We start from the raw sequence: 56,760 nt of genomic DNA, 5'->3' as shown, positions 1-56,760 counted from the left end.
CTGCGCCGTCAACGGCACGCAGAGCCCGGCCGTTTCGGCTTCATCCAGATGCTGACAGCTGATGTCGCTGTGAGCGCCCGCGCTGACATGTGGGCGACCGCGACGCAGCCCCCAGCAGGCGCTCGCCGGAAATGCGGGCTCGGAGCGCTGCGGATCCAGCCACGCGGCCACGGATGTCAGCGCCAGCCGGCTTTCGTTCATGATGTAGAGGCGGCCCGCCAGATCGGGGAAGATCTGTGGCGCGAAGAGCGCCACGACCTCGGCAAGTTCGCCTTGCGTCTGGCAGGCCTGCAATCGGTGCAACATCTGCAGGATCAGATCCTTGGTCAGCTGATCCTGCCGGCGTTCGGCATCCAGCCGATCGCGCTCGAGGCCGTTTACGCGAAACACATGGATCGCTTCATTCATCTCGCCGATCTCATCGCGTCGGCGATCAAGGGGTACTTCGACGTCGTAGTCCTGCTTCGCCAATCGGCTGACGATGCCGGTCATGCGCATGAGCGGCATGGCGACCCGCCGCCTCAGGATGAAATAGAGCACACTGAGAAAGAGGGCCGCGGTGACCGCCAGCAGCGCCTTGGCCACAAGGCCCCACCAATCGCTCGTCGACTGAGCGTCTTTCATCGCGGTTTGCGTGCGCGCGTTGGTCAACTCGCGAAAGCGGGTCACGTTGCCGAGCAACGAGGTTTGAAGCCGATCGTGCTCCGGGCCGAATAAGGTCTGTCGCGCACCGGCCTGATCGCCGCCCTGGTAAGCGGATATGGCGGCAGCCTCGATCTTGTCCAAGGCGTCGGCATCCTGCTCCACGGCGTCGAGAGCGGCATGCTCCGCAGGTGCTGCACCCCATTCGCGTATGTCTTTGATTGCCGCTTCGCGCCGCCGCTCCTCGCCCTCGCGGCCCTGGAATGCTTCAAGGTGACGGGTGTCGCCTCGCATCACATAGAGACGGGCTTCATCCGTTCTCTCTTCGGCGCCAAGCGCCAGCTCCTCGCCGAGCGAATCAAGCGCGAGATGCTCCTCGACAGCCGTCCGTTCCCGCGTTGCGCTGTAGGCAGACAGCATGAACGCACCGCCCGACAGAACCGTCAGGACCACTGTGACGCCATAGGCCCAGTTCGTAATCGTGCTTATTCGCATGGTCCGAGATTAGGCTTTCCGAATTTCCAGAAAATTAACGTCCGCCAGCTGGCCGTTTCCCGGATCGCCAGTATCCGCGCGAAAAGGTGATTGGCGAGATGGGGTCGGCTGCGGTAGGACTTCCGGCGTTATTGCCTGCCGCCGGAGAGACTGCGTGTCGATTGCCGATATTTCCTTGTTGAGCGCTTTGATTGCCGGTGCGCTGTCATTCCTGTCGCCGTGCGTCCTGCCTCTGGTGCCGCCCTACCTCTGCTACATGGCCGGCATCTCCGTCGAACAGTTCCGCGGCGGCGGCGCAGTGGTGGTCTCGCCCGATGTGCGGCGCGGCGTGCTGTTCTCAGCGCTGTTTTTCACGCTTGGCTTTGCCACGGTCTTCGTCGCGCTCGGCGCCGGGGCATCCAGCATCGGCATGGCGCTTCGCCAGCATCTCGACCTGCTGGCAAAGATCGGCGGCCTCATCATCATCATCATGGGCCTGAACTTCCTCGGCCTGTTCCGGATCAGGCTGCTGGCCCGCGAAGCTCGCTTCCAGGGTAGCGGCAAGCCTGCGACGCTGACAGGCGCCTATGTGATGGGTCTGGCTTTTGCCTTTGGCTGGACGCCCTGTATCGGACCAGTGCTCGGCGCAATCCTCGGCGTGGCGGCATCGCGCGAGACCGTGGGATCCGGCGCGGGGCTACTAGCGGTCTATTCCCTCGGGCTCGCCATTCCGTTCTGGATCGCGGCCGGCTTTTCCGGCGCCTTCATGGGCTTTCTCGCGCGTTTTCGCCGCCATCTGGGGACAGTGGAAAAGGTCATGGGCATCTTCCTGGTCCTCACCGGGCTCGCCTTCATGTTCGGATTTGTCAGCGACGCCGCTATCTGGTTTCAACAGACTTTCCCGATCCTGATGAAAATCGGCTAGCCAGCACCGTCTTCGGACGGCCATTCCCATCGGCACCGGAGCATCGTCGGGCCACCGTCATCATCACTCCATCGATCAGTGCGACAGAACGGCGCAACAAACGCTTTAGGTTAAAACATATATTGTAGATGTATCTTTATGGACATAGACGTTGGCCACCGACCAATACAGCCAGAATGGAGATCATCATGTCGGACACATTGAGCGAAAAGACCAAGTCGATCGTACGGGCAACCGTCCCCGCGCTTGCAGCGCACGGCACGACCATTACCGCGGCCATGTATAAGCGGCTCTTCCAGGATCCCGCCGTGCGCGAACTGTTCAACCAGTCCAACCAGGGGGAAGACGGGCGCCAGACGAAGGCGTTGGCTCAAGCGATCCTTGCCTACGCTCAGAACATCGACAATCTGGCTGTCCTTGGGCCGGCGGTCGAACGTATCGCGCAGAAGCATGTCGGCCTGCACATCCTGCCGGAACATTACCCTCACGTCGCAACCGCGCTGCTGGGCGCAATCAAGGATGTGCTCGGCGATGCGGCGACCGACGACATTCTCGCGGCATGGGGCGAAGCCTATTGGTTCCTCGCCGATATCCTGATCGGCCGTGAAAGGCAGATCTACGATCACCTGAACTCGTCGGAAGGCGGCTGGAACGGTTGGCGGACGTTCGTGATCACGGCCAAGCACCGGGAGAGCGACATCATCACCTCCTTCGTGCTGAAGCCTGCCGATGGCGGACCCGTCGTTGGCCATCGGCCCGGCCAGTACCTGACCTTCAAGATCGATGTGCCCGGCCGGCCCGCGCTCAGGCGCAACTACAGCATTTCGTCATCCCCCAATGGCACCGAGTATCGGATCTCGGTGAAGCGCGAGGCGAACGGCGCGGTCTCGACGCACCTTCACGACCGCGTCAACGAAGGCGACGTCATCGAAGTCTCGCCTCCGGCCGGCGACTTCCATCTGCCGGAACGCCCGGAGCGGCCGATCGTGCTTCTGAGTGGCGGCGTCGGCTTCACGCCGATGGTCAGCATGCTCGAAACGATTGTCGATAACGGCGTCGCGCAGCCCGTTCACTATATCCATGGAGCGCAGGACGGCCGCGTTCATGCCATGGGCGCGCATGTCCGCAGTCTGACCAACGGGCGCCCGCATATGAAGACCACGACATTTTACGGCGCGCCGCACGAACGCGACCAGCGCGGCGTCCATTTCGACCATGACGGCTTCATCACGGTCGACTGGCTCGCCGAGAATACCCCCATCCACGAGGCCGACTACTACCTCTGCGGACCGAAACCTTTCCTGGCGGTTCTCGTCAATGGACTGTCGAAGGCGGGGGTACCTGCCGAGCGGATCCATTTCGAATTCTTCGGGCCAGCTGACGATCTCGCAGCAGCCTGAACGATTGCCGGGCGGGAGCTGGGGCCCCGCCCGGCAATTGAATCATTCACCAGATATCTTATAAGAGGGACCAAGCCGGCCACTCGACGAGACCAATATGCGCCTGACCGTCTATTCAGACTATGCCCTGCGGCTGATGATGTACCTTGCGCTCAACGGCGAGCGCCTCTCGACGATCTCAGAGATCGCCGACGCCTACGATATTTCCAAGGCACATCTGATGAAGATCACGCATGAACTCGGCCTCAAGGGATTCATCGAGACGGTGCGCGGGCGACAGGGCGGCATGCGGCTTGCGCGCGACGCCAGCAAGATCGGCATTGGCGACATCGTGCGCGCCTCGGAGCCGGACTTCGCCATCGTTCCCTGTCTGGAAGAAGGAGCAGGAAGGGTTTGCGCCATCCAGCCTGCCTGCGTTCTCAAGCGGGCGCTCGCAGCCGCTGCTGCCGCCTTTCTTGACGTGCTGGACGGATACACGCTCGCGGATCTTACGCGACCATCCGTTCCTCTTCGAAACCTTCTTGCTCTTCCTGATCTGCCGTCAACGACGGCCTGACTCCTTTCTTCTGTCTCCATTTACGGCCTTCAGTATGCACTCAATCCTCAGATCGCTTATTCCCGTCGCGTCCACTATCAGCGTCACGGAGCGTCTCCGTTCCGGGCTTGGAGCAACCCTCGGCATTCTGGCGACGGGCGCTCTGGCGGCGGCGGCTGTCGGAGTCGGTTCGCATCTGCCCGTCCTGATCGCGCCGATGGGCGCGTCTGCCGTTCTGCTTTTCGCGGTACCCTCCAGTCCCTTGGCCCAGCCGTGGTCACTGATTGGCGGGAACATCATCGCAGCTCTCACCGGCGTCACGGTCGGCCTCCTGTTTTCGAACCTGATCGTGGCTTCGGCAATCGCAGTCGGGCTCGCGATCGCACTGATGATGGCCTTCCGGTGCCTTCATCCGCCGAGTGGAGCCATCGCGTTGACAGCGATCCTTGGCGGTCCAGCAATCCGCGAACTCGGCTACGGCTACGTCATCTGGCCAGTGGCCGGAAATTCGATCTTGCTTCTGGTGCTCGCCGTCGCCTTCAACAACATGACGGGCAGGCCCTACCCGCATTCATTGAAGCGTCAATCGGCGGACCACAAGACGACAGACCAGCCGCCCATCGAGCGTATCGGCTTCAGAGCCGAAGATCTCGACCAAGTCCTGAAGGAATATGATGAGATCATCGACATCGACCGCGAGGACTTGGCCGATATCCTGCGGCGGACGGAGTTGAGGTCCTATGCCCGGCGCGGCGGAACGACGACATGCGGCGACGTGATGTCCCGCGACGTGATCGCCGTGTCGCCTGATGACTCGCTCAGACACGCACTCGAGCTCCTGCAGCTCCACCATATCAAAGCGCTCCCGGTGACCGACGACACCGCGCGGGTCGTCGGCATCGTCACGCAGACCGATATCCTAGACAAGACAAGCTGGAAGAACGGGACGCCGGCCATCGGCTTCCGGCAGAGAGTTCGCCTGTCGATGGCGAACGGCAGGGCACCATCAGGCATCGTCAGGGATATCATGACAGCCCCCGTGCGCACCGTCTCACCGGAGACTTCGCTATCCGATGCGGTCGTGCGGCTGGCTGGCGATGGCTTGCACTACCTGCCGGTAACCGGCGACGACGGGAAAATCGTCGGCATCGTCTCGCAAACCGACGTGCTTGTCGCAATGCTAGCCGACAAGGCGGCTTGAGCTGGCCGCCTGCCTGCAGGAGAGCGTACCCTTTCGGGCGATTCCGCCATTTCGGACCAGACAAGCGCCATGTATCCTGCCACCCCGAGATAACCCTTTGATTCAATACGCGCCGGATGGACCGAGGTTTGGCGCGCTTGTCCCGGAATAGAAATTGGCCGATATCGTCAGTCTTCTCCTGCCCTTCTTCGGCCTGATCCTTATCGGTTACGTCACGGCAAAGGTAACAAAGCAGCCGGCAGAGGCACTTGGCTGGTTGAATACCTTCATCATCTACGCCGCCCTGCCCGCGCTCTTCTTCAAGCTGGTCTCGAGAACGCCCTTCGAGGATCTCACCCGGATCGATTTCATCGCAACGGATCTGGCCGCCACGTACTCCATCTTCATCGCGCTCTTTGCGATCGGCCGATGGGTGCGCGGCAACTCGCTCGCGGACTGCACGATCCAGTCGTTTGCCGGCGCTTATGGCAACATCGGATACATGGGACCGGGGTTGGCGTTGCTGGCGCTGGGAGAAGGTGCGGCCGTACCGGTCGCCCTCATCGTCTGCCTGGAAAACGCACTCCATTTCGTCGTGGCGCCGGCGCTGATGGCGGCGGCCGGCGATGACCAGCGTTCACGGCGACAACTGATCATCGATATCGCGTGCAAGGTCGCGTTCCACCCGTTTATCCTGTCCACGGCCCTCGGGTTCGTCGCAGCGGCCTCTGGCGTCGCCCAGCCGCTCGCCTTCCAGCGCTTTGTCGACTACCTCGCCCAGGCGGCCGCGCCGTGCGCGCTGTTTGCCATGGGTGTCACCCTCGCTTTGCGCCCGCTCCGGCGCATACCGGCGGAAATCGGCTATATCGTTCCCGCCAAGCTGATTATTCATCCGCTCGTCGTTTTCCTTGCGCTGAAGGCAGTCGGCGGCTTCGATCCGGTTTGGGTCTACGCCGCGGTGCTGCTCGCGGCGTTGCCGACCGCTACGAATGTCTTCGTCATCGGCCAGCAATATGGCGTCTGGCAGGAACGCGCATCGGCGACGATCTTGATCACCACGACGCTGTCGGTGGTGACCGTTTCCGTCTTCCTGATCGCGATAAAGTCAGGCTTTCTTCCGGCCTAGCTTTTCCTGGATCGCTGCCGGGATATCGCGAAGCCCGCGACCGGGCTCGATCCCTTCGCGCATCACGAGGTTGCGCAAGGGTGGAAACGCCGAAAGGATATGAAGGCCCGCCGCGCGCAACACCTGAACCGGAAGGAAATCCGACAACAAAGACCGGTTGAGCAGGTCGACGCTGGTGGTGCGCGTCATGATATCCATGCGACGCTTGCGATCGAACTGGTTGCCGGCATCGGCGGCAATCGGCAGTTCGGGACGCGTGCAGAGAATATCAGTCAAGACGATGACATCGCGCAGGCTGAGATTCAGGCCCTGCGCGCCGATCGGTGGGAAGACATGGGCCGCCTCCCCGATCAACGCCACGCGACCTTTGCCCGAACGGTGCGCCATCATCCCGGAAAGCGGCCAGATCTGACCCCCCTCCTCGACGGTCACCTTGCCAAGCAACGACTGCATTCGCTCCTCGACGACATTGCTCAACTCCACCAGCGAGAGTTCATTGCGAGCATCCGCATCCGAGGGGTTCTGCACCCAGACAAGGCTTGAGCGATTGCCGGGCAGCGGGACCTGCGTAAACGGGCCGCTTTCTGTATGAAATTCGGTCGAGATGTTCTCGTGCCGCAGCGAATGACCGAAGTTCAGGACCATGGCCGCTTGCGGATAAGACCAGTTGCGCACATCGATGCCGACCGTTTCGCGCAGCTTCGACTTGCGACCATCAGCACCAACAGCGAAATCAGCCGTCAGCACTTCGCCATCAGCCAAGGTGATCACGACGGAATCGGCAGTCGCTTCGATCGCTTCAGCGAAGGCGGTGAACCGCGTGATGTTGCCCTCGGTGGCGACAGCGCCTTCCAGCACATCCATCAGGGCCTTGTTTGGAAAATTGTAGCCGAAAGCGTCGAGGCCGACCTCGGCCGCACGAAAAGTCGTGACCGGAGCCCGAAGTAGGCGATTCGTCCCGTCGATGATCCGCATCGTCGCAAGCGGCGCGGCGGATGGTTTCAGCTTTTCCCAGAGAGTCAGTCGGTCGAGGAAGCGGATGGATTGGTCCATCAAAGCGGTGGTGCGCCGGTCTTCCCTTGGTGCCGGCGGCGCGACGAGAGCCACGTTGCGCCCGCCCCGCGCCAGGGAGAATGCGGCGATCATGCCCGCAAGACCGCCGCCGATCACCGCTATTTCGAAAGTCTTCATTGCACCGTCCGTCAATTCTGAACGGCGAGCCGGCTTTATGCCGCCGGCTTCGCCTGACGGCGCCAACTATAGCTCTTGCCCGGCGCCGCGTCACGCGCAGTCGGCTGATAATAATGCGGAATCTCCGGCAGGCGCTTCTCGCTGAGACGCTTTATCGCAGTCTCGTTGGTCACCGCGAAGCTGTCGATGCCACAGCGCAGCATGTGCGGCACCTGGTCAATCAACACGTCGCCGACGGCACGCAGTTCGTTGGTATAGCCGAGGCGCTCGCGCAAAAGCGAGGCATGGCTGAAGGCGCGGCCGTCGTTGAACGCCGGAAAAGCAACCGCCACCAGTTCCAGCCGGTACAGATAGGGTTCTAGCTTGCGGACGTCGTCGGCGGGCTTGATCAGAACGCCGAAGCCGACCTCATTGCTTTCGTCCGCCTTGGCGATCAGCTCGTCCAGGCTGAGAAGAGGCTTCTGCCCCTCGCCTGCCTTGACCTCCTCGGTTTCGATTACCCACGGATCGTTTTCGACGAAGCCCGTTTCTCTCCAGATCTTGGTCATCGTTTTCTCCTTATGCCGCTTCCGCCGCCGAACCGTAGAGCGCATCCTTGAATGGCTGCGGACCGACGCGGCGATAGGCATCGAGGAAGATCTCTGACGGATCCTTGCGCAGGCCGAGATAGGTGTCGACGATCTTCTCGATCGCATCCGTCACCTTCTCCGGCTCAAAGCCGCGGCCGATGATTTCGCCGATCGAGGTGTGCTCGTCACCCGAACCACCGAGCGTGATCTGATAGAGCTCGGCGCCCTTCTTCTCCACTCCCAGAAGGCCGATATGGCCGACATGGTGATGGCCGCAGGCGTTGATGCAGCCGGAGATCTTGATCTTCAGCTCGCCGATCTCGGCCTGGCGCTCGGGATTGCCGAAACGGCGGGAGATTTCCTGCGCGACAGGGATGGAGCGCGCATTGGCGAGCGCGCAGTAGTCCAAGCCGGGACAGGCAATGATATCGGTGATCAGGCCGGCATTGGCTTCGGCAAGACCGATGGCGACCAAGCCGCGATAGACGGCTTCGAGGTCGGCCAGCGCCACATGCGGCAGGATTAGGTTCTGCTCGTGGCTGACACGGATCTCGTCGAATGCGTATTCCTCGGCGATATCAGCGACCGCGTCCATCTGGCTGTCGGAAGCGTCACCCGGAATGCCGCCGATCGGCTTCAGCGAGATGGTCACCATGCCGTAGTCGGGGTTCTTGTGCGGCTGCACGTTTTGCTGCACCCAACGGGCGAACGCCGGGTCGGCCTTCTTCCAGCGGGCGAGGTTTTCCCAGCCCTCAGCACGCTGAGGCAGAGCCGGCGGCGCGAAGTAAGCGGTGATCGCGGCAACATCGGCTTCCGGCAGCTTCAGTTCGGTGTCCTTGAGCGCAGCGAATTCGACCTCGACCTGACGCGCCAGTTCCTCGGCACCGGTTTCATGCACGAGGATCTTGATGCGGGCCTTGTACTTGTTGTCGCGGCGGCCGTGCAGGTTATACACGCGCATGACGGCGGTCGTGTAGGACAGCAGGTCCTCTTCCGGCAGGAAGTCCTTGATGAGCTTGGCGATCATCGGCGTACGGCCTTGGCCGCCGCCGACATAGACAGCAAAGCCGATCTCGCCCTTGTCGTTCTTCTTCAGGTGCAGGCCGATGTCATGGACCTGGATCGCGGCGCGGTCGCGCTCGGCGCCAGTGACGGCGATCTTGAACTTGCGCGGAAGGAAGGAGAATTCCGGATGAACGGACGACCACTGGCGCAGAATTTCGGCGTATGGGCGCGGATCGGCGACCTCATCAGCGGCGGCACCGGCGAAGTGGTCGGCGGTGACGTTTCTGATGCAGTTGCCCGATGTCTGGATCGCATGCATCTCGACGGTGGCAAGCTCTGCCAGCACGTCGGGCATATCTGACAGCTTCGGCCAGTTGAACTGCAGGTTCTGGCGGGTGGTGAAGTGGCCATAGCCGCGGTCATAGGTGCGCGCGACATGCGCCAGCTTGCGCATCTGCTTGGAGTTCAGCGTGCCGTAGGGAATGGCAATACGCAGCATATAGGCGTGAAGCTGCAGATAGACGCCGTTCATCAGGCGCAGCGGCTTGAACGCGTCCTCGGCCAGTTCGCCGGACAGGCGGCGCTGAACCTGGTCGCGGAACTGCGCGACGCGCTCGGCGACAAAGGCGTGGTCAAATTCGTCGTAACGGTACATCTGCTTCCTCAGACTGCGATGAATTCAGGATCGGCGGGCTTGTAGCCCGGCGCATATTCCATGGTCGGGCCCTGCGCGCGAATACGCTCGCGAAGGCGAAGTGGCCAGAGAACGCCATTGGTTTCCTGCACCTCGACGACTGCGACGTCCACGACCTCGTTGTCGGCATAGGATTTTTTGCCAATCGCCTCCAGCGCCGCCACGGCTTCGGCATGGCGGGCAACGAGCGCATCCTGGAGCGAGGTTACCCATTGGCCGTTGGCGTTCAGCCAGACGGCAATGCCATCCGTCAATCGGTTGGCGGTCAGAACCTTGTCTACCATAATCAGCTCCTTGCAAATTCCTCGACCCGGGCACGCTCACGCACCAGCGGTTCGGACAGTTCGAAATTGGCGCCTGCGACCGCATCGCCGATAATTACCATGACCGGACCCGTCAATTCGTCGCGATGCTGCAGATCGGGGAGATCGCGCAGGATACCATGCAGCAACCGACGATCGGGGCGGCTTGCGTTCTCGATGACGGCGACCGTGGTTTCCGCCGGAAGGCCGGCCTGCATCAGGCGCTCAGCGACCGAGGCCGCGACAGTACGTCCCATGTAGACAGCAATGGTCGCACCAGAGACTGCCAGGCTGGCCCAATCGGGCAGCACGTCGCCTGTGAGATCATGACCTGTCGTAAAGACCAGCGACGATGCGACGCCACGCAGCGTCAGCGGCAGCTCGAAATCGGCAGCGGCAGCGAATGCCGAGGTAATGCCCGGCACGACCTCGTAGGAAATACCGGCCACACGCAGCGCCGCCATTTCCTCTCCCGCACGGCCATAGACGAGCGGATCCCCCGACTTCAGGCGGACGACGCGCTTGCCTTCCCGTCCGAGATGGACCAGCAGATCGTTAATTTCTTCCTGGGACTTAGAGTGGCATCCCTTGCGCTTGCCGACGGAAAGGCGCTCGGCATCCCGCCGTCCCATGTCGACGATTTCCTGCGGCACGAGTGCATCGTAGACGATGACATCCGCCTCCATCATCACACGCTGCGCACGCAGCGTCAGCAGATCCGCGGCACCGGGGCCGGCTCCCACCAACCAGACATGGCCCTGCACCTTGTCCAGCGACTGCAGCAGACCATTGGCCACCCGCTTTGCCTGCGGCAGATTCTCGTTGGCCACCGCGTCCGCAACAGCGCCGGAAAAGAATCGGCGCCAGAAGAGCCGGCGCGCTGCCCCCTTTGGCACCAGACGCTCGACCGTTGTTCTGTAGCCGATCGCAAGCCGCGCGAGGCGGCCGAGCGACGGCGCGAGCAACTGATCGACTTGTGCACGGATCATCTGCGCCAGTACTGGACCAGCACCTTCGGTGCCGATTGCCACGGCGACCGGTGCACGATTGACCAGCGCCGGCGTGAAGAAGTCGCAATAGTCGGGTTGATCGACAGCGTTGGCCGGGATGCGCTCGGCGCGCGCCGCGTCAACGATCGCACGATCCTCGGCGCCATCGCCAGTCGCGGCAAAAATCAGGGCGGCTCCGCGCACCTGATCGACGGCGAAACTTACACGCACTGTCTCGATGCGGTTTGCAATCAGATAGGCATGGTAGGCAGCGTCTGGTTTGTCGGCATAGGCAACGATGCGCGCCTGGGTGTTCAGAAGCAGGCGCACCTTGGCGAAGGCTTCGTCGCCATTGCCGAATACGGCCGCAACCTTGCCTTCCACGCGAAAGAAGGCAGGAAACACCGACAGTTGTTCACTCTTGGAAAGCATCATCAATCCATTTCGAAGTTGCCGGAATATGCACTGTCCGACCAGCCAAATGAAGAAACAGGAATCCGAAAGCCCGCGCAGGCGCGTATTCTTTTACTCGGCTTGTCAATGATTTGAGCAAAAGTCACCGGTGAGGCGCTGCGATCACATCTGCACGTACCGCAGCGCACCAGAAAGCCTGTGACAAATCAGGTTTACCGCGAAAATGGGCATTTGCCCGCAGCGTGGCTAACGATAAAGTACAAGCATCAAGGAGAAAACCATGCCTGACAATACGATAGCCGCCCGCCTTCTCGATGTCATGGAGCAGGATATCCTGCCACTGACGGAACGCGGCGTCTCGCTCGGAAACAAGGTTTTCGGTGCCGCCATCCTGCGCAAGTCGGATCTCTCGCTCGTCATTGCCGAAACGAACAACGAGCTGGAGAACCCGCTCTGGCACGGCGAAGTTCATACATTGAAACGGTTCTATGAACTGGGCGAGAAGCCTGCGACGAAGGATCTGATCTTCCTGTCCACGCACGAGCCCTGCACGATGTGCATGTCGGCAATCACCTGGGCTGGATTCGATAATTTCTACTACTTCTTCAGCCACGAAGATTCGCGCGACGCATTCGCGATTCCGCATGACCTCAAAATCCTGAAGGAGGTTTTCGGCCTTGAACCGGGCGGGTACAGACGCAGCAATGCCTTCTGGAACAGCTTTGCCATCGCCGATCTGGTGGCAACGGAGAACGATGCCGTAAAGGCAGCGCTCAAGGCACAGACCGCCAGGATCAAAGCGCGCTACGACAGCCTCTCCACCACCTACCAGTCGTCCAAGAGCGACAACGATATCCCACTGAACTGAGTGACCATGGAAGCTTCAAAGGATATTTCACGCCTGATCGAGATCATGGCTGCCTTGCGCAACCCGGATACCGGATGTCCCTGGGACATCGTGCAGACGTTCGAGACGATCAAGCCCTATACGATCGAGGAGGCCTACGAGGTCTCCGATGCGATCGAGCGTAGTGACATGGGCGACCTGTGCGACGAGCTCGGCGACCTGCTTCTGCAGGTGGTGTTCCACGCACGCATGGCCGAGGAAGCCGGAGAGTTTTCGTTCGGGGATGTGGTGCAGGCAATCACCGCCAAGATGATCCGTCGCCATCCGCATGTCTTTGCACGCTCCGACGCCGACACGCCCGATACGGTGAAGAAGCAATGGGACGAGATCAAGCAGGCAGAGAAACGCGAGCGTGCCGAACGGCGTGCAAGCCGCGGCATCCCCGAGGATTTCAAGGCTGGTTTTCTCGGCTCCGTTCAACGGAGCTTTCCGGCCCTCACCGAGGCGCTGAAGCTGCAGGAACGCGCCGCCAAGGTCGGCTTCGACTGGTCCGCGCCCGAGCCTATTCTCGACAAGATCGAGGAAGAGATCGGCGAGCTTCGGGTGGCCCTGAAGGAAGGCGATCAGAAAAAGGTCAGCGACGAGCTTGGCGATCTCATCTTCGCCGTTGCCAATATCGGGCGGCACGTTAACGCCGATCCGGAACAGGCGCTGCGCGGAACCAATACAAAGTTCCGGCGCCGATTCAGCCACATCGAAACGACTCTTCATGCAGAGGGTGAGACACTGGAGGCGGCCACACTGGAACGGATGGAAGAGATCTGGCAGGCGGCCAAGGCTATCGAGCGTCAGCTCGGCTAGTCGCTATTCCCAGTCTTCGCGCCGCGCCTTGGGACCATTGCCCAGGCGACGCTCTAGTTCGGCGGCTTCCGTTTCCGACAGGCGGACGTCGAGTGTGATCGAGCCGTCTTCCATGTCCTCGCGACCGTCAATGATAGCGTGATCGTAGAGCCACGGCAGCAGAGCAAGCTTGTCGACGGGTAACGTGACCGTGGTTTCGGTCAACACACCGGAAAGCCTGCGGCTGATCTCGTTCATCAGGCGATCGATGCCCTCGCCCGTGACAGCGGAAACAGCAACGACATTTGCAACCCCCTCCGCCTTCTGCACGATGGCTTCGTGCACTTCCGGCTCGAGACGATCGATCTTGTTCCAGACCTCGATGATGCGCTTTTCGCCCTCGGCCTCGTCGATGCCGAGATCCTTGAGGATACGCAACACGTCGGCGCTCTGCGCCTGGTTGTCGACATCGGACATGTCACGAACGTGCAGAACCAGGTCGGCCTCCAACACTTCTTCCAGCGTCGCGCGGAAGGCTGCCACGAGATGCGTCGGCAGGTCCGAAATGAACCCGACCGTGTCGGAGAGAATCACCGTGCGGCCATGCGGTAGCTTCATCCGGCGCAGCGTCGGATCGAGCGTCGCGAACAGCATGTCCTCGGCCAGCACGCCGGCTCCGGTAATGCGGTTGAACAGCGTCGACTTGCCGGCATTGGTATAACCGACCAGGGCGACGATCGGATGCGGCACCTTCTTGCGCTTGGCGCGATGGAGCTGGCGCGTGCGCACCACCTGCTCAAGCTCCCGCTCGAGCTTGATGATGCGGTCCTGCAGCATGCGTCGGTCGGCTTCGATCTGGGTTTCACCCGGACCACCCATGAAGCCGCCACCACCGCGCTGGCGTTCCAAGTGGGTCCAGCTGCGAACCAGCCGGCCCTTCTGGTAATTGAGGTGTGCGAGGTCGACCTGCAGCGTACCTTCCTTGGTGGAAGCACGCCGGCCGAAAATTTCGAGAATGAGGCCGGTACGGTCGATGACCTTGGCGTTCCATTCCTTCTCGAGATTGCGCTGCTGAACCGGCGTCAGCGGATGATCGACGATGACAAGACCGGAGTCATTCTCGTCGAGGGACGCCTTGATTTCTTCGAGCTTGCCCGTACCCATCAACGTCGCCGGACGCGGATCGTTGACCGGTACGATGACGCCGTTCACCACATCGAGGTCGATCGCCTGCGCGAGTCCGATCGCCTCTTCAAGGCGGCTTTCCGGCGTGCGTGTGACAGCCTGCTGGCCGTCGGAAGCACTGCGTCCGCCGCGCCCCTTCTTGAGGACGGGCACGATGACAGTCGCGCGCATGTCATCCCGGTGCTTTGCTGCTTCCGGGATGATCGAATCATTCTTGGTATCGCGTGTCGAGATAACGGCTTGTCCTGTTAGGATGCGGCTTCTTCGCTCTCGAACATCTGCATCGGCTGGCCGGGCATGATCGTCGAGATTGCGTGCTTATACACGAGCTGCGAGTGACCGTCACGGCGAAGCAGAACGCAGAAATTGTCGAAAGACGTAACAACGCCTGTCAGCTTTACACCGTTGATAAGAAAAATTGTCAGTGAAATCTTTTGCTTGCGAACAGTATTGAGAAATAAGTCCTGCAAATTCTGAGAACGTTCCGCCATCGCGCCGCTTCTTTCTTTATTGCCGGCTCGGTTTCGCCGGTGAAATACTAATCAACCTCGCCAGTAGGCAGCCGACAACCCTCATCCCCTCTGCCCAGAAAGTCTTGGTATCAAATCGCAATCTTTTCCGCAATGTCGAAAAAGACCTCCCGAATTTTATGGGAGACACTGCCGGGATGTCCGTTGGCGATTGCCTGCCCGTCGATGGAAACCAGCGGGAAGCAGATACTCGTCGCGGCGGTGATGAAGGCCTCCCGTTCGGCCAACATCTCGGCCCAAAATCCACGCTCTTCGAGCCTCAATCCAATCGGGCGCCGTCGAGCCAATTGAGGGCCTGCGCTTTCTGTGAACGCGAGCTAGAGCAGCGTGGCTTCGGCGAGAAACGCGCGGTACCGGCACGCGGCACCGCGGGTGATCTGCAAGCAGAACAGTCGATTGCGCATACGGTTGCGGCGCAACGTCTCACGAATCACGTGGTCAGCGCGTTAACGCTGACGGGCTAGGCAATGCGCAGCTCGTTCAGCGAGCGCGTTGTCGCCGGGAGGAGAGACAAAAGACGGACGGCGCGCATGGCGCCGTCCCGGAGTATCAGACGCCCAGCGACTTCAGCTTGCGATGAAGAGCCGAACGCTCCATGCCGACGAACTCGGCGGTGCGCGAGATGTTGCCGCCGAAGCGGTTGATCTGCGCAATCAGATAGTCCTTCTCGAACATTTCGCGCGCTTCGCGAAGCGGCAGCGTCATGATGTGGTAGTCGTTTTTCGCCGACACCTTCGGCAGCATGTCGCCTAGATCGGTCGGCAGCATCTCAGCCGTGATCGGCGCATCCGGACCGTCCGAACGCGCGAGGATCATCAGTCGCTCGATGTTGTTGCGAAGCTGGCGAATGTTGCCCGGCCAGTCGTGCGCCTGAAGCACTGCCATGGCGTCATCGCCGATCCGCCGTGGTCGGATGCCTGCCTGCTCGGAAATCTGTCGCATGAGCTGGTCGACCAGAAACGGGATGTCCTCGCGACGCTCTGCCAGAGCCGGAACCTTGACCGGCACCACGGCAAGCCGGTGATACAGATCTTCACGGAACCAGCCTTCGGCGATACGGCTTTCCAGATTATAGGCGGTGGACGAAACGATGCGGACATCGACCTTCACGCGCTTTGAGCCACCAACCCGCTCGAACTGTTGGTCGACGAGGACGCGGAGGATTTTGTTCTGCGTCTCGCGCGGCATTTCGCCGACTTCATCGAGATAGAGGATGCCGCGGTGGGCTTCTTCGAGCGCACCGATCTTGCGCGCCTGCCCCGGTCCACCTTCCGTTCCAAAGAGCGCGATCTCCATGCGGTCAGGCGTGATGTTTGCAGCGTTGATCGCGACGAAGGGGCCATTAGCGCGCGAAGACCGCTTGTGGATCATGCGCGCGACGAGCTCCTTGCCGGAACCGGAGGAGCCGAAAATCATGATGCGGCTATTGGTCGGCGACACCTTCTCGATATTCTGGCGCAGCTGCGAGACCGCGACAGACGTGCCGATCAGCTCGACGGGGTCGCCGGCCTTGCGCTTGAGCTCGGACACTTCGCGCTTGAGCTTAGAGTTCTCCAGCGCGCGCTCGGCAATCAGGATAAGCCGATCGGCCTTGAACGGCTTTTCGATGAAATCGAATGCACCGCGCTTGATCGCCGAAACCGCCGTCTCGATGTTGCCGTGGCCAGAGATCATGACCACCGGAATATCCGGATGGCGGGTCTTGATCTCGTCCAGCAAGGAAAGGCCGTCGAGCTTGCTGCCCTGCATCCAGATATCGAGGAAGATCAGCCTCGGCGCGCGATCGGAAATTGCCGCGAGCGCGCTATCGCTATCGTGCGCCGTGCGTGTCTCGTGTCCTTCGTCGGACAGAATGCCGGAGACAATCTCGCGAATGTCGTGCTCATCGTCGACGACCAGAATATCAGAGGCCATATGCGCTTTCCTTGTCATTTGCGGCCGGAGCGGCGGGTGTTGTTTCCACGCGTGGCAGATGCACGCGGATCATCGCCCCTCGCCCTCGGTCAAAATCGGCGGGCGCATCGTGTAGCTCGAGCTGCCCGCCATGTTCCTCAATAATCTTCTTCACGATGGCGAGGCCGAGGCCCGTACCCTTTTCTCGCATCGTCATGTAGGGCTCCAGGATGCTGTGGCGATTTTCCACCGGCAGCCCTCGTCCGTTGTCGATCACATCGACGGTAAAGCGGTCGCGTGCGGCATCAAGCGATGCTCGCACCAGCACTTTGCGCTCGTCTCGTTCTTCGAGCGGCACCGTTTCGATTGCTTCCACCGCATTCTTGATCAGGTTTCCGAACGCCTGACCAAGCATGCGACTGTCGAATTGACCTTCCAGCGGCGTGTCTCCCAGTTCCTGCAGGAAGGCGACGTGGCTGTTGCCCATTTCGCGCAGGAAGACCGCATCGTGGAGGATCTTGCGCAGGTCGCTCGGCTCCTTGATCGGCTTCGGCATACGCGCGAAGGACGAGAACTCGTCGACCATGCGCCCGATGTCACCGACCTGACGGATGATGGTTTCGGTGCACTGGTCAAAGACGCCACGATCGGCCTGGTCGATCTGCTTGCCGTAGCGGCGCTGTATGCGCTCGGCGGACAACTGGATCGGCGTCAGGGGGTTCTTGATTTCGTGGGCGATGCGTCGCGCCACGTCGCCCCATGCTGTCGAGCGCTGCGCGATCACCAGATCGGTGATGTCGTCCAGCGTGATGACATAGGATTCGCTCGCGTCGCGGACTTCCTCACGGGTCACCTGAACGCTGAGGGTCCTGACCGTTCCGCCACGAACCAACGCGATCTGCTTGCGGAAATCGCCGCGATAGCGGGTTGCCGCCTCCGTCAGGACCTGGTCAACCTCGGGCGCGATTTCAGAGACCAGCTTGCCGAGCATCTCGGCCGCGGGCAGCGCCATCAACGCTTCAGCGGAACTGTTGACGATCGTTATACTACGATCGTGTTCGACACCGATAACCGCGGCCGTGACACCCGAGAGAACGGCTTCGATGAAGCGGCGACGATCGTCTACCTCGTCCTTCGCTTCCAGAATCTCGTCACGCTGCGTGCGAATTTCCGAGATCATCTTGTTGAAGGTGCGCGAAAGATTGGCAACGTCGCCATCCACCGCATGCACGGGAACGACGATATCCATGTTGCCGGACGCGACATTGTCGGCGGCGGTGATCAGCAGCCGGATCGGGCGGACGATACGGTCGGCCACCGCGATCGCGGTCCAGATGGCGGCAAGCAGCACGATCAGGGCGAAGCCGATGTAGAGAACCGCAAAGGCGATTTGCAGCGAGAACCGCCCCGACTCCATCGACTGATATTCGGTGGCGTTCTCCTCCATCATGCGCATTGCGGTCATGACTTTCGGATCAACCGCTCGCACGGTGTAAAGGTAGGCCCCATCGATTGCTTCAAGCTTGATGATGGCGCCCACGAGATTGGTCACGCCGGGCGGTATCAGCGTGGGCTGACCGGCAGCGGCCTTGTTCAGCGCGTCCTTGGGTATGGCCGGCAGCGGCTTTTCGGTCTTGATATCCGCCTGCGCGAGAACGGAGCCGTCCGCCCGCACGAGAAACGCGCCGAGAAGGCCGCGTCCGCGCGCCTGCCGCGTCATCAAATCTGCAAAACCGGTGCGATCGAGGCTGTACCGCTGGCGGTTGCGCTCGAGATCGTTTGCCATGGAAACGGTCTGCCCCTGGAGGTAGCTCGCGTTTTCCATCATGTAGGCTTGCCCGATATTTCGGGAAGAACTGACGATCGACTGCGTCCGCAAGGCGAACCAGCGGTCGAGGCCGGCATTCAACGTGATACTGGCGAAGATGGCGACGAGAATTGCCGGCGTGATCGCGACGAGCGAAAACAGCACGACAATGCGAATGTGAAGCCGCGCGGCAGCACGACCGCGCTTACGCGCCTTGACAAGGCGCAACACCTCGCGCCCGATCAGGGCCATGAGCCCGAGGACGAAGAACGAATTCACGACCACGGAGGTGATAACGACCTGGGACGTCGGCGCAATCGGCGTCAGCCCGAGCAACACAAACAGCGTCATCGTTGCGCAAAGCAGTGCGCCCCCGGCAAGCACGAGACCGGGCAGAGCAAACAGCGCACGGCGATCGGTAACGGTCGTGATCGACTCGTCTTCCGCCGCCGGCGGCACCGCATCCTGCTTCATTCGCTTATTTCTCCTTGCGGCAGAATTTCATCTGCCGCATCCCACGGACCAGGATCGAGAACTGCGTTCCCCCTCGGCTCAGCTCAACGCTGACCCAAGGTTCTCGGACGCCAGACCAACCGCGAGAACACCAACCCCTTGCGTGACTTATAAGCAACGCATTGTGGCGAAAATGCAACGCAGTCGGTCACATTGTCAAGCTGTGCGGGAGCTTCTGTAGACCGAAACGCCGAGCTCTCTGATCTTCTTTCGCAAGGTATTGCGGTTAAGACCAAGCAGATCGGCCGCCTTGATCTGGTTGCCGCGCGTGGCGGTCAACGCAGCCAGAATCAGGGGGTATTCCATTTCCGTCAAAACCCGGTCGTAGAGGCCCGGAGGCGGCAGATTTTCGCCAAAAGTTGCGAAATACGTCCGCATATTCTCTTCGACCGCCTGGGCGATCGTGATGTCGCCGTTGCGGATCGGCCCCTTCTCGATCGGGCTGTCTGGAACGTCCGAACGGAGCTCAGCCTCGATGATTTCGCGGGTGATTACATCCTGTGGATAAAGCGCCATCAGACGCCGGATCAGGTTCTCCAGCTCACGCACGTTCCCCGGCCAGGCGTAGGCCTTCATCAGTTCCAGCGCTTCCTGATCGAAGCGCTTGGTGCCGAGACCTTCCTTTTCCGCCTGCTGGATGAAGTGGCGGACGAGATCCGGGATGTCTTCTGCGCGGTCGCGCAGCGGCGGCAGGCGCAGCGGCACGACGTTGAGGCGGTAGTAAAGGTCTTCGCGGAAAAGGCCCTGGTTGATAGCCTGTTTCAGATCCTTGTTGGTCGCGGCGACGATGCGGACATCCGTGCGGATCGGCGTGCGGCCGCCCACGGTCGTATATTCGCCCTGTTGCAGGACGCGCAGGAGGCGCGTCTGGGCGTCCATCGGCATGTCGCCGATTTCGTCCAGGAACAGCGTACCACCTTCCGCCTGCTCGAAACGTCCGGTCGAGCGCGTCTGCGCGCCGGTGAAAGCGCCCTTCTCGTGGCCGAAGAGTTCGGATTCGATCAGATCGCGAGGAATGGCAGCCATGTTGATGGCGACGAAAGGACCGTTGCGGCGTTTGCCGTAATCGTGGAGTGCCCGAGCAACCAGTTCCTTGCCGGTACCGGACTCGCCGGTGATCATCAGCGTCAGGTCGGTTTGCATGAGGCGCGCGAGCACGCGGTAGATTTCCTGCATCGCCGCAGAGCGACCGACCAGCGGCATCCCGTCCTGCATGTCCTCGTCGAGCTTGGCAGGCTTGCGCTTCGGCTCGGCAAGAGCACGACCGATGATGCCGATCAGTTCGGTCAGATCAAAGGGCTTCGGCAGGTAGTCATAAGCCCCCTTCTCCGACGCCTTGATCGCCGTCATGAAGGTGTTCTGCGCGCTCATCACCAAGACCGGGAGATCAGGGCGCGCCTTCTTGATGCGCGGCAGCAGATCGAAGGCATTTTCGTCGGGCATGACCACGTCGGTCACCACCAGATCGCCCTCACCCGCCGATACCCAGCGCCACAGCGTTGCGGCGTTGGAGGTGATACGCACGTCATAGCCGGCGCGGCTCAAGGCCTGATTAAGCACGGTACGAATTGCCGCATCATCATCTGCGACGAGGATCGTTGCTGTCATCGAGAAGGTCCTGTGGGGTTCATGGTCGTTGCATCCTCAAGCGACGCATCCTTGGATGCGGGCATGAGGACACGGAAGGTCGTCTTGTAGTTCTGGCTGTCGCACTCGATAATGCCGCCGTGGTCACCAATGATCTTGGCGACAAGCGCCAAGCCAAGCCCGCTTCCATTCGTCTTGGTGGTGATAAACGGATCGAAGAGGTGCGGCAGCAAATCGGCCGGCACGCCGGGTCCATTGTCCTGAACGCAGAATTCGAGCGGCAGCGAGATCTTTTCGCGCGTACCGGCAACCGACAGGCGGATACCGGGGCGATAGGCCGTCGTCAGAACGATTTCGCCGTCCGGCCGGTCACCGATGGCTTCAGCAGCGTTCTTGACGAGGTTGAGGAATACCTGAACGAGCTGATCGCGGTTCGCATAAACCGATGGCAGCGAGGGGTCGTAGCTTTCAGTAATCTTGAGATGACGCGCGAAGCCTGCCTTGGCCACAGCCTTCACGTGGTCAAGCACCGAATGGATATTCACCGGGACGCGATCAACGGGACGCTCGTCGGAAAACACTTCCATGCGGTCGACCAGGGAGACGATGCGATCCGTCTCGTCGCAGATAAGACGCGTCAAGGCACGGTCGTCATCGACCGCCGACTGCTCCAGAAGCTGGGCCGCCCCGCGAATACCCGAGAGCGGATTCTTGATTTCATGCGCCAGCATCGACGCTAGGCCTGTAACCGAGCGGGCGGCTGCGCGGTGCGTCAACTGCCGATCGATCTTGTCGGCCATCGAGCGTTCCTGGAAGACGATCACAACCGATCCCGGCTCGCTGATGACAGGCGCCACGTAGATATCGACCAGCTTGTCCTGCCCAAGTCGCGGCGAACTCAGATCGACGCGATACTCGTTGATCGGAGCACGCCGTTCCCGCACCTGATCGATCAGGGCAAGGAGCGGGCTTCCGAAAGGAATAAACGTCGAGATCTTGTAGCGCGCCAGATGCGCGGCGCTGGCGCCGAAGAACGCCTCAGCCTCCCAGTTGGCAAAGGCGACGAGGCCTGCCTCGTTGACCATGACGACAGGGTTCTGGATGGCATTCAGCACAGCCATGGCAACCGCGCTGCCCGCGTGGTCGGCAGCTACCGGCGTATCGTTTGTCATGCGGCCTCCCGATTTTCGGTTTTCGATGTTGCGGCCATCAGCGCATCGCGGAACCGTTGCGAAACGTCGCGGGGATCTCGCGCTGTCATGATCGCTGCCTTCTCGGTTGCCGTTATGGCGGGTGCGAAGCGCTCGAGGTACCAGCCGAGATGCTTGCGCGCATGGCGCACGGCAACTGCCTCGCCATAAAACTCCAGCATCATCCTGTAATGCTCGACCGCGATGTCGGGAATCTCCCAGGACTGCGGCTCTTGCGCGCCGGCCAGCACGCCCGCGTGCCACGGTCGCCCCTGGCAGCCTCGTCCGATCATCACCGCATCCGCACCCGACCGGCGAAGAATTTCCTGCGCGTCCTCGCTTGTTTCCACGTCGCCATTGGCAACGAGCGGAATGCGGAGCACGTCACGAACCGCACGAATCGCGTCCCAGTCTGCATGCCCTTCGTAAAACTGCATGCGCGTACGACCGTGGATCGTCACCAACTGCACGCCAGCGTCCTCGGCGCGCTTTGCTATGTCAGGCGCGTTGATCGAATTTTCGTCCCAGCCAAGCCGCATCTTCAGTGTGACAGGAACATCGACCGCCTTGACCGTTGCCTCGATGAGACCCAGCGCGTGGTCCGGATCGCGCATCAGCGCAGAGCCGGAATAGCCGCCGATGACCTTTTTGGCGGGGCAGCCCATGTTGATGTCGATGATATCGGCGCCATGATCCGCCGCGATCTTTGCGGCCTCCGCCATCCAATGCGCTTCGCGTCCCGCGAGCTGCACCATGTGCGGCTGAAAGCCCGCGGCCTCCAGTCGCGCCCAGGATTCGGAGGTGTTGTTGACAAGCTCCCGGCTCGCCACCATTTCGGTCACCACGAGGCCGGCACCGTAGCGCCACGCTAGCTGCCGGAACGGCATATCCGTCACTCCGGACATCGGCGCCAGCACGACGCGATTGCGCACGGCAACATTTCCGATACGCAAAGGTGATGCGAGGTCCATATCAGTCAATTGATTATCTTTCAGGCACGCCAGGTGGGTGCACTATTTTTAGACATGTTTGAAGGGCTTGCCAAGGGGGCAGTGTCCGAATTGATATTTTTCGGGCAAATGCTGGAATTCGGTGCGCCAAGCCGTTAGAGCACCAGTACAAATTCTGCTTTTTGGGGATTTATGCCGCAAATGCATCAAAAGCAACCGATATCGGCTGGGGTTGTCATCGTCGCTGCCGGACGCGGAGAACGCGCCGGGGCACCCGAAGAAGGGCCGAAGCAATATCGCCCCATCGGCGGCAAGCCAGTCATCGCCCATACGCTCGATGTATTCCAGACCTGGGACCGGGCGAAGCGCATCGTCGTGGTGATTCACCCTGACGACAAGGCGCTCGTTGCTGCTGCACTTTCGACGGTCCCCTCCGCGGCAAAGGTCACGATCGTTCACGGCGGAGCGACGCGACAGCAATCGGTTCTGGCGGGTCTGCGTGAACTCCAGGCTAGCAGCGACATCACACATGTCCTGATCCACGATGCCGTACGGCCATTCTTCGACCATGCGCTGCTCGATCGGGTCGCGGACGCTTTGTCGGGGGGCGCCACCGCTGTTCTGCCAGCCACGCCGGTTGCGGACACGCTGAAACGTGCCGGCCCATCCGGCGATGTCATCGAGACGGTGCCGCGGGCTCAGCTTTACGCGGCCCAAACGCCTCAGTCCTTCGCCTTCGAGACCATTCTGTCGGCGCATGAGAAGGCAGCTGGCGCGGAGCGCACCGATTTCACCGACGATGCCTCCATTGCCGAATGGGCCGGTATCGAGGTCAAGATCGTCGACGGATCACCGGATAATGTGAAACTGACAGTAAGGCGGGACATCGATATGGCCGACCAGAGACTTTCCAGGCAACAGCTTCCCGACGTGCGTACCGGCAACGGCTACGACGTCCACCAGCTGGAAGCCGGCGATGGCGTGACGCTGTGCGGCGTCTTCATTCCGCACGACCAGAGGCTGAAGGGACACTCCGACGCCGACGTTGCGCTGCATGCGCTGACCGACGCGCTGCTGGCCACTTGCGGCGCCGGCGATATCGGCGACCACTTCCCACCATCGGATCCCCAATGGAAGGGTGCGCCATCGCGCATCTTCATCGAACATGCGGCCAAGATCGTTCGCGAACGCGGCGGTACGATCATGAACGCCGACGTATCACTCATCGCCGAAGCGCCGCGCGTCGGCCCGCATCGCGATGCAATGCGTGCCAATCTGTCGGAATTTCTCGGCATTTCCATAGACCGCTGCTCGGTCAAGGCGACCACGAACGAGACTATCGGCTTCGTCGGTCGGCGCGAAGGCATTGCAGCGATTGCCACTGCCACTGTCGTCTATCAGGGCAAGGAACCATGAGCCTCTTTTCCTCCGACATCATGTCGCAAGCCGAGGCGATCGTTCGCGCGTTCACCTCGGTCGGCCAGATGATTTCCACGGCCGAGTCCTGCACCGGCGGCCTGATCGCCGGCGCACTGACCGAAATACCGGGCTCGTCGGCCGTGGTGGATCGTGGTTTCGTCACCTATACGAACACCGCCAAGATGGAGATGCTTGGCGTGCAGGAGACGACGCTTGCCCGCTACGGCGCGGTCTCGGAGGAAACTGCCCGGCAGATGGTGCACGGCGCCCTCTTCCGCTCCCGCGCTGATATCGCGGTCGCGGTGACGGGTGTGGCGGGACCAGGTGGTGGTTCGGCTGAAAAGCCTGTCGGGCTTGTTCACCTCGCCGCCAAGTCCCGCACATCAGGGCTTGTTCATCAAAGGATGCTCTACGGCGATATCGGACGCGATCAGGTTCGGCTCGCAACCGTCAGGACAGCGCTCGAGATGATCCGCCAGCTCGCTCAGCTGTAGATCTTGCCGGCCCGCGTCTCGAAGGCTTCCGAGAACATGCGGAAGGCTCGATCGAACATCGAGCCCATCAGGGCACCGAGGATACGGCTCTTGAATTCGTAGTCGATGAAGAAATGGACGTTCGAGCCGCTCGCGGTATCCTCGAAGCGCCAGCGGTTGTCGAGGTACTTGAACGGCCCGTCGATGTATTTGACATCGATGACCCGCTCCGCCTTGTTCAGCAGCACTTGGGTCGTGAAGGTCTCACGGATCGCCTTGTAGCCGACGGTCATGTCGGCAATCAGCAGGATCTTGCCGTCGCGTTCCTTGCGGCTCCGTACGACAAGCCCTTCGCAGAGCGGCAGAAATTCCGGATAGCGCTCGACATCGGCGACGAGGTCGAACATCTGTTCAGCGGAGTGCGGGACGGGACGATGCGTTTCGAACTGAGGCATGAGCGGCAGTTAAGCGGGAGCGCCGAGAAGATCAAGAAGATGGTTCACGTCTCGCCGGCTTTTCAGCTGAAAAACCGGGACATCCGGGCCGTGCCTGTCGAGCCCGGCAATCACCAGCGGCACAAACCGCTTCTCGAACGTCCAGATGTAGGTCAAAAACTCCCTGTCCGGCACGCGCTCCAGGCATCCTGAAGCCATGTCCGGCCGCGTCTTGCCGAAATGAAAGAATGCGCGCTTGCAGATCCCCCACAGGCAGAGCCAACGGGGCATGCGCACCCAGATGACCAGTTGGGTGCGCGGGACACGGAGGTCGAAGGTGGATGGGCCGGTACCGTCCATGAGCCAGCGTTCGGTGCCAACGACATCGCTGATCAAGCGGCGCTCTTCGTCCTTGGAGCGCTTGATCCAACCGGGGAGCCAGAAGAACTCCTTGTCCATGGAGAAGTATGGCAGATCGAGCCCGCGACTGAGCTTTCGCGACAAGGTGCTCTTGCCGCCGCCAGAACAACCGATGATCATGATACGCTCGGATTGTCGCAGCAATCCGGCGGCTTTGCCGATGTCGTTGATGTAAGCCGGCATCCTCGTCGCTCCTGCAAACAAAAAGCCGCGGGAAGATCGCCGCGGCTTTTAGAAAATGCAAGCGTTCGCTGATTATTCCGCAGCCACCAGCAATTTTTTCTCGCGGGCCGCGCGCAGGCGAGCGAAGTCGTCGCCGGCGTGGTGCGAGGAGCGGGTCAGCGGGCTGGAGGCGACCATCAGGAAGCCCTTGGTGTAGGCGACCGTCTCGTAGGACTTGAATTCCTCGGGCGTGACGTAGCTCATGACCGCGTGGTGCTTGCGGGTCGGCTGCAGGTACTGGCCGATCGTGAGGAAGTCGACGTCGGCGACGCGCAGGTCGTCCATCAGCTGCAGCACTTCGTTGCGCTCCTCGCCGAGGCCGACCATGATGCCCGACTTGGTGAACATGGTCGGATCCAGTTCCTTCACCCGCTGAAGCAGGCGAACGGAGTGGAAGTAGCGGGCGCCGGGGCGGACAGTGAGATAGTTGCCCGGAACGGTCTCCATGTTGTGGTTGAAGACGTCGGGCTTGGCGGCGACGACGCGCTCCAGCGCACCCGGCTTCTTCAGGAAGTCAGGCGTCAGGATTTCGATCGTGGTCGTCGGAGACGCAGCGCGGATCGCCCAGATCACCTTCTCGAAGTGCTCGGCGCCGCCGTCTTCCAGATCGTCGCGGTCGACGGAGGTGATGACGACGTGGCTGAGGCCCATCTCCTTGACGGCCTTCGCCACGCTCTCAGGCTCGGCCATATCAAGCGCGTTCGGCTTGCCGGTCGCGACGTTGCAGAAGGAACAGGCGCGCGTACAGATCTCGCCCATGATCATGAAGGTGGCGTGCTTCTTATCCCAGCACTCGCCGATATTTGGGCAGCCGGCCTCCTCGCAGACGGTGACGAGCTTGTGCTCCTTCACGATCGAGCGGGTTTCGGCGTAGCCCTTGGAGGTCGGCGCCTTGACGCGGATCCAGTCCGGCTTGCGCATGACTTCCGTGTCCGGGCGATGCGCCTTTTCCGGGTGCCGCACGCGCTTTTCAGCGCTTGGATTGATCCTGTCGAGAATAGTTACCATCAATAACCTGCCTTCAAACCGCCGAAACGGCCTCTTTCGTCAGCGTCTGACGAGTTTTGCCAGAAATAGCAAGATACAAGAGCCGATGAAACCCGTCACAAGGTAACCCTGCCAACCGCTGGCGACATAGATGCCGGCGCGGGCAAATATCGCGCTGCCGATGACAGCACCGACGATGCCAATGACGATGTTCATCAAAACGCCGAAGCGTATGCCCATCAAAATGCCCGCGAGCCAGCCCGCCAAGCCGCCGACGATGATCGCCGTAATCCAGCCCACACCTTCCATGCAGTCCTATCCCCTCAAGCTATCGCCCTTGCGATCAACACCACGATGATGGCGCCGACAGTGGCGTGAATGATCTGCACCACGATGGCGCTGTCTATGCCCAGGTTGATCCCCAGCGCGTTGAAGAGGAAGCCTCCGACGAACGCGCCGATGATGCCGCTGAGCAGGCACCGTATCAATCCGCCTCCGCCAACGATCAGGCTGGCGAGGAATCCCGCGACCAGACCGATCAGGAGGAAGATGACGAGTGCCTGCGTACCCATAGACATGATGATTTCCTTTCGCTTTTTCCAGTCCGGGACCGGATGGAATCCAATCCCTCATAGAGAGCAGCGAAGAAAATTATCAAGCGTTCAGGACACGACCATAAGCATCCAAAACCGCTTCCTTCATGGTTTCGGAAACCGTCGGATGCGGGAAGATGGTGTGCATCAGTTCTTCTTCGGTCGTTTCCAGGTTCATGGCAACGACGAAGCCCTGGATGAGTTCGGTGACTTCGGCACCGACCATGTGGGCGCCGAGCAGTTCGCCGGTCTTCTTGTCGAAGATCACCTTGCAGAGACCCTGGTCTTCGCCGAGCGCGATCGCCTTGCCGTTGGCGGCAAAGGAGAAGCGGCCGACGCGGATGTCGCGGCCGGCTTCCTTGGCCTTGGCTTCCGTCAAGCCGACGGAGGCGACCTGCGGGTGGCAGTAGGTGCAGCCGGGGACCTTGCCCTTGTCGGTGGCGTGAACGTTCGGCAGGCCGGCGATCTTCTCGACGCAGACGACGCCCTCATGCTCGGCCTTGTGGGCGAGCATCGGCGGGCCGGCGACGTCGCCGATGGCATAGATGCCTGATATGTTGGTCTTGCCGTAGCCGTCGATCACGACGCAGCCACGGTCGGTCTTGACGCCGACGGCTTCGAGGCCGAGGTTTTCGATGTTGCCCTGGACGCCGACGGCCGAGATCATGCGATCGGCAACGATCTGCTGAACCTTGCCGTCAGCCGTCTCGACGTGAGCGGTGATGCTGTCAGAGGCCTTTTCGACCTTGGTGATCTTGGCGCTGGTGATGATCTTCATGCCGCGCTTTTCAAGCTGCTTGCGGGCGATCGCGGTGACTTCGACGTCCTCGACCGGCATGATCGTCGGCATGACCTCGACGACGGTGACGTCGACGCCCATCGAGCGGTAGAAGCTTGCAAACTCGATGCCGATGGCGCCGGAACCCATGACGATCAGCGACTTCGGCAGAGCTGCCGGCTTCATCGCCTCGAAATAGGTCCAGATCAGCTTGCCATCGGGCTCAATGCCCGGCAGCGCGCGCGGGCGGGCGCCCGTGGCGATGATGATGTGCTTGGCGTTATAGGTGCCCTCGCCCTTGATGTTCTTCGGAACCGGGTTCTGCGGCTCGACGACAGGCTTGGAGGACTTGCCGACGACGATCTCGCCGGGCTTGGTGATCTTGGCTTCGCCCCAGATCACGTCGACCTTGTTCTTCTTCATCAGGAAACCGACACCGCCGTTGAGGCGGGCCGAGACGCCGCGCGAGCGGGCGACGACGGCCTTGACGTCGGCCGACATCTTGCCTTCGAGCACGAGGCCGTAATCCTTGGCGTGGTTGGCGTGGTCGAGAACCTCGGCCGAGCGCAGCAGCGCCTTAGTGGGAATGCAGCCCCAGTTCAGGCAGATGCCGCCCAGATGCTCGCGTTCGACGATCGCGGTCTTGAGGCCAAGCTGGCTTGCGCGCACGGCGGCGACATAGCCGCCGGGGCCGGAGCCGATGATGATGACGTCGTAATTCTCAGCCATGTTTTCCTGCCTTTGTTATCGGGCGTCGCGGGTGAGAAGCACCCACTCGTGTTTCCTGCTGCTTTCGAAAAGAGACATTGCGTTTTGGCGCGCCGCTTCCGAAAATCCATTCTTCTTGTAAAGCGACAGAGCCGCTTCATTGTCACTTGCGGTAATCAGGCTGACCGGCAGCATCCCTGCCCTGTCGATCTGACCTTTCAGTATTTCTCGGCCGATCCCGATGCCGCGCAGATGGCTGTAGACGCCGAGCGTTGCAATGAACCAGCTGCCAACAACCATCTTCTGCAGGTCGATCACCGGCTGCAGCGCCACGCGGTCGACCTCCATGTTCTCAACGTCCTCGCCCAGCGCGTAGCCGATCGCCGCGCCCGCCGTCTCTCCGTATGCTTCGGCCAGCACCGCGTGGCGCCATGTGCCGTAGCCTTCGTCCTGACGCATCTTCAGCCGGCCAAGCTCCATTGGCGTATCGCTGCCGGTGCCGCCCAGTTCACCCAGCCAAAGCCAGGACGCGAAACCATGCGAGGCAATGTCCGAGAGGATCGCCAGTTCGGCCGCGTCATCCCGTGTGGCGGGACGCAGCGTCACGAAAGACGCCACGGTCAAAGCCCCAACATCATCCGCACGGTCGATTCCATGCCGCGCCCGAGAGCGCGGGTATTGTCGGCGTCGAGATGGATGCCGTCGAGCGGCGTCGTCTCGGCGACCGAATTGCCGTCGAAGAAGCCGCAGCCGAGCTCATCGGCGAGATCACGATAGAGCGTTGCCAGCATCGCCGATTCCTCGATGCCACCGACGAAGGAGGCCGCGAAGGGAACGTTTGCCGTTTCGCAGATCCTCGGTGGTGCGACGATCAGGATATCCGGCACGTCGAAATCGAACGGCCAGGCGTGGTTACGGATCAACCGCACCAGCCGGGCGATGCCCTGGCAGGCGGCGAAGGCCGATCCGGCCACGACATTCTTCATGTCGTTGGTGCCGAGGAGCAGAATAACGAGATCGAGCGGCGCATGCGTCTGCAGGATCGTCGGCAGGACGCGGGCGCCGTTGCGGTCGCAATCGGCCAGATGGTCGTCGAAGGCGGTGGTACGGCCGTTCAATCCCTCGGCGATGATCCTGACCTCGTTGCCGAGTGCAGCCTGAAGCGCACTCGGCCAACGATCCTTGTACTCGTGACGACCGACGGACGCGGCGTCATAACCCCAGGTCAGGCTATCACCATAGCAAAGAACGGTCTTCGTCATTTCCGCCTCCGCCGTTTGATCAGACAAGCATGCCCATCGGGTTTTCGATGTAGCCCTTGAACGCCTGCAACAGCTCCGCGCCCAATGCGCCATCGACGCAGCGATGGTCGGTCGACAGCGTGACGGTCATCACGGTTGCGACAGCCAATTGGCCATTCTTGACGACGGGGCGCTGCTCGCCCGCGCCGACCGCGAGGATCGTTGCGTGCGGCGGGTTGATGACGGCTGCGAAGTGCTTGACGCCCATCATGCCCATGTTGGAGACAGACGAGGTGCCGCCCTGGTATTCCTCAGGCTTCAGCTTGCGGTCCTTGGCACGCTTGCCGAGGTCGCGCATCTCGTTGGAGATCGCCGACAGGGTCTTTTCCTCGGCCTTGCGGATGATCGGGGTGATCAGGCCGCCGGGGATCGAGACAGCAACGCCGACATCGGCGTGCTTGTGCTTGACCATGTTGGCTTCGGTCCAGGAAACGTTGGCATCCGGAACGTCGCGCAGTGCAAGCGCCATGGCCTTGATGACCATGTCGTTGACCGACAGCTTGTAGGCCGGCGCGCCCTCCTTGCGGGGAGCGGCGTCGTTGAGCTGGGCGCGCAGCGCCAGCAGCGCATCGAGCTCGCAATCGACGGTGACGTAGAAGTGCGGCACGGTCTGCTTGGATTCGACCAGACGCTTGGCGATGACCTTGCGCATGCCGTCATGCGGCACGAGTTCGTAGGAACCCGGCTCGAACAGCTTGAGAACGGTCTCGTCGGAAGCGCCCTTCGGTGCGGCGGCAGGAGCCGATGCGGCAGCCTGCGGAGCAGCGGCAGGCGCAGGCGCAGCCTTGGCGCCGCCACCGGCGACGGCAGCTTCGACGTCACTCTTGACGACGCGGCCATGCGGGCCGGAGCCTGCGACAGCTGCGAGATCGATACCGGCTTCCTTCGCCAGACGACGCGCGAGCGGCGAGGAGAAGGTGCGGTTGCCCGTGGAAGCAGCGGCGGGCGCTGCTGCTGGTGCAGGAGCAGGAGCAGCGGCCGGAGCCGGAGCGGCTTCGGCCTTTGCCTCGGCCTTCGGCGCTTCAGCAGCCTTCGGTGCCGGAGCAGCAGAGCCAGCGCCGCTTGCTGCGGCGGCGACATCTTCGCCATCGGCAGCCAGAACGGCGATCAAGGCATTGACCTTGACGCCTTCGGTGCCGGCGGGAACGACGAGCTTGGCGACGACACCTTCGTCGACCGCTTCGACTTCCATCGTCGCCTTGTCGGTTTCGATCTCGGCGATGACATCGCCAGACTTAACCGTATCGCCTTCCTTGACCAGCCACTTGGCGAGGTTGCCCTCTTCCATGGTCGGAGACAGGGCAGGCATCGTGATGTTGATAGGCATCGAAATACCCTTCCCTTGTTACTTGTAGCAGACGGCTTTCACGGCCTGGACGACTTCGTCGACGCTTGGCAGCGCGAGCTTTTCGAGGTTGGCGGCGTAAGGCATCGGAACGTCCTTGCCGGCGATCGTCAGAACCGGCGCATCGAGATAATCGAAGGCCTGCTGCATGACGCGGGTGGCGATTTCGGTACCGACCGAGTTCTGCGGGTAGCCTTCCTCGACGGTGACGAGACGGCCGGTCTTCTTGACCGATTCGATCACGGTTGGCAGGTCCATCGGACGCAGCGTGCGCAGGTCGATCAGTTCGACGTCGATGCCGATCTTTTCGAGTTCGGCGACAGCCTTGGTGGCATAGGTCATGCCGATACCGAAGGAGACGATCGTGACGTCCTTGCCCGGACGGTGGATGCGGGCCTTGCCGATCGGGAGAACGAAGTTGTCCATCTTCGGCACGTCGAAGTGCTGACCGTAGAGGATTTCGTTTTCAAGGAAGACGACGGGGTTCGGATCGCGGATCGCGGCCTTGAGCAGGCCCTTGGCGTCGGATGCCGTGTAGGGCATGACGACCTTGAGGCCCGGGATCTGGCTGTACCAGGCCGAGTAGTCCTGGCTGTGCTGGGCGCCGACGCGGGCAGCGGCACCGTTCGGGCCGCGGAACACGATTGGAGCGCCCATCTGGCCGCCGGACATGTAGAGCGTCTTGGCGGCGGAGTTGATGATCTGGTCGATCGCCTGCATGGCGAAGTTGAAGGTCATGAACTCGACGATCGGCTTCAGGCCGGACATCGCAGCACCGACGCCGACGCCGGCAAAGCCGTGCTCGGTGATCGGGGTGTCGATGACGCGGCGGGCGCCGAATTCCTGCAGCAGACCCTGGGTCACCTTGTAGGCGCCCTGGTATTCGGCCACTTCCTCGCCCATGACAAAGACGTTGTCGTCGGCGCGCATTTCCTCGGCCATGGCGTCGCGGAGCGCTTCGCGCACGGTCATGGAGACCATTTCGGTGCCGGCGGGGATTTCAGGATCGTTCGGAACCTGAGCCTTCGGCTCAGCCGGAACCGGAGCTGCGGCAGCAGCAGGCGCTTCAGCAGCCTTGGGTGCCTCAGTGGCGGCCGGTGCGGCAGCAGCAGGTGCAGCCGAGATGTCGGATGCGGATTCGCCGTCCTGCAGGAGAACAGCGATCTTGGCGTTCACCTTGACGCCTTCGGTTCCAGCCGGAACCAGAAGCTTGCCGATGACGCCTTCGTCGACGGCTTCGACTTCCATCGTCGCCTTGTCGGTTTCGATTTCGGCAATGATGTCGCCGGAGGTGACCTTGTCACCTTCCTGCTTCAGCCACTTGGACAGCGTGCCTTCTTCCATCGTCGGAGAGAGGGCGGGCATGAGAATATCGATTGGCATGGGTCTACCCTCCCCGATTACAGCAGAATGTCGGTGTAGAGCTCGGATGCATCCGGCTCCGGTGCGGCTTGGGCGAAGTCGGCGCTATCGGCGACGATGTCGCGAACGTCCTTGTCGACCGCCTTGAGATCGTCCTCTGAGGCCCAGCCCTTTTCGATGAGGCGTGCCTTGACCTGCTCGATCGGGTCCTGCTCGGAGCGCATCTTCTGCACTTCTTCCTTGGAGCGATACTTGGCCGGGTCGGACATGGAGTGACCACGATAGCGATAGGTCAGCATTTCGAGAATGATCGGACCCTTGCCGGAACGGCAATGCTCGAGCGCCTCGTCGGCCGCAGCCTTGACGGCGCGAACATCCATGCCGTCGACCTGAACGCCCGGAATGCCGAAGCCGGAGCCGCGCAGCGAGTAGTTCGACTGCGCCGTGGCGCGGGCCGTGGACGTACCCATGGCGTAGCGGTTGTTCTCGATGATGTAGATGATCGGGAGCTTCCAGAGAGCAGCCATGTTGAAGCTCTCGTAGACCTGGCCCTGGTTGGCAGCGCCATCGCCGAAATAGGCGATCGAGACGCTGTCATTGCCACGGTAGCGGTTGGCGAAGGCGAGACCGGTACCGAGCGACACCTGGGCGCCGACGATGCCGTGACCGCCGTAGAAATGCTTCTCCTTGGAGAACATGTGCATCGAGCCGCCCTTACCACGGGAGTAGCCGTCGATGCGGCCGGTCAGCTCGGCCATGACGCCGCGGGCGCTCATGCCGGTTGCCAGCATGTGACCGTGGTCGCGGTAAGCGGTGATGACCTGGTCGCCTTCCTTCTGCGCCATCTGCATGCCGACGACGACAGCTTCCTGGCCGATATAGAGGTGACAGAAACCGCCGATGAAACCCATGCCGTAAAGCTGGCCGGCCTTCTCTTCGAAGCGGCGGATAAGCAGCATCTCGCGATAGGCCTTCAGCTCCTCGTCGCGATCGAAATCGGCGACGGGGCCGCCATTCGATGCCTTAGCTGCTGGTTTCGCGCTGGTCTTGCGGCTGGAAACGGTCGCGTTTTTTCGCGGCGCCATTCAACCCTCCCTATGGGTTTATCGGTTCTTAGGTGGCGCGTACCATAGGGAAGAAATTTCGCCACAGCAATGCCATAAATGCATGGCTCGTATTCGGCGTTAAACTACTGATAAATATATGCTTATTTCGATTAACTTGTTTTCGGTTAATTCGAATAATGATTGAATATGACGATCTCGTCGGCACGAGAAAAATTGAGCTGAAGACGCGCTTTTTCGTCCAGCATATCCTTGTCCATCGAGCCATCACTCAGCAGCGCAACCTGCCTCTCGAGATGCTCGCGCTTGTCTTTCAGGGTTGCCAGCTCCCTCTCCCGGGCGATGCGCGTGCGCTCAAACACCTCCGTTGCGCGCAGGCCGTAATCGCCATGGATGCAATGATAGCCGAAATAGGAGAGAAACGCGACAGTCATCGCCGGAATGACGAAACGGCCGATCTTTTTCTTCTTATGGTGCTTGGTCCACATACACGCATCTCGAAACGCATTACCCTTGCGAACGAGACTACCGGCCAGAGATTAACCGTCCGTTGACTATGAACGCAGCGCAACAAAAAACCCGCGCCGAGTGAGGCGCGGGTTCCAAATGCTTGAAATCAGATGGCTTAGCCGCGAAGGATCGAACGGCCGGCGTACTGTGCCTGCGGGCCAAGGCCTTCTTCGATGCGGATCAGCTGGTTGTACTTGGCGAGACGATCCGAGCGCGACAGCGAGCCGGTCTTGATCTGACCGCAGTTCGTCGCGACAGCGAGATCGGCGATCGTCGAATCTTCGGTTTCGCCCGAACGGTGCGACATGACGGCGGTGTAGGCTGCTTTGTGCGCGGTGTTGACGGCGTCGAGCGTTTCCGTCAGCGAGCCGATCTGGTTGACCTTGACGAGGATCGAGTTGGCGACGCCCATCTTGATGCCGTCGCGCAGGCGAGCCGAATTGGTGACGAAGAGATCGTCGCCGACCAGCTGAACCTTCTTGCCGGCCAGATCCGTCAGAGCCTTCCAGCCATCCCAGTCGTCTTCAGCCATGCCGTCCTCGATCGAGATGATCGGGTACTGGGCAGCGAGCTGCGCGAGGTATTCAGCCATGGCGCCCGGCTCCAGCGTGCGGCCTTCGCCTTCGAGAACGTACTTGCCGTCCTTGAAGAATTCGGTCGAGGCGCAGTCGAGGCCGAGATGGATGTCTTCGCCAGGCTTGTAGCCGGCTTTCTCGATCGACTTCATGATGAAGTCGAGGGCTTCAGGTGCGCTCTTCAGGCCCGGTGCGAAACCGCCTTCGTCGCCGACGTTGGTGTTGTGGCCCTGGGCGGCCAGTTCCTTGCGCAGCGTGTGGAAGACTTCCGAGCCCATGCGAACGGCTTCGCGGATGGAATCAGCGCCAACCGGCAGGATCATGAATTCCTGGAAGTCGATCGGGTTGTCGGCATGCGCGCCGCCGTTGATGATGTTCATCATCGGAACCGGCAGCAGGTGAGCGGAAGCGCCACCAACGTAGCGATAGAGCGGCAGGCCAGCAGCTTCTGCGGCAGCCTTGGCAACAGCGAGCGAAACGCCGAGGATGGCGTTGGCGCCGAGGCGCGACTTGTTCGGCGTGCCGTCCAGCTCGATCATGATGTTGTCGATCTGGATCTGGTTTTCAGCGTCGATGCCGCCGATGGCGTCGAAGATTTCCGTGTTGGCGGCTTCGACGGCCTTTTCAACACCCTTGCCGAGGTAACGCTTGCCACCATCGCGAAGTTCGACGGCCTCATGCGCGCCGGTCGACGCGCCCGACGGAACCGCCGCGCGGCCCATGCTGCCATCTTCCAGATAGACATCGACTTCGACCGTGGGATTACCACGGCTGTCGAGAATCTCGCGGGCGATAATGTCGGTAATTGCGGTCATCGGCTTTTCCTGCTTGAGAGTGGATAAATCGTTTGAAATCCGTCTTAATCGAAGATGCGCAAATTACAATGGCGCTTTGCGCATGCTTCGCAGCGATGTTCGTGCGTGGCCTATTACACGAACATGTCAGTCTTTTGAACGTCAGCCTTTCGCGATCGCGTCGAAGGCCAGGAGCTTTTCGAGAAGCCTCGGCATATCCTTGAGATAGACCATGTTCGGACCGTCCGACGGCGCGTTGTCAGGATCTTCGTGCGTCTCGACGAACACACCGGCGACACCGACGGCAACGGCCGCGCGCGCCAGCGTCTCGACAAACTCGCGCTGGCCACCGCTGGAACCACCCTGCCCGCCGGGTTGCTGGACCGAATGCGTGGCATCGAAAACCACAGGGGCGCCCATCGCCGCCATGATCGGCAGCGAGCGCATGTCGGAGACCAGCGTGTTGTAACCGAAAGACGCGCCACGCTCGCACAGCAGGATGTTCGGATTGCCGCTCGAATTCAACTTGTTGAGGACGTTCTTCATGTCCCAGGGTGCGAGGAACTGCCCCTTCTTCACATTGATCGTGCGACCCGTCTTGGCGGCGGCGACCAGAAGATCGGTCTGGCGGCTGAGGAAGGCCGGAATCTGCAAGATATCGACGACGGTGGCGACTTCGGCGCACTGTTCTTCGGTGTGAATGTCGGTCAGGACAGGGAAGCCATATTCCTTCTTGAGATCGGAAAAGACCTCAAGCGCCGTTTCCAGGCCGATGCCGCGCTGGGCGGACAGCGACGTGCGGTTCGCCTTGTCGAAAGACGACTTGTAGACGAGACCGATGCCGAGCTTGTCGCAGAGTTCCTTCAGCACGCCGGCAATCATGAACGCATGATCACGGCTCTCCATCTGGCAGGGGCCGGCGATCAGCGAGAGCTTGCCGGCGTTCGAAAACACCACCTGGCTGGTACCCTGGCCGACGGCTACTTCGGAATTTGTCTGGCTCATCGTTTCTCCTCGAAGGCGAAGAGCGCGCCCTGCCCGGACGCAGCCTTCACCAGAATTCGATTGTTCTTACGCGTGTAAGTGATCCCGTTAGCAGCCAAATGTGCTTCTGTCACGGCGAGATCAGCAACCTTGTAGACAATGCCGACCCCACGCAGACCGCGATCCGCGCTGGGCGCGACGAGATCGAAATAGGCATTCAACCCATCCGCCGACAAAATGCTGATGCGCACGTTCGGAGTGGCAAGGCTGATACCAAACGCCTCCTCCCGCACCGACGCCACGCCGGAGGCAAAACGCAGGAATGTGGCGAACGCCTTCGGATCCGGTGCCGCCAGCACGATCTCGGCGATACCGGTCACGCCGTTGACATGTGTCTCAAGCGCCTTGCGGTCCGTTGGCAGAGGATTGATCCGCTGGCAGGTGAACAGAAAGAAATCAGGGGCGCGAAGATCGGCGGCAAAGGCAAGCCGAAAGGCTGCGGTCGTCTCGGAACCATCCGGCATCTTCATCGGCCGAGCAAACTGCAGCATTTCGCCGCCGCTTATCCTGTCGGCGTGGAAGCGGGCGTGATCTCGATCGGCATCGGCGGTGCCGAAGACCACTGCCGAGAGACCGTCATCGCCGCAGCGGAAGCGAAAAGCACGATCGCGCGCAGTGAAGACGTTGCCCTTTTTGACCGACGTTTCATACGCATCGGCGCTCGCGATGCCGAGCGGCTCGAGGTATGTTTTGTCGGCGAAGAAGATGCAGGCGTTTTCGGTTCCGAACGGGTGGCGCGCATCCGCCGCGACGGTGAACCCAAGCTTGCCGAGACGCTCCCTGGCAAGGTCGATATTGGCGACGGGCAGCACCACGTGGTCCAGCGGATGAGCTTCACTCATGGCAGATCCTCTCCCGAAATCGCGAATGATGTGCGCTGCTAAGCGAGACAATGCAAGAGGCTACCGCCTCATAGATCGAATGAAGTGTAAAAACCGGACAATTCAGAGCCAAGTTTTACGAAAATTTAGCCACTTGCGGAACACATATGGAACATATAGTGTCTGTTCTGGCTTTGTTTCACAACCCTGGGGTCCGACTTCGATGCTCACGCGCAAGCAACAGGAACTTCTCCTCTTCATTCACGAGCGAATGAAGGAGTCAGGCGTGCCCCCGTCTTTTGATGAAATGAAGGATGCGCTCGACCTTGCGTCCAAATCCGGCATTCACCGGCTCATTACGGCGCTCGAGGAGCGCGGCTTCATTCGCCGGCTGCCGAACAGGGCACGCGCGCTCGAGGTGATCAAGCTTCCGGAGGCCTACAATCCGAGCCTTCAACGACGCGGCTTCTCGCCGAGCGTCATCGAAGGGAGCCTTGGCAAGCCTCAGCTGGTCACGCCTCCGGCACCGGCCAAGCCGGCACCAAGTACCGACAACGGCAATTCCGTTTCCGTGCCTGTCATGGGCCGGATCGCGGCGGGTGTGCCGATTTCGGCAATCCAGAATAACACGCATGACATCGTCGTCCCCGCCGACATGCTCGGCTCAGGCGAACACTATGCGCTGGAGGTCAAGGGCGACTCGATGATCGAAGCCGGAATTTTTGACGGCGATACGGTCATCATCCGCAATGGCAATACGGCCAATCCGGGCGATATCGTCGTGGCACTGGTCGACGACGAAGAAGCGACGCTGAAAAGGTTCCGCCGCAAGGGCGCATCGATTGCGCTCGAAGCTGCCAATCCCGCCTACGAGACGCGCATCTTCGGACCCGATCGCGTGAAGGTCCAGGGAAAGCTCGTGGGGCTTATTCGCCGTTATCACTAACGGCGACGTCAAAGGTGCCGCTGCGCCAGTCATAGGCGCGATGTATGCGCCATGGGCGTGATAGGCCATCATACGTCGTTGTCAGGACGGGCGCGCCCTGCTGATCGATGCGTATTTCGACCGCGCCACTTCTACGCAAAGTTTGGCCGGTAATAAGCATTGCGCCCGACCGACATTCGCGCAGACGAATGCGGGCCGGGGTAATGACGATATCGGCGGCGTCGCAAGCCGGCCCGAGATAGGCCAAATCCTCGATGACGTTGACGATATAGCCGTTGTCGAGGGTGGCGATACACCAGGCGCCTTTAACGCAGACGAAACTGTTTGCCGAGCCGTTCGCTGCGGCGTTGCGCATCGTGCGGAGCGCGGATCGCCGTTCGTCAAACGACAGAGCGTATGACCGGTCGTTGCGCTCCTTCGTCTTCTTGGGAAGTGTGGCCTTGATGAACGCCGGAGGCTGATGCTCTTCGGCGGCGAGGGCTCGCTGCCACTGGCCGAATATGAAGTCGGGCGGGCGCTCCCGGTTGGAGGCCATGCGGGTTCCGCGCAGAATTGCCACCAGGGATCCGTCTTCCGCAACAACGACATCAGGTGCGGGCAATGAAGGCAGCAACGCCACCGTGAATGTCGCGATACCGACGATGGCGGCGCCCAGATAGCGCAAACGCGTTCGCAGCAAAGTCAGGACCAGAAATCCGAGAACCGCTACCGGGAAATACCAGGACGGCAGGCGCCCGATATCGACATTGCCACCCCAGGACGACACGAGCTTGGCGATCCCGATGACGACATCGAGCCCGAGGCCGGCGATCTTCCACGGCAGCACATCGAGACCGAAGGGCGTCAGCAACATCGCAAGCATGCCCATGGGCATGACAACGAAGGATATGACTGGCATCGCCATGAGATTTGCCGGCAAGCCGTATGAGCTCAGCCGATGGAAATGCTCAATCGAAAACAACGCCGTCGAAAAACCGCCGATCATGGAGGTGAGCACGATGCCGCCGAAGAAGCGTGCGACGGCGACCACCGGCATGACCCATGGCAGCTTGAGAAAGGCGTTGTCGGTCGGCCTTCGCCCGGTCCAGATGGAATAGCCGGCGACCAGCGCCAGCGTCGCCGCAAAGGACATCTGGAAGCTGGGACCCAGGACCTCCGACGGCGACAGCATCACGATCACCAGCGCTGACAAGGCGACGTTGCGAAGGCTTATCGACGGTCGATCGAACAGGACCGCAACCAGCATGATCATCATCATGATGTATGCCCGCTCAGCCGACACGGCAAAGCCGGAAATCATGTAGTAGGCGGTCAACGCCACGAGAGCGCCGGCGGCGGCGATCTTCTTCGTCGGGTAGGCTTGGGCCACCGATGGCAGGAGACTGAGCGCCATTCGAAAACCAACAAAGAAGATGCCGGCGGAGAGGGCCATGTTGAGCCCTGAAATCGCGACAATATGAGCGAGTCCAGATTGTCTTAGGGCGGCCGTCGTCTCGCGGGAGATCGCACGTCTCTCGTCGGTGACAAGCGAGGCTGCAAAGGCGCCGGTGTCACCGGGGAGAATGGATCGAATGCGGTCTCCGATCGTGCTTCTGAGGCCGTATAGATATTCGATCCCCTCCGCCAGAAATTGCCGCTTATCGCCGGTCTCGGGTGCCACGGTCGCTGTTGGTGCGCCATAGAAGAAACCGTTCGCGCCGACGCCGTCGAAATAGGCTCCGAACGAAAAGTCATCCAGGCCCGGCAGGGCTGGGCCTGACGGCGGGGTCAGGCGAGCACGTCCGGTCACCCACTGCCCGATTTCAAACGGCGTGGAGGCGCCGCGCGCCACGAGCGAAACACGTTCTGGAGGTCGGCCAAGTGTCGGTTCGCGGGTACCAGCAACAGCAACGATATAGCGCCACCGACCTTCTCCGTCCCCTTCCCTGCGCTCGACGCGGCCGGTGACCGTGGTCGTCACTGGCGTATCGAGCATTACTGTCCCTGCCTGCCATGTCTCGACCTGGCTCGACAGCATGCCGCACACGACAAGCAGGACCGCAAGCGCCGCCTTGCGCGCGATCGGCCGCGCAGGCCCTAGTGCCAAGGCAATCACCGCGAAGACTGCCAGCCAGGCACAAAGCCGCAAGAGCGGAGGATCGGCGTCGAACTGAAACCAGGCAATCGCGCCGCTGCCGAAAAGAACCGGCGACATCAGGAAGTACCAGCCATGTTCGGCTTCCTGCGACATCGCAACGCGAACATGCGGCCAGTATCCGGAGGCTCGACCTGCAACCCGCGACCGCCAGGGTCTCAGGGATTGGGTAAGCTGGAGCTGCGTCGATTTGGCACGAAGGTCGGCTGCCCCCTTGATCGGCAGGCGCGCAGATGTATCTGCGCTCTGAGCAGTCGGCATTGCCTCGATCGTTTTCAACTCCGACATGCAATTGCGCCTCGAAATAAGCCGCCATTGCAACCAGAATGCAAGCTCTTGAGCGCGAGCGCAACAATAATCGATTTAAAATAAGAGGCTGATCAATGATCGGAAAAGACAAGGATTATCATTGGCTTCTGCTATGCGTGACGGGCATCGCTGTAGTGCTTAAAAGTTGATACTGCGATGCACAAAATGGCGTCAAGAGAACTTGGCATTAACCCCGCGATCATATAGCTATCGCAGACGACGCTTAACCCTATGGCGCTTTTATGGCGCCACCCGCCAGTTTGGAGGATCAGAATGACGGATCAAAGCGCAACACTGAAAATCGGTGACAAGTCGGTCAACCTTGCCGTTAAAAGCGGCACGATCGGCCCTGACGTCATCGATATCGGCGCCCTCTACAAAAACACCGCTTCCTTCACGTACGATCCTGGTTTTACCTCGACCGCATCCTGTGAATCGAAAATCACCTACATCGATGGCGACGAGGGCGTGCTGCTCCATCGCGGCTATCCGATCGAGCAATTGGCCGAGCACGGTGACTTCCTCGAAGTCTGCTACCTGCTGCTCTACGGCGAACTGCCGACCGCCGCGCAGAAGAAGGACTTCGACTATCGCGTCACGCATCACACGATGGTGCACGAGCAGATGTCGCGCTTCTTCACCGGCTTCCGCCGTGACGCGCATCCGATGGCTGTCATGTGCGGCTGTGTCGGCGCCCTGTCGGCCTTCTACCACGACTCGACCGACATCACCGATCCGCACCAGCGCATGGTTGCCTCGCTGCGCATGATCGCCAAGATGCCGACCATCGCGGCCATGGCCTACAAGTACCACATCGGCCAGCCCTTCGTTTATCCGAAGAACGATCTCGACTATGCGTCGAACTTCCTGCGCATGTGCTTCGCCGTTCCCTGCGAGGAATATGTGGTCAATCCGGTGCTTGCCCGCGCCATGGACCGCATCTTCATCCTGCACGCGGACCACGAGCAGAACGCTTCGACCTCGACCGTTCGTCTCGCCGGCTCCTCGGGTGCAAACCCGTTCGCCTGCATCGCGGCCGGCATCGCCTGCCTCTGGGGCCCTGCTCACGGCGGCGCCAACGAAGCGGCCCTCAACATGCTGCAGGAAATCGGCTCGGTTGACCGTATTCCCGAGTACATTGCCCGCGCCAAGGACAAGAACGATCCGTTCCGCCTGATGGGCTTCGGCCACCGCGTCTACAAGAACTACGATCCGCGCGCCAAGATCATGCAGAAGACGACACATGAAGTGCTCGGCGAACTCGGTATCAAGGACGATCCGTTGCTCGACGTGGCGATGGAACTGGAGCGCATTGCACTGACCGATGAATACTTCATCGAGAAGAAGCTCTACCCGAACATCGACTTCTACTCGGGCATCACGCTCAAGGCGCTGGGCTTCCCCACGACCATGTTCACCGTTCTCTTCGCTCTCGCCCGCACCGTCGGCTGGATCGCACAGTGGAACGAAATGATCGAGGATCCGCAGCAGCGCATCGGTCGTCCGCGTCAGCTCTACATCGGCGAGCCGAAGCGCGACTACCAGCCGGTTTCCAAGCGCTAATCGGCCCATCCGGGCACAAAAAAGCCCGGTCAGAAATGACCGGGCCTTTTCTTTTGAATGACATCGAGAACGATCTCCGCCGCGTGCTCGCCGGGCGGCTTTTGCGTCTGCATTCTTTGCCAGACGAGATCGTATCCCTCCATCATCGCGCGCCGCGGAAGGGTGTCGACCGACAGCTTCTCCATCCAGCGCGCAATGCTTGCGCCGCGAACCACATTATTTAGGTATTCAGGTACGACGGCATAGTCAGCAATCAGGTTCGGGATGGCGCCCGTCCAAGTCTTGATACGCCCCGTCATCAGGCTGATGATCCAGTCCGTCTTGTAGACAGAAACCGTGGGGACACCGGAAAGCCCAAGCTCCAGAATCACAGTACCTGACGCGGCCATGGCGGCGTCAGCCTCCGCGAAGGCCTTCCATTTGGCGGGCGCTCCCACCAGGATTTCCGGCTGGATCTTCCAGTCCTTGACGATCTCGCGCACCATCGCTTCACGGCGCGGCACGGTAGGCAATATGAAGCGCGTCTCGCCGTTGCGCTCGACAAATTCGGCGATGGCGTCGCCGAAGTACGGCAGGAGCTTGGTGATCTCCGATCCACGCGAGCCCGGTAGCAGCATGATCGTCCTGACATCGGCGGGTGCCTTCACAGGCGATTGCGCGCGAAGCCGGCGTGTTTCAAGCAGATCCGCATCGACGGCCAGACGATGACCGACATAGGTGGTCGGCGGTCCGCCGAGCACGCGCATTGCCTCAGGCTCGAATGGCAGCACAGCTAGGACGTGATCGACATAGGCAAGCATGCGTTGCGCCCGGTATTCCTTCCAGGCCCAGACGCTCGGGCACACGTAATTGACGATCGGCATGTCAGGACGCGCGGCGCGAACACGCTTGGCAACGCGGTGGGTGAAATCCGGGCTGTCGATGATCAGCAGCACATCCGGATTCGCCGCGATGATGGCAGCGGCCGTCTGGCGGATTCGTTTTACCAGTGTCGGCAGTTTGGAGAGAACCTGGGTGATGCCCATGATCGACAACTCGGAATAGTCGAAGAGCGATTTCAGCCCCTCGGCCTCGAGCCCCTCGCCGCCTACGCCGAGAAGTTCGACAGGGCCATCATGCTGCCGCTTCAAGGCTGCGATCAGATCGGCGCCAAGCAGGTCACCGGAGACCTCGCCGGCGACGACGGCAACCTTCAGCGGACGCGCGCTCATGACAGTCCCCAATTCGGCAATCCCCGATCCAGACCGACGACGAAGATACCGGCTTCGTCTGCCGCCTTCATGACGGCCTTGCGATCGAGGATCAGCGAGCGTCCGGCTTCGACGGCGACACCGGCGAGGCCGGCCTTGCGGAGATTGGAAACCGTGGAAATTCCGATCGACGGCAGATCGGCGCGGATATCCTGCTGCGGCTTGCAAAGCTTGACCAGCACACCGCGGCGGCGCGCGGAAATACGTCCGGCGGCGCGCAATTCAGCGACCCGCTCGAGCATGGCATCCGTGCCCTCGACGCCTTCAAGCGCTACGATGCGCCCGCCGACGGCGACCGCACCCTGCCCGACATCAAGCCGCCCGAGTGCCTCCGCCGCTTCGATAGCCTTGGCGATGTCCCTGGCATCGTCGGCGCTGAAGCCAGCGGCTCCGATCGGTCCGACCGAGGCCAGGAGATCGGGCGCGATCTCATGCGCTCCGACCACGCGCCGACCGTCCACCTCGATGAGCTTGATCACCATGCGCAGCACCGTATCGTCGCCACCAGACAGCAGCGTACGGATTGTTGCGGGCACTTTCATCAAGGTCTTGAATGTGGGCCGTACCTCGCGCCATTCCGGTCGGCGTTTGACGCCGCCGGACATGACGACGCGATCAACGCCATTGCTCTCGAGCGCCCGTATAACGCCGGCGAAGTCGCCGACGCCGATCACTGCATGGTCAAAACCATCCCAGGAGCGATCAACCTCGCCCTTGAGTGCGATGATGAAGGGGTTTTCGCCCGCCTCGCGCGCGGCTTCGGCGACATGTGACGGCAGGAGGCCGCTTCCTGCAATGATTGCCAAGCGGCCTTTGGGCGTATCACCAGCGAGAGACAAGGATCAGCCTTTCTGTCCCCTGGTCGGAGAGGACAGCGCGCGATCGCTTTCAGCCGCGATGAAATCGAGGATCTGAATGGCCTGCTCGCAATCGGTGTACTCGTGCCGTATCGCAGCCGCATTGTCGCGGATGGACCCCGTGCCTTCAAAGATCGCCTTGTAGGCGCGGCGAACGGTGTGGATTGTCGCGCGATCGATCCCTGCACGCGTCATGCCGACAACGTTAAGACCGCCCAGCAGGCCGGGGTTTCCGTTCAGCATGCCATAGGGAATGACGTCGTAGCTCACGGCGGAAAGACCGCCGACGAACGCCTGCCGGCCAACGCGCGTGAATTGGTGAACGGCGCAACCGCCACCCAGAATGACGCGGTCCTCGATGGTCACGTGGCCAGCCAGCATCACGTTGTTCGACATGATGACGTTGTCGCCGACGCGGCAATCGTGCGCCACATGCGAGTTCGCGAGGAAGAGATTGTTGTTGCCGACGATCGTCTTTCCGCCGAAATCAGCCGTTCCGGTGTTCATGGTGACGCCTTCGCGGATGGTGCAATTGTCACCAACCGTCAGAGTCGTCTCTTCACCGCCGTGATGGACGCTCTGCGGATCACCGCCGATCACTGCCATCGGGAAGATGCGCGTTCCTTTGCCGATGGTCGTGCGACCGGTCACGACGGCATGCGCCAGCAACTCGACATTGTCGCCCAGTACCACGTGTGGACCGACGTGGCAGAAAGGACCAATTTTCGCGTTCTCACCGATGATGGCGCCGCTTTCCACAACGGCCATCGGATGAATTGTGGCGCTTGCTGCAATCGTGCTCATGCCTGATCCTTGCGAATGATCATAGCGCCGATATCGGCCTCGGCGACGAGCGCTCCATCGACCTTCGCATCACAGTGGAATTTCCAGATGTTGCCGCGCTGCTTCTGCTTTTTCACATGATACTCGAGGCGATCGCCCGGTACGACGGGCTTACGGAAACGCGCGTTATCGATCGTCATGAAATAGACGAGATTGCCGCCTTCGCCTTCCTTCTTCGCGCAAATCGCGCCTGCGGTCTGCGCCATGCCTTCTACGATCAGGACGCCAGGCATAATCGGCGAGTCAGGAAAATGACCTGTGAAGTGCGGTTCGTTCGCAGTCACGTTCTTGATACCGACAGCGGCATCATCCCCGTCGATATCGACGATACGATCGACCAACAGGAACGGATACCGATGAGGCAACAGCTTCATGATTTCCAGTATGTCGGCTGAAGAAAGCGACTTCTTGACTTCTTCGGTCATTCTTTTTCTCCCGTTTTCTTGGCACCAGTCGTCCGCATCATGACCGCCGCGACTTCGCGCAGAAAATCCTGTATCGGTCGTGCAGGGATGCCGCCGTATCTTTCCCCTGCGGGGATATCCGCGACAACGCCGCTCATCGCTGCAATCTGTACGCCGTCGCCAATCGTTATATGGCCCTTGATTCCGCTATGACCACCGACCTGTACGCCGTCGCCGATAACGGCGCTGCCGGCGATACCCACCTGCGAGACGATAGCGCAGTGACGACCGATGCGGACATTGTGCCCGATCTGGACCAGGTTATCGATCTTCGTTCCTTCACCGATAACCGTATCATCCATGGTGCCACGGTCGATCGTGGTGTTGGCGCCGACCTCAACGTTGTCCTGCAGGATCACGCGACCGACCTGGACGATCTTGATCATTCCACGCGGACCAGGCGCATAGCCGAAGCCATCTTGTCCGATGCGGGCTCCATTGTGGATAATCACATGGTTTCCGACCAGAGCACAGAGAACGCTCGCGCCTGCTGCAATCGAGCAGTTGCGGCCAATCTTGACACCAGGGCCGATCACGGCGCCCGCGCCAATACGCGTGCCTTCACCGATTTCGACATGTGCGCCGATCGCAGCAAAAGGCTCGATCGCGACGTTCGCCTCCAACTTTGCCGTCGGATCTACCGCGGCTCGGTCGGAAACGCCCGCATCGTCTGACCTAAGCGTCAACGGCTGCAGCGCCGTCGGGTACAGAAAACCGCCCGCCATGGCGAAGGCAGCATGTGCGTTCTTCGACAGGAGGACCGGGATGTGCGACGGTATGATCGATTGCAGCCCAGCAGAGCAAATCACTGCAGACGCCTCGCAAGTTGCGAGCTCGTCCCTGCTGCGCTTCGATATTATATAACAAATATCACCCGTCTTCGCGCGGCTCACGGGCGCCACGGAACGGATAACGACATCTGCCTGCTTGAGGTCAGCAAGCTCTGCCCCAAGAAACTGCGCCAGCTCCGAGAGCTTCACGCCATCATGGGGCAGAAAAAATCCAGTTTGCTCCATCGGCAAATCTCCAGAACGGATTCGAATTTACGGTTCCGGACTGCCGATATCAGAATTGGTTGTTTATGCCAAACTTGAAGTGCTGAACCTTGTCGTAGTCTTCCTTGAGAACAGGAAGGGCGTAGTCGACGCGCAGGGCACCGAACGGCGAATTCCACACCAGACCGACACCGACGGAAGCGCGCAGAGACGCATCTTCGCCGTTGACGCTATCGCCGCGTGGGTCGACGTCGTTGCCGAACAGCGTACCCGCGTCAGCGAAGACAGCACCACGCAGACCGAAGTCACGCGGAACGGCCGGAAGCGGGAACGTTGCTTCAGCAGAGACCGTGAAGTAGGTCGTGCCGCCGAGCGGGTCATCGTTGCTGCCAGCGATGCGCGGGCCGATACCCTTGTTCTCGAAGCCACGAATATCACCATTCGTCAGGGTGAACTGATCGAATACGTTCAGATTCTTGTTGAAGCCGATGACATAACCAGCGGATCCGGCAACCGAGCCGATGATATCAGCGTCGTCGGCCAGCAGGTGGTAGTAACGAGCCTTGCCGTAGATCTTGTAGAATTGCGAATCGCCACCAAGACCGGCGATTTCGTGGGTCGCGGAGGCGTAGATACCCTCGCGCGGCAGAATCATATCGTCGAGGGTGTTGTAGGTCAGCGTCTGCGAGACCGACGACTTTACCCAGGGACCATTTTCGACAAGGTTCTGATAAGGCGCCGACAGGTCGCTCAGATTATTAGAATTGTCGTACTTCATCTGCTTGTAGTTGTAGCGGAACGTCGTCGCCAGATCTTCGGTGATCGGCGCGGTCGCACGCAGAACGACGTTGTTTTCTTCGTAGTCGTAGTTGTCGTTGCTCGACGTCTCGCTGTGGTTGAGGTCGAAGCCGACAGCCAGACGATAGCCGAGGAAATAGGGCTCGGTGAAGTTCAGGCCGTAGGTCCGCGAACCCTCCTGACCGCCACCTGCCGTAACCTTGATGTACTGGCCACGTCCGAGGAAGTTCTTTTCTTCGACCGAAGCTTCGAGCATCAGTCCGTCGCCACCAGCCGCATAACCTGCACCGATACCAAACGAACCGGTTGCCTGGTCCTGCACGTCAACAACGACCACGACACGGTCCGGCGAGCTGCCCGGCTGGGTCGTGATATTGACCGACGAGAAGTAGCCGAGAGCCTCAAGGCGACGCTTTGCCTTGGTGATCATCTGCTGATTGAAGGCGTCGCCTTCGCTCATGTCGAATTCGCGACGAATAACGAAGTCGCGCGTGCGGCTGTTGCCGCGGATTTCGATACGCTCGACGTAGGCCTTCTCACCCTGGTCAACCAGGTATTCGACGCCGATCGTGTTGTTGTTCAGGTCACGGTTGCCGCGCGGCGTAACGCGAGCGAACGGATAACCTGCGGACGCGACCTGGTCAGAAATCGCTTCCATCGACTTCTGAACTTCCTTGGCACTGTAAACTTCGCCTTCACGCGTGCGCACCAGACCCTGGAGCTGCGCGCCGTCGATGCCCTGAACGGTCGACTGAACGGAGACAGCACCGAAGTTATAGCGAGGACCCTCCTCGATATTGAACGTCAGCGTGTACTTGTTGGTCGCTTCATCAAAGGCTGCATCGGACGACACGATACGGAAGTCCGCATAACCGCGGTTGTAGTAGAACTGACGCAACGCTTCTTCGTCGGCGTGCAGCTTGTCTTCGCTGTAGACGTCCTTGCGGGTCAGGAAGGAAAGGAAGTTGGAGCGCTTCGTGTTGATAACCGAAGCCAGACGGCCAGAGCTGTATGCGTTGTTGCCGACAAAGTTGATCGAATCGATCTTCGTGCGATCACCTTCGTTTACGACGAAGGCGAGATTGACACGACCTTCGCCGAGCGGAACGACCTGTGTCGTGACTTCAACTTCGCTGCGGCCGGTGGCTGCGTAAGCGTCCTTGATAGCCTGAATATCAGCCTGAATCTGCGCGTCGCTGTATGGGCCGGCAGCGTGCGTCTTGACGACCAATGCGAGCTTGTCGTCCTTGATCTTGCGGTTGCCGTTGAAGACGACCTGGTTAATCAGCTTGGCTTCCTCAACCGTCACAACGAGAGTTCCGCCAGAAACAGAAATTTTGACGTCCGAGAAATAGCCGGTGTCATAGAGCTGCTTGACCGAGTCATCGATGTCGGTATTCGAGAAGCTCTTGCCGGGCGCAATCGTCAGGTTGGAACGTACAGCCTCGGCGCCGACGCGGCTCGCACCGCGGACATCGATACGCTGGATTACCGCAGCCTCAGCCGTCGAAGCCGAGACGAAAACCGTTGCACCTGCTCCCGAAGCAACAACACCAGCAGACAGCGCAACCGCCGATACTGCGTTCAAAAATCTTGAACCAGCCTTCATTTCACCCATTACCTTTTTTCTCGTCCCCGGCTTCAGGCGTCCCCCGATTCCGGCCACGTGTGTCGTTTTACCCGCTTTTGATATACAAGCAAGGGAGCAAGTTAATTTCTGTTTACTTCATTTCAAACCGTGACGCATTCGCCACTACAGCTTTGAAACATCGTAAATAAACGGTAATTTTCCCTCGTCGTGCAATCAGCCAATAAGCGCGCTAATATCGTTCCAGGTAGCAAAAACCATCAGGCCCAAGACCATGGCCAGACCAATGCGGAACGCAATGTCCTGAGCCGACGATCCCAACGGTTTTCCCCTCACCGCTTCAATCGCATAAAACATCAGGTGCCCGCCATCAAGTACCGGAACCGGCATTAGGTTCAGTAATCCGATGGAAACGGACAAAACGGCGGCGAGCTGAAGCACGGCTGCAACGCCCAGCGTCGCCATCTGGCCCGAAGCCTGCGCGACACGGATCGGTCCACCGAGCTGATCGGGCTTCATATAGCCGGAAACCAGATTGCCAATGTATTTGAAAGTCCCGGTGACGATATGCCAGGTCTGAACCGTCCCTTCCTTGAGGGCCTCCAGCGGCGAATAGGTCTGCACTCGGAAGTGACCGACCTGCTGGTTGGTCACGATACCGATCAGACCGATCTCGATCTTGTTGCCGAACTGGTCCGTCATGTCGGTACGCGTGGGCACCATCGGGACATCCAGCTTCTCGCCATTGCGCTCGATCGTGACAGTGATCTTCTGTTGCGGACGAATGCTCACATAGCGGCGCACGTCGTCGAAGGTTTCAACCTTGCTGCCATCGATGGCAATCAGGAGATCGCCGGGCACGATACCGGCCTCAGCGGCGGCGCTTCCCGGCTTGACCTCGGCCACGACGGGATCCGCGACCGAACGGCCGTAGATCGAAAACAGCACGGTGAAGATCGCGATCGCGAGGATGAAGTTGGCGATCGGTCCGGCGGCCACGGTTGCGGCCCGCTTCCAGAGCTTGGCTCCGGCAAACGACCGGCTCCGCTCCTCTGCCGACATGGCGGCAAGCCTGTCTTCATCGGGCTTGCTCGAAGCGTCCTCGTCGCCAAAGAAGCGGACGTAACCTCCGAGCGGAATGAGAGAGATCTTCCAGCGCGTCCCGTGTCGGTCACTAAAGCCCAGGATCTCGGGCCCGAAGCCAACGGAAAAAGCGAGGACCCGAATACCGCTCCAGCGGCCGACGAGATAGTGGCCCATCTCGTGAACGAAGACGAGCAGCGACAGCACGAGAACGAACGGAACGATATATCCCGTCAGGAACGCAAATATTTCGGTCAAGCCTGCCATCAGTTTTTTCCGCCAGCCTTTACAGACATTATACGCCGAACAGGGCCGAGCCGAGCGACGTTATTTCTCCGCCCTTTATCAGCGAAAAAAGTCCCCCAAGCAAGAACGCGGCAAAACAGGCGAAAATGAGCCCATCGACACGGTCCATGACGCCGCCATGACCAGGAATGAGACGGCTGGAATCCTTCACGCCAAACCGGCGCTTGATGAAAGACTCGAATAGATCGCCTGTCTGGCTGCAGACCGACAGGATAAATGCAATCGGCGCAGCGATAAAAACACTGTCGGGGACGAAGTAATAGGCAACCAGACTGCCGATAACGATTGCGGACACTGCCCCACCGACCGCCCCGGACCATGTTTTGCCTGGCGATATTTTCGGCGCGAGTTTTGGGCCACCAAGGGCGCGACCGACGAAATAGGCGAGAATATCGGTCGCCCAGACCACCGCAAACACGAACAGCATCGCATAGAGGCCCATGCTGTCGGCCCCGCGAATTGCAGCAAGCGAGATGCCGATCAAGCCGGCATAGAACATTCCTGCCGGAAACCAGCGCGATGCGCCTTGCATTACGACCAGGCCAATCGCAATCAGGAGAAAAAGCCCGAGCAGAACCAGCGCATAGGCTGAAGTTCCTGCCACCACTGCAACGGCAATCGCCGCCTGACCGATCCAGCCAACCGTGTTGGCGACAGGATGTTCAGATTGCAGCTTCGTGATGGTTGACCACTCGTAGTAGACCAGCAGAGCGATCAGAGCCGACAGGATGCTGAAGGCGAGCCCGCCGTACCATGTGGCGCAGAGAACGATGATGGCGAGAATCAATCCCGAGACGATTCGAAGCTTCAATTCCTGCTGCATCAGGTCCCTACTGCCGCCTGGGCGACCAGTCCGCCAAAGCGGCGATCGCGCGACGCGAAGGTCTCCAGAGCTGAATAAAATAATTCACGACTAAAATCCGGCCAATATTCCGGAACGAAAATGAATTCTGAATAAGCAGCCTGCCACAGGAGAAAATTGGACAGACGTTCCTCTCCGCTCGTGCGGATGATCAGGTCGGGATCGGGGATGCCGGTCGTATCCAACCGGGCGCTGATCAACGCCGGCGTGATGTCTAGGGCGCGCAGGCGCCCCGCCTCGACATCTCTCGCAAGACCCGCGACAGCCCGCGCAATCTCGTCGCGCGAGCCGTAATTGAACGCGATCACGAGTGTAAGCGCTGTGTTGTTGCGCGTTGTCTCTTCGGCATCAACCAGCAAGTCAAGAATGTCGTTCTGCAGGCTGTAGCGATCACCGATCACCTTCACCCGAACGTTCTGGCGATGCAATTCCGCCAGATCGCGCCGGATGAAAGCCTTCAGCAGACCAAGAAGATCGGAGACCTCCGTTTCCGGACGGCGCCAGTTTTCCGAAGAGAAGGCAAACAGCGTAAGATACCGGATGCCAACGTCACCCGCCGCGCGGACGACTTCCCGCACTGCGTCAACGCCTTTGCGATGTCCCATGGTACGTGGCAATCCACGCTGTTTGGCCCATCGGCCGTTGCCATCCATGATGATGGCAACATGTTCTGGCACAGTCAAAAACGTTCGTTCCGACATTTTCCGTCCGGTTCTTCTCGGCCAAGGCTAAGGCGCAAAGCGCCCTAAACCTGCATGATTTCCTTTTCCTTCTCGCCAAGCAAGCGATCGATCTCAGAAATCGTCTCGTCCGTCATCTTCTGCACACGATCTGACTGCGCCCGGCTTTCGTCCTGGCCAATCACACCGTCTTTTTCGGCTTTCTTAAGGCCATCCATGCCGTCGCGGCGTACATGGCGAATCGCAACCTTGCTCTTTTCGGCGTAGTCATGGGCAACCTTGACCAGCGACTTGCGGCGTTCTTCGTTGAGTTCAGGCAGCGGAATGCGAAGATTCTGGCCGTCAACGATCGGGTTGAGACCGAGGTTGGCTTCGCGGATCGCGCGATCCACGGCGTTGACCATCGACTTGTCCCAGACGGAAATGCCGAGCATGCGAGGCTCCGGAACAGTCACGTTTGCCACCTGGTTCAGCGGCACGCGCGAACCATAGGCTTCGACTGTGACTGGATCGAGAATGTTGGCCGACGCGCGGCCGGTGCGCAGCGATGCGATATCGCTCTTGAACGCATTGATCGCGCCATCCATGCGACGCTTGATGTCGTTGATGTCTATGCCTTGGCTCATTTCAGTGCTCCCGTCTTGGTAGAAGCCGCGACAAATGAATGCCGCTACTCTGTCAGTTGTCGGTAACGACGGTCTTCAAACCACCGCCCCGGAGAATTTCAGCAAAACCACCCTTCTCGTGGATCGAGAAGACGATGATCGGAATGGCATTTTCGCGTGCCAGGGCAACCGCTGCAACGTCCATGACGGCAAGTCCCTTGTCGAGGACCTCCTTATGGGTCAGCTGGTCGAAGCGCGTCGCGTCAGGTACCTTCTTCGGATCAGCCGAATAGATACCATCGACCTGCGTTCCCTTGAAGATGGCTTCGGCACCCATTTCGGCGGCGCGGAGTGCCGCGGCCGAGTCGGTGGTGAAGAAGGGATTGCCGGTGCCGCCGGCGAAGATCACGACGCGGCCAAGCGACAGGTGATATAGCGTCGCGCGCTGCGAGAAGCTCTCGCAGATCTCCGGCATGGCGATGGCCGAAAGAACGACCGTATCAACGTTGAGCTTGCGCAGCGAGGTCGCTAGCGCCAGCGCATTGATGACGGTGGCCAGCATGCCCATGTGGTCGCCGGTGACGCGATCGCCGCCCTTGGAGGCAACTGCAACGCCGCGGAAGATGTTGCCGCCGCCGACAACGACGCCGACTTCCACACCCATCTGCCGCGCTTCGGCGATATCAGCCGCGATGCGATCGGCAACTGCTACATCGATACCAAATCCCTGGCTGCCCATGAGGGCTTCGCCGGAAGCCTTGAGTAGAACGCGTTTGTAGACAGGCTCTAATGACATCTTGGCTCCTCGTTTATGACCGCTGAGTGCCGGATACACGAAGGGCATCGCGTTGTCACGCGATGCCCTTCTGTTTTCACATATATAGGTCGATCAGCCCTTGGCGACCGCAGCAACTTCAGCAGCGAAGTCGCTCTCTTCTTTCTCGACGCCTTCGCCGAGGAGAAGGCGGGCCATGCCGACGACTTCGATCTTGGCGCCAGCTTCCTTTGCAGCGGCTTCAACAGCAGCACCGACGGTCAGGTCGGGGTTGATGACGAAAGCCTGCGACAGCAGAGCAACTTCTTCGAAGAACTTGCGCATGCGGCCATCGACCATCTTTTCGATGATGGCTTCCGGCTTGCCGGATTCGCGAGCCTGTTCGATGAAGACGTTGCGTTCGCGTTCTGCAACGGCAGCGTCGACTTCTTCAGCGCGGATCGCGAGCGGGTTGGTCGCAGCGATGTGCATGGCAACCTGGCGGCCGATCGACGTCAGGACAGCCTTGTCGCCTTCCGACTTCAGGGCAACCAGAACGCCGAGCTTACCGATGCCGTCGCCGGCAGCGTTGTGGATGTAGGTCGCGACAACGCCGTGCTCGACTTCGAGCTTGGCAGCGCGACGGAGCGTCATGTTTTCGCCGATGGTGGCGATTGCGTCCTTGATCGTGTCGGCAACCGGCTTGCCTGATGCCGGGTAGGTCGCAGCCGAGATGGCTTCAACCGAACCGTCGGTCGTCAGGGCAACGTTGGCGATGCCGCGAACCAGATCCTGGAAGGCATCGTTACGGGCAACGAAGTCGGTTTCCGAGTTGAGCTCGACGACAACAGCCTTGTGGCCGGCGCCAGCGATGGCAACCAGGCCTTCAGCAGCAGCGCGACCAGCCTTCTTGTCGGCCTTCGAGATACCCTTGGCGCGGAGCCAGTCGATCGATGCTTCGATGTCGCCGTTGTTTTCCAGCAGCGCCTTTTTGCAGTCCATCATGCCTGCGCCAGACTTTTCGCGCAGTTCCTTCACCAGTGCAGCCGTAATCTCGGTCATAAGCTTCCTCTTGTCGGTTCAAACGGTGGGCCGCAAAGGCGGCACGGCACCGGATTGAGGCACGAAATGTACCTGTATGTGTGACAGCGTGATGAAAGACGCGTCATCACGAAACTCATAGGGCGATGGGCAGGCAAACCGCCCTCGCCTGAAACGGTCAAGGCCGCCGAACTTCTGAGAGTCGCGAGCGGCCTTTCCCAATCTCTGGAAAGCATGGCGGGCTTTCGGCCCACCTGCTTCTTTTATCAGGCGCCGGTTTCGTCGAGCGCCGGCTCAACCGGAGCTTCGATCGATGCACCGAGGTCACGGCCCGACGAGCTCTGCTGACGAGCGATACCGTCGATAGCTGCACGAGCGATCAGGTCGCAGTACAGAGCGATGGCGCGCGAGGCGTCGTCGTTACCGGGGATCGGATAGTCGATCAGGTCCGGGTCGCAGTTCGAGTCGATGATTGCGACAACCGGGATGCCGAGGCGCTTGGCTTCGTCGATCGCGATCTTTTCCTTGTTGGTGTCGATGATGAACATCAGGTCCGGCGTGCCGCCCATGTCCTTGATACCACCGAGAGCCTTGTCAAGCTTTTCGCGCTCGCGCTCGAGGTTCAGGCGCTCCTTCTTGGAGTAGCCAGACTGTTCCGAAGACAGGATCTCGTCGAGTTTGCGCAGGCGCTGGATCGAGTTGGAGATCGTCTTCCAGTTGGTCATCATGCCGCCGAGCCAACGCGAGTTGACGTAGTACTGAGCGGAACGCTTGGCCGAGTCAGCGATGAGCTCGGAAGCCTGGCGCTTGGTGCCAACGAACAGAACGCGGCCGCCACGGGCCACGGTGTCGGAGACAACCTGCAGAGCGCGCGACAGAAGCGGAACGGTCTGAGCCAAGTCGATGATGTGGATGTTGTTACGATCGCCGAAAATGTACGGCTTCATCTTCGGGTTCCAGCGGTGAGTCTGGTGGCCGAAGTGGACGCCTGCTTCGAGGAGCTGGCGCATAGAAAAATCGGGCAATGCCATGCCTTGTTATCCTTTTCCGGTTGAACCTCCGCAAGGCTAACAGCACCCTCTTCGAGGATGCCACCGGGCGGAACCATCCGGATTTCTCCCGGACAATCCCATGCCTTACGTGTGGAATGCGGGTGGCCTTACCCTCCCTTCGACAGAAATGCAAGACTTTGAGTCAAAAATCTGCGCCGGGTCGAGCGTCGCCGCTTCAATCTCGGGAGATCGGCCAGCCGGTGAAGCATTTCCGTTTCAATCGGACGCGCAGGGCCAGCTGTCGGGGGGCGTCATACCGGCCGGCAGCTTGGTTTTTGCGTCTCCGCAGGCCAGGTCAATCTGCGCCTGCTCCAGACCGGTTGCGGCGGACAGGTCCAGTCCTTCGATTCGCGTCAGGAACATGAAGGCGCGGTCAAACGAAACCGGCCCCTCGATCGTCGCTCCTCCAAGGTCCGCACGTGAGAGGTTCGCAAGCCCAAACTTCGCCCCTGTCAGGGTCGCGTTCCTGAAGCTGGCACGTCCAAGCTCAGCCTTTTCGAAATTCACGTCGGTCAGTTTGGCGCCATTGAAATTGGCACGCTGCAACTCGGCGCCGGCGAAAGATGCTCCCTCGGCTGCAACGTTCTCGAAGCCGGAACGATAGGCCTCGATCTTGGCGAAATTGGCCTTGCCTGCTTGCGCATTGGTAAACCAAGCGCGGACAAGAGTCGCCTTCTCCAGATTCGCGGAAACGAGATTTGTCCTGCTGAGATTGGTCAGACTAAGATCCGCATCAGCAAGGTTGGCACCCTGGAAGTCGCTGCCCTCCAGCATCAGGTTCTTCTTGTTGCAGTCACCCCAGTCGATGCCCGCCGACGGCGTGCTGCCGCAATCAGCAGCGAGGACCGGACTGGCGAAGCCAGCCGCCATTATTCCAGCTGCCAGCCGCAACAAGACACTCGTCGAAACCCTGAAACCTGCCGCCAAGATCCTCACTCCACCCGCCGTCGACACTGAATCGTAAGCTGCTTTCTAGCACACGGAGAGTCGCT

The 56,760-nt window shown here is 60.5% G+C and carries 54 protein-coding genes and 1 pseudogene (1 of these 55 cut by a window edge); 11 read left to right on the top strand and 44 right to left on the bottom strand.

What is annotated here, in order from left to right; all coding sequences use genetic code 11:
• Positions 1-1,137, bottom strand: the 5' portion of a protein-coding gene (locus QTL94_RS18400; protein ID WP_289802784.1) for a diguanylate cyclase. 669 nt of this gene lie to the left of the window's left edge; the window shows 1,137 of its 1,806 coding nt (coding positions 1-1,137); the start codon lies at positions 1,135-1,137; its stop codon lies off the left edge, out of view.
• Between the two features lie 154 nt (positions 1,138-1,291).
• On the opposite strand from QTL94_RS18400, the gene QTL94_RS18395 reads away from it, so the two are divergent.
• The 5 genes from QTL94_RS18395 (at position 1,292) to QTL94_RS18375 (ending at position 6,282) form a co-directional block, all read left to right on the top strand.
• Positions 1,292-2,041 carry a cytochrome c biogenesis CcdA family protein gene (locus QTL94_RS18395; RefSeq protein ID WP_289802783.1) on the top strand — a complete coding sequence of 250 codons (750 nt, stop codon included), beginning with the start codon at positions 1,292-1,294 and terminating at the stop codon, positions 2,039-2,041.
• A 188-nt stretch (positions 2,042-2,229) separates the two neighbouring features.
• Positions 2,230-3,441, top strand: coding sequence for an NO-inducible flavohemoprotein (hmpA, locus tag QTL94_RS18390; protein WP_289802782.1), 1,212 nt, complete (start codon positions 2,230-2,232; stop codon positions 3,439-3,441).
• A gap of 97 nt (positions 3,442-3,538) precedes the next feature.
• Positions 3,539-3,997, top strand: coding sequence for an RrF2 family transcriptional regulator (locus QTL94_RS18385; RefSeq protein WP_289802781.1), 459 nt, complete (start codon positions 3,539-3,541; stop codon positions 3,995-3,997).
• A 34-nt stretch (positions 3,998-4,031) separates the two neighbouring features.
• Positions 4,032-5,177 carry an HPP family protein gene (locus tag QTL94_RS18380; protein ID WP_289802780.1) on the top strand — a complete coding sequence of 382 codons (1,146 nt, stop codon included), beginning with the start codon at positions 4,032-4,034 and terminating at the stop codon, positions 5,175-5,177.
• A gap of 154 nt (positions 5,178-5,331) precedes the next feature.
• Entirely contained in the window at positions 5,332-6,282 is a 951-nt protein-coding gene (locus QTL94_RS18375) for an AEC family transporter (RefSeq protein WP_289802779.1), read from the top strand.
• Here QTL94_RS18375 and QTL94_RS18370 read toward each other — a convergent pair.
• The 5 genes from QTL94_RS18370 to cysG are packed head-to-tail and all read right to left on the bottom strand — an operon-like array spanning position 6,262 to position 11,464.
• Positions 6,262-7,473, bottom strand: a complete 1,212-nt coding sequence (locus tag QTL94_RS18370; protein ID WP_289802778.1) for a UbiH/UbiF family hydroxylase — start codon at positions 7,471-7,473, stop codon at positions 6,262-6,264. The genes QTL94_RS18375 and QTL94_RS18370 overlap by 21 nt on opposite strands.
• 35 nt (positions 7,474-7,508) lie before the next feature.
• On the bottom strand, positions 7,509-8,021 hold the full coding sequence (locus QTL94_RS18365) for a DUF934 domain-containing protein (RefSeq protein ID WP_289802777.1): 513 nt from the start codon (positions 8,019-8,021) through the stop codon (positions 7,509-7,511).
• 10 nt (positions 8,022-8,031) lie between these two features.
• Positions 8,032-9,702 (bottom strand): nitrite/sulfite reductase, encoded by a 1,671-nt coding sequence (locus QTL94_RS18360; protein ID WP_289802776.1) that lies wholly within the window; start codon positions 9,700-9,702, stop codon positions 8,032-8,034.
• Between the two features lie 8 nt (positions 9,703-9,710).
• Entirely contained in the window at positions 9,711-10,025 is a 315-nt protein-coding gene (locus QTL94_RS18355; RefSeq protein WP_065694356.1) for a DUF2849 domain-containing protein, read from the bottom strand.
• A gap of 2 nt (positions 10,026-10,027) precedes the next feature.
• A complete protein-coding gene (gene cysG / locus QTL94_RS18350) occupies positions 10,028-11,464 on the bottom strand; it encodes a siroheme synthase CysG (protein WP_289802875.1) in 1,437 nt (478 codons plus the stop codon).
• A gap of 262 nt (positions 11,465-11,726) precedes the next feature.
• On the opposite strand from cysG, the gene QTL94_RS18345 reads away from it, so the two are divergent.
• Entirely contained in the window at positions 11,727-12,314 is a 588-nt protein-coding gene (locus QTL94_RS18345; protein WP_065694355.1) for a deaminase, read from the top strand.
• 6 nt (positions 12,315-12,320) lie between these two features.
• Positions 12,321-13,154, top strand: a complete 834-nt coding sequence (gene mazG, locus QTL94_RS18340) for a nucleoside triphosphate pyrophosphohydrolase (protein ID WP_065694354.1) — start codon at positions 12,321-12,323, stop codon at positions 13,152-13,154.
• Between the two features lie 3 nt (positions 13,155-13,157).
• On the opposite strand, the gene hflX is transcribed toward mazG, so the two are convergent.
• The 8 genes and pseudogenes from hflX to dusB all read right to left on the bottom strand — a co-directional run bounded on the left by hflX (position 13,158) and on the right by dusB (position 22,809).
• Positions 13,158-14,489 (bottom strand): GTPase HflX, encoded by a 1,332-nt coding sequence (gene hflX / locus QTL94_RS18335; RefSeq protein ID WP_065694353.1) that lies wholly within the window; start codon positions 14,487-14,489, stop codon positions 13,158-13,160.
• Positions 14,490-14,566: 77 nt separating this feature from the next.
• Positions 14,567-14,809 carry an RNA chaperone Hfq gene (hfq, locus tag QTL94_RS18330; RefSeq protein WP_003539403.1) on the bottom strand — a complete coding sequence of 81 codons (243 nt, stop codon included), beginning with the start codon at positions 14,807-14,809 and terminating at the stop codon, positions 14,567-14,569.
• 110 nt (positions 14,810-14,919) lie between these two features.
• A pseudogene (locus QTL94_RS28495) lies at positions 14,920-15,117 on the bottom strand (D-amino acid aminotransferase); the annotation flags it as partial.
• Positions 15,118-15,397: 280 nt separating this feature from the next.
• Entirely contained in the window at positions 15,398-16,762 is a 1,365-nt protein-coding gene (gene ntrX, locus QTL94_RS18320) for a nitrogen assimilation response regulator NtrX (protein WP_065694352.1), read from the bottom strand.
• On the bottom strand, positions 16,752-19,022 hold the full coding sequence (locus QTL94_RS18315) for a sensor histidine kinase NtrY-like (RefSeq protein WP_289802775.1): 2,271 nt from the start codon (positions 19,020-19,022) through the stop codon (positions 16,752-16,754). The genes ntrX and QTL94_RS18315 overlap by 11 nt, the downstream gene beginning before the upstream one ends.
• 195 nt (positions 19,023-19,217) lie before the next feature.
• A complete protein-coding gene (gene ntrC, locus QTL94_RS18310; RefSeq protein WP_065694350.1) occupies positions 19,218-20,669 on the bottom strand; it encodes a nitrogen regulation protein NR(I) in 1,452 nt (483 codons plus the stop codon).
• Positions 20,666-21,820 (bottom strand): two-component system sensor histidine kinase NtrB, encoded by a 1,155-nt coding sequence (locus QTL94_RS18305; protein WP_065694349.1) that lies wholly within the window; start codon positions 21,818-21,820, stop codon positions 20,666-20,668. Before QTL94_RS18305 ends, ntrC begins: the two co-directional genes overlap by 4 nt.
• Positions 21,817-22,809: a tRNA dihydrouridine synthase DusB gene (gene dusB / locus QTL94_RS18300; protein WP_289802874.1), complete on the bottom strand. Its 993-nt coding sequence runs from the start codon at positions 22,807-22,809 to the stop codon at positions 21,817-21,819. The genes QTL94_RS18305 and dusB overlap by 4 nt, the downstream gene beginning before the upstream one ends.
• Positions 22,810-22,980: 171 nt before the next feature.
• Here dusB and QTL94_RS18295 point away from each other — a divergent pair, with 171 nt between their 5' ends.
• Together QTL94_RS18295 and QTL94_RS18290 are read left to right on the top strand one after the other, a co-directional pair.
• Positions 22,981-24,204 carry a bifunctional 2-C-methyl-D-erythritol 4-phosphate cytidylyltransferase/2-C-methyl-D-erythritol 2,4-cyclodiphosphate synthase gene (locus QTL94_RS18295; protein ID WP_289802774.1) on the top strand — a complete coding sequence of 408 codons (1,224 nt, stop codon included), beginning with the start codon at positions 22,981-22,983 and terminating at the stop codon, positions 24,202-24,204.
• On the top strand, positions 24,201-24,701 hold the full coding sequence (locus QTL94_RS18290; RefSeq protein WP_289802773.1) for a CinA family protein: 501 nt from the start codon (positions 24,201-24,203) through the stop codon (positions 24,699-24,701). The genes QTL94_RS18295 and QTL94_RS18290 overlap by 4 nt, the downstream gene beginning before the upstream one ends.
• Here QTL94_RS18290 and QTL94_RS18285 read toward each other — a convergent pair.
• The 15 genes from QTL94_RS18285 to QTL94_RS18215 form a co-directional block, all read right to left on the bottom strand.
• Positions 24,692-25,135: a type II toxin-antitoxin system RatA family toxin gene (locus tag QTL94_RS18285; protein WP_113520992.1), complete on the bottom strand. Its 444-nt coding sequence runs from the start codon at positions 25,133-25,135 to the stop codon at positions 24,692-24,694. The genes QTL94_RS18290 and QTL94_RS18285 overlap by 10 nt on opposite strands.
• A gap of 9 nt (positions 25,136-25,144) precedes the next feature.
• Positions 25,145-25,717, bottom strand: coding sequence for a P-loop NTPase family protein (locus tag QTL94_RS18280; RefSeq protein WP_289802772.1), 573 nt, complete (start codon positions 25,715-25,717; stop codon positions 25,145-25,147).
• 72 nt (positions 25,718-25,789) lie between these two features.
• The gene (gene lipA / locus QTL94_RS18275) at positions 25,790-26,764 is read right to left on the bottom strand and encodes a lipoyl synthase (protein ID WP_018899982.1); all 975 of its coding nucleotides are present in this window, start codon (positions 26,762-26,764) and stop codon (positions 25,790-25,792) included.
• Between the two features lie 39 nt (positions 26,765-26,803).
• A complete protein-coding gene (locus QTL94_RS18270; RefSeq protein ID WP_047510257.1) occupies positions 26,804-27,052 on the bottom strand; it encodes a GlsB/YeaQ/YmgE family stress response membrane protein in 249 nt (82 codons plus the stop codon).
• 14 nt (positions 27,053-27,066) lie between these two features.
• Positions 27,067-27,321 carry a GlsB/YeaQ/YmgE family stress response membrane protein gene (locus QTL94_RS18265; protein ID WP_018899984.1) on the bottom strand — a complete coding sequence of 85 codons (255 nt, stop codon included), beginning with the start codon at positions 27,319-27,321 and terminating at the stop codon, positions 27,067-27,069.
• 76 nt (positions 27,322-27,397) lie between these two features.
• A complete protein-coding gene (lpdA, locus tag QTL94_RS18260) occupies positions 27,398-28,843 on the bottom strand; it encodes a dihydrolipoyl dehydrogenase (RefSeq protein WP_289802771.1) in 1,446 nt (481 codons plus the stop codon).
• A gap of 15 nt (positions 28,844-28,858) precedes the next feature.
• The gene (locus QTL94_RS18255) at positions 28,859-29,440 is read right to left on the bottom strand and encodes a GNAT family N-acetyltransferase (RefSeq protein ID WP_289802770.1); all 582 of its coding nucleotides are present in this window, start codon (positions 29,438-29,440) and stop codon (positions 28,859-28,861) included.
• Between the two features lie 2 nt (positions 29,441-29,442).
• Positions 29,443-30,084 (bottom strand): SGNH/GDSL hydrolase family protein, encoded by a 642-nt coding sequence (locus tag QTL94_RS18250; RefSeq protein ID WP_289802769.1) that lies wholly within the window; start codon positions 30,082-30,084, stop codon positions 29,443-29,445.
• Between the two features lie 19 nt (positions 30,085-30,103).
• Complete coding sequence (locus QTL94_RS18245; protein ID WP_289802768.1) at positions 30,104-31,450, bottom strand: pyruvate dehydrogenase complex dihydrolipoamide acetyltransferase; 1,347 nt, start codon at positions 31,448-31,450, stop codon at positions 30,104-30,106.
• Positions 31,451-31,468: 18 nt separating this feature from the next.
• Entirely contained in the window at positions 31,469-32,851 is a 1,383-nt protein-coding gene (locus QTL94_RS18240; RefSeq protein ID WP_289802767.1) for a pyruvate dehydrogenase complex E1 component subunit beta, read from the bottom strand.
• Between the two features lie 17 nt (positions 32,852-32,868).
• Complete coding sequence (gene pdhA / locus QTL94_RS18235) at positions 32,869-33,915, bottom strand: pyruvate dehydrogenase (acetyl-transferring) E1 component subunit alpha (RefSeq protein ID WP_113520999.1); 1,047 nt, start codon at positions 33,913-33,915, stop codon at positions 32,869-32,871.
• Positions 33,916-34,061: 146 nt separating this feature from the next.
• Positions 34,062-34,382, bottom strand: a complete 321-nt coding sequence (locus tag QTL94_RS18230) for an FtsB family cell division protein (protein ID WP_065694335.1) — start codon at positions 34,380-34,382, stop codon at positions 34,062-34,064.
• Positions 34,383-34,519: 137 nt separating this feature from the next.
• Positions 34,520-35,794, bottom strand: a complete 1,275-nt coding sequence (gene eno / locus QTL94_RS18225; RefSeq protein ID WP_065694334.1) for a phosphopyruvate hydratase — start codon at positions 35,792-35,794, stop codon at positions 34,520-34,522.
• Positions 35,795-35,935: 141 nt separating this feature from the next.
• Positions 35,936-36,778: a 3-deoxy-8-phosphooctulonate synthase gene (gene kdsA / locus QTL94_RS18220; RefSeq protein WP_289802766.1), complete on the bottom strand. Its 843-nt coding sequence runs from the start codon at positions 36,776-36,778 to the stop codon at positions 35,936-35,938.
• Positions 36,775-37,659, bottom strand: a complete 885-nt coding sequence (locus tag QTL94_RS18215; RefSeq protein ID WP_289802765.1) for a VOC family protein — start codon at positions 37,657-37,659, stop codon at positions 36,775-36,777. Before QTL94_RS18215 ends, kdsA begins: the two co-directional genes overlap by 4 nt.
• A 202-nt stretch (positions 37,660-37,861) precedes the next feature.
• Here QTL94_RS18215 and lexA point away from each other — a divergent pair, with 202 nt between their 5' ends.
• Positions 37,862-38,584 (top strand): transcriptional repressor LexA, encoded by a 723-nt coding sequence (gene lexA, locus QTL94_RS18210; RefSeq protein ID WP_289802764.1) that lies wholly within the window; start codon positions 37,862-37,864, stop codon positions 38,582-38,584.
• Here the strand turns inward: lexA and QTL94_RS18205 are convergent.
• Positions 38,565-41,006 (bottom strand): ComEC/Rec2 family competence protein, encoded by a 2,442-nt coding sequence (locus QTL94_RS18205; RefSeq protein ID WP_502944152.1) that lies wholly within the window; start codon positions 41,004-41,006, stop codon positions 38,565-38,567. The two genes, lexA and QTL94_RS18205, sit on opposite strands and share 20 nt — an antisense overlap.
• Positions 41,007-41,300: 294 nt before the next feature.
• Between QTL94_RS18205 and gltA the strand changes: the two genes are divergently transcribed.
• Positions 41,301-42,590, top strand: a complete 1,290-nt coding sequence (gltA, locus tag QTL94_RS18200; RefSeq protein ID WP_113521002.1) for a citrate synthase — start codon at positions 41,301-41,303, stop codon at positions 42,588-42,590.
• A 29-nt stretch (positions 42,591-42,619) separates the two neighbouring features.
• Here the strand turns inward: gltA and lpxB are convergent, their stop codons facing one another.
• The 14 genes from lpxB to QTL94_RS18130 form a co-directional block, all read right to left on the bottom strand.
• Positions 42,620-43,801, bottom strand: a complete 1,182-nt coding sequence (gene lpxB / locus QTL94_RS18195; protein WP_289802763.1) for a lipid-A-disaccharide synthase — start codon at positions 43,799-43,801, stop codon at positions 42,620-42,622.
• Positions 43,798-44,679: an LpxI family protein gene (locus QTL94_RS18190; RefSeq protein ID WP_289802762.1), complete on the bottom strand. Its 882-nt coding sequence runs from the start codon at positions 44,677-44,679 to the stop codon at positions 43,798-43,800. Before QTL94_RS18190 ends, lpxB begins: the two co-directional genes overlap by 4 nt.
• A 3-nt stretch (positions 44,680-44,682) precedes the next feature.
• Positions 44,683-45,501 (bottom strand): acyl-ACP--UDP-N-acetylglucosamine O-acyltransferase, encoded by an 819-nt coding sequence (gene lpxA / locus QTL94_RS18185; protein ID WP_289802761.1) that lies wholly within the window; start codon positions 45,499-45,501, stop codon positions 44,683-44,685.
• Positions 45,498-45,965: a 3-hydroxyacyl-ACP dehydratase FabZ gene (gene fabZ / locus QTL94_RS18180; RefSeq protein WP_065694325.1), complete on the bottom strand. Its 468-nt coding sequence runs from the start codon at positions 45,963-45,965 to the stop codon at positions 45,498-45,500. Before fabZ ends, lpxA begins: the two co-directional genes overlap by 4 nt.
• Positions 45,962-47,020 carry a UDP-3-O-(3-hydroxymyristoyl)glucosamine N-acyltransferase gene (lpxD, locus tag QTL94_RS18175; RefSeq protein WP_289802760.1) on the bottom strand — a complete coding sequence of 353 codons (1,059 nt, stop codon included), beginning with the start codon at positions 47,018-47,020 and terminating at the stop codon, positions 45,962-45,964. Before lpxD ends, fabZ begins: the two co-directional genes overlap by 4 nt.
• A gap of 49 nt (positions 47,021-47,069) precedes the next feature.
• The gene (gene bamA, locus QTL94_RS18170) at positions 47,070-49,406 is read right to left on the bottom strand and encodes an outer membrane protein assembly factor BamA (protein ID WP_289802872.1); all 2,337 of its coding nucleotides are present in this window, start codon (positions 49,404-49,406) and stop codon (positions 47,070-47,072) included.
• Between the two features lie 195 nt (positions 49,407-49,601).
• Entirely contained in the window at positions 49,602-50,735 is a 1,134-nt protein-coding gene (gene rseP / locus QTL94_RS18165) for an RIP metalloprotease RseP (RefSeq protein ID WP_289802759.1), read from the bottom strand.
• A 28-nt stretch (positions 50,736-50,763) separates the two neighbouring features.
• Positions 50,764-51,597 (bottom strand): phosphatidate cytidylyltransferase, encoded by an 834-nt coding sequence (locus tag QTL94_RS18160; protein ID WP_289802758.1) that lies wholly within the window; start codon positions 51,595-51,597, stop codon positions 50,764-50,766.
• A complete protein-coding gene (locus tag QTL94_RS18155) occupies positions 51,597-52,337 on the bottom strand; it encodes an isoprenyl transferase (protein ID WP_289802757.1) in 741 nt (246 codons plus the stop codon). The genes QTL94_RS18160 and QTL94_RS18155 overlap by 1 nt, the downstream gene beginning before the upstream one ends.
• 44 nt (positions 52,338-52,381) lie before the next feature.
• A complete protein-coding gene (gene frr / locus QTL94_RS18150; RefSeq protein ID WP_065694320.1) occupies positions 52,382-52,942 on the bottom strand; it encodes a ribosome recycling factor in 561 nt (186 codons plus the stop codon).
• A gap of 52 nt (positions 52,943-52,994) precedes the next feature.
• A complete protein-coding gene (gene pyrH / locus QTL94_RS18145; protein WP_113521012.1) occupies positions 52,995-53,717 on the bottom strand; it encodes a UMP kinase in 723 nt (240 codons plus the stop codon).
• A 93-nt stretch (positions 53,718-53,810) separates the two neighbouring features.
• Positions 53,811-54,737, bottom strand: a complete 927-nt coding sequence (tsf, locus tag QTL94_RS18140) for a translation elongation factor Ts (protein WP_037177983.1) — start codon at positions 54,735-54,737, stop codon at positions 53,811-53,813.
• A 245-nt stretch (positions 54,738-54,982) separates the two neighbouring features.
• Positions 54,983-55,747 (bottom strand): 30S ribosomal protein S2, encoded by a 765-nt coding sequence (gene rpsB, locus QTL94_RS18135; protein WP_065694318.1) that lies wholly within the window; start codon positions 55,745-55,747, stop codon positions 54,983-54,985.
• A 237-nt stretch (positions 55,748-55,984) separates the two neighbouring features.
• Positions 55,985-56,638, bottom strand: a complete 654-nt coding sequence (locus tag QTL94_RS18130; protein ID WP_289802871.1) for a pentapeptide repeat-containing protein — start codon at positions 56,636-56,638, stop codon at positions 55,985-55,987.
• Between the last annotated feature and the right edge of the window lie 122 nt (positions 56,639-56,760).

It is taken from the genome of Rhizobium sp. S96 (assembly GCF_030382195.1).
Lineage (GTDB): Bacteria > Pseudomonadota > Alphaproteobacteria > Rhizobiales > Rhizobiaceae > Rhizobium.
The sequence above is the reverse complement of the archived record's forward strand: the minus strand, read 5'-3'. Positions and strand labels throughout refer to the sequence as shown.

Excerpts from the sequence above, each read along its gene's own strand:
- hmpA (WP_289802782.1), top strand. The coding sequence starts at position 2,230 with ATGTCGGACACATTGAGCGAAAAGACCAAGTCGATCGTACGGGCAACC.
- QTL94_RS18385 (WP_289802781.1), top strand. The coding sequence starts at position 3,539 with ATGCGCCTGACCGTCTATTCAGACTATGCCCTGCGGCTGATGATGTAC.
- QTL94_RS18380 (WP_289802780.1), top strand. The coding sequence starts at position 4,032 with ATGCACTCAATCCTCAGATCGCTTATTCCCGTCGCGTCCACTATCAGC.
- QTL94_RS18370 (WP_289802778.1), bottom strand. The coding sequence starts at position 7,473 with ATGAAGACTTTCGAAATAGCGGTGATCGGCGGCGGTCTTGCGGGCATG.
- QTL94_RS18365 (WP_289802777.1), bottom strand. The coding sequence starts at position 8,021 with ATGACCAAGATCTGGAGAGAAACGGGCTTCGTCGAAAACGATCCGTGG.
- QTL94_RS18360 (WP_289802776.1), bottom strand. The coding sequence starts at position 9,702 with ATGTACCGTTACGACGAATTTGACCACGCCTTTGTCGCCGAGCGCGTC.
- QTL94_RS18355 (WP_065694356.1), bottom strand. The coding sequence starts at position 10,025 with ATGGTAGACAAGGTTCTGACCGCCAACCGATTGACGGATGGCATTGCC.
- cysG (WP_289802875.1), bottom strand. The coding sequence starts at position 11,464 with ATGCTTTCCAAGAGTGAACAACTGTCGGTGTTTCCTGCCTTCTTTCGC.
- QTL94_RS18345 (WP_065694355.1), top strand. The coding sequence starts at position 11,727 with ATGCCTGACAATACGATAGCCGCCCGCCTTCTCGATGTCATGGAGCAG.
- mazG (WP_065694354.1), top strand. The coding sequence starts at position 12,321 with ATGGAAGCTTCAAAGGATATTTCACGCCTGATCGAGATCATGGCTGCC.
- hflX (WP_065694353.1), bottom strand. The coding sequence starts at position 14,489 with ATGCGCGCGACTGTCATCGTGCCCGTCCTCAAGAAGGGGCGCGGCGGA.
- hfq (WP_003539403.1), bottom strand. The coding sequence starts at position 14,809 with ATGGCGGAACGTTCTCAGAATTTGCAGGACTTATTTCTCAATACTGTT.
- ntrX (WP_065694352.1), bottom strand. The coding sequence starts at position 16,762 with ATGGCCTCTGATATTCTGGTCGTCGACGATGAGCACGACATTCGCGAG.
- QTL94_RS18315 (WP_289802775.1), bottom strand. The coding sequence starts at position 19,022 with ATGAAGCAGGATGCGGTGCCGCCGGCGGCGGAAGACGAGTCGATCACG.
- ntrC (WP_065694350.1), bottom strand. The coding sequence starts at position 20,669 with ATGACAGCAACGATCCTCGTCGCAGATGATGATGCGGCAATTCGTACC.
- QTL94_RS18305 (WP_065694349.1), bottom strand. The coding sequence starts at position 21,820 with ATGACAAACGATACGCCGGTAGCTGCCGACCACGCGGGCAGCGCGGTT.
- dusB (WP_289802874.1), bottom strand. The coding sequence starts at position 22,809 with ATGGACCTCGCATCACCTTTGCGTATCGGAAATGTTGCCGTGCGCAAT.
- QTL94_RS18295 (WP_289802774.1), top strand. The coding sequence starts at position 22,981 with ATGCCGCAAATGCATCAAAAGCAACCGATATCGGCTGGGGTTGTCATC.
- QTL94_RS18290 (WP_289802773.1), top strand. The coding sequence starts at position 24,201 with ATGAGCCTCTTTTCCTCCGACATCATGTCGCAAGCCGAGGCGATCGTT.
- QTL94_RS18285 (WP_113520992.1), bottom strand. The coding sequence starts at position 25,135 with ATGCCTCAGTTCGAAACGCATCGTCCCGTCCCGCACTCCGCTGAACAG.
- QTL94_RS18280 (WP_289802772.1), bottom strand. The coding sequence starts at position 25,717 with ATGCCGGCTTACATCAACGACATCGGCAAAGCCGCCGGATTGCTGCGA.
- lipA (WP_018899982.1), bottom strand. The coding sequence starts at position 26,764 with ATGGTAACTATTCTCGACAGGATCAATCCAAGCGCTGAAAAGCGCGTG.
- QTL94_RS18270 (WP_047510257.1), bottom strand. The coding sequence starts at position 27,052 with ATGGAAGGTGTGGGCTGGATTACGGCGATCATCGTCGGCGGCTTGGCG.
- QTL94_RS18265 (WP_018899984.1), bottom strand. The coding sequence starts at position 27,321 with ATGTCTATGGGTACGCAGGCACTCGTCATCTTCCTCCTGATCGGTCTG.
- lpdA (WP_289802771.1), bottom strand. The coding sequence starts at position 28,843 with ATGGCTGAGAATTACGACGTCATCATCATCGGCTCCGGCCCCGGCGGC.
- QTL94_RS18250 (WP_289802769.1), bottom strand. The coding sequence starts at position 30,084 with ATGACGAAGACCGTTCTTTGCTATGGTGATAGCCTGACCTGGGGTTAT.
- QTL94_RS18245 (WP_289802768.1), bottom strand. The coding sequence starts at position 31,450 with ATGCCTATCAACATCACGATGCCTGCCCTGTCTCCGACCATGGAAGAG.
- QTL94_RS18240 (WP_289802767.1), bottom strand. The coding sequence starts at position 32,851 with ATGCCAATCGATATTCTCATGCCCGCCCTCTCTCCGACGATGGAAGAA.
- pdhA (WP_113520999.1), bottom strand. The coding sequence starts at position 33,915 with ATGGCGCCGCGAAAAAACGCGACCGTTTCCAGCCGCAAGACCAGCGCG.
- QTL94_RS18230 (WP_065694335.1), bottom strand. The coding sequence starts at position 34,382 with ATGTGGACCAAGCACCATAAGAAGAAAAAGATCGGCCGTTTCGTCATT.
- eno (WP_065694334.1), bottom strand. The coding sequence starts at position 35,794 with ATGACCGCAATTACCGACATTATCGCCCGCGAGATTCTCGACAGCCGT.
- kdsA (WP_289802766.1), bottom strand. The coding sequence starts at position 36,778 with ATGAGCCAGACAAATTCCGAAGTAGCCGTCGGCCAGGGTACCAGCCAG.
- QTL94_RS18215 (WP_289802765.1), bottom strand. The coding sequence starts at position 37,659 with ATGAGTGAAGCTCATCCGCTGGACCACGTGGTGCTGCCCGTCGCCAAT.
- lexA (WP_289802764.1), top strand. The coding sequence starts at position 37,862 with ATGCTCACGCGCAAGCAACAGGAACTTCTCCTCTTCATTCACGAGCGA.
- QTL94_RS18205 (WP_502944152.1), bottom strand. The coding sequence starts at position 41,006 with ATGTCGGAGTTGAAAACGATCGAGGCAATGCCGACTGCTCAGAGCGCA.
- gltA (WP_113521002.1), top strand. The coding sequence starts at position 41,301 with ATGACGGATCAAAGCGCAACACTGAAAATCGGTGACAAGTCGGTCAAC.
- lpxB (WP_289802763.1), bottom strand. The coding sequence starts at position 43,801 with ATGAGCGCGCGTCCGCTGAAGGTTGCCGTCGTCGCCGGCGAGGTCTCC.
- lpxA (WP_289802761.1), bottom strand. The coding sequence starts at position 45,501 with ATGAGCACGATTGCAGCAAGCGCCACAATTCATCCGATGGCCGTTGTG.
- fabZ (WP_065694325.1), bottom strand. The coding sequence starts at position 45,965 with ATGACCGAAGAAGTCAAGAAGTCGCTTTCTTCAGCCGACATACTGGAA.
- lpxD (WP_289802760.1), bottom strand. The coding sequence starts at position 47,020 with ATGGAGCAAACTGGATTTTTTCTGCCCCATGATGGCGTGAAGCTCTCG.
- bamA (WP_289802872.1), bottom strand. The coding sequence starts at position 49,406 with ATGAAGGCTGGTTCAAGATTTTTGAACGCAGTATCGGCGGTTGCGCTG.
- rseP (WP_289802759.1), bottom strand. The coding sequence starts at position 50,735 with ATGGCAGGCTTGACCGAAATATTTGCGTTCCTGACGGGATATATCGTT.
- QTL94_RS18160 (WP_289802758.1), bottom strand. The coding sequence starts at position 51,597 with ATGCAGCAGGAATTGAAGCTTCGAATCGTCTCGGGATTGATTCTCGCC.
- QTL94_RS18155 (WP_289802757.1), bottom strand. The coding sequence starts at position 52,337 with ATGTCGGAACGAACGTTTTTGACTGTGCCAGAACATGTTGCCATCATC.
- frr (WP_065694320.1), bottom strand. The coding sequence starts at position 52,942 with ATGAGCCAAGGCATAGACATCAACGACATCAAGCGTCGCATGGATGGC.
- pyrH (WP_113521012.1), bottom strand. The coding sequence starts at position 53,717 with ATGTCATTAGAGCCTGTCTACAAACGCGTTCTACTCAAGGCTTCCGGC.
- tsf (WP_037177983.1), bottom strand. The coding sequence starts at position 54,737 with ATGACCGAGATTACGGCTGCACTGGTGAAGGAACTGCGCGAAAAGTCT.
- rpsB (WP_065694318.1), bottom strand. The coding sequence starts at position 55,747 with ATGGCATTGCCCGATTTTTCTATGCGCCAGCTCCTCGAAGCAGGCGTC.
- QTL94_RS18130 (WP_289802871.1), bottom strand. The coding sequence starts at position 56,638 with ATGGCGGCTGGCTTCGCCAGTCCGGTCCTCGCTGCTGATTGCGGCAGC.